The following is a 57671-nucleotide window of genomic DNA, read 5'->3' on the forward strand; positions in this document are numbered from 1 at the left end:
ACCTTTTGATTTGCGCTTACGCGGCGATCGGTTTGTTCATGTCGAGCCTGACCTCTTACCAGATTGTTGCCGCTGTCGGCACGTTGGCGATTTTAGCCGTTCTTTCTTACGTTAAAGGGTTGTGGCAAGAGATCGATCTGGTTCGCGATATCACGTTCTGGCTGGCGATATCCGGTCGAGCCGGGGAGTTCGTACGCGGTTTGATCTGCTCCGAGGACGTGATCTATTTCCTGATCGTGATCGGCTTGTTCCTGTTCATGACCGTCATTCGCTTGCAGGCCCGCAGGCAGAAGAGTTCGTGGGCGGTGAATCTCGGTAAATACGCCGTGGTATGGTTCGTTGCCCTGTTTATCGGTTACCTCTCTTCCCGTCCGTCGTTGATGTCATTTTACGACGCCACGGAGACGAAACAGAACACGTTGACGCAGAATAGCCAGGATATCGTTGCCCGCATGAACGGCAAACTGAAGATTACGACCTACGTGAACATCATGGATGATTATTCTTGGATCGGTATGCCCTCGTACCGGAACTGGGACTTGCGTAATTTCAGACAATACCTTCGTTTTAAACCGGATATCACGATGAAATACGTTTATTATTACGACTCGGTAAAAAACATGAAGAACCTGGAAAAGAGATACCCGAACATGACCTTCGAGGAGATTGTAAAGAAGACGATCGAGCTGTATGGTTTGGATTCGAACAAGATATTAAAGCCGGAACAAATTCGCGAACAGATCGACCTGAAGCCGGAAATGAATCGTTTCGTTCGTTTGTTGGAGCGGGAGAATGGTCAAAAGACCTTCTTGCGGGTGTTCGATGACATGATGATCTTCCCCGGGGAGACGGAGATCTCAGCCGCCTTCAAGCGTATCGTGATGAAGTTGCCGAAGGTGGGCTTTTTGACGGGTCACGGGGAGCGTAACACGGAGCGGGAAGGGGATCGCGATTACAGCATGTTCACACAAGACAAGCCTTTCCGTTACTCTTTGATCAACCAGGGCTTCGATTTCGAGAGCGTGACGCTCGCCACGGAGGTACCTGCAGACGTTAACATTCTGGTTATCGCCGAGACGCGTCAACCGTTGACGGCTGCCGAACAAGTGAACCTGGACAAGTACATCGCCCGGGGGGGGAACTTGCTGATCGCCGGGGAACCGAGGCGTCGGGACGTGATGAACCCGTTGATAGAGCGATTCGGTGTTCAGTTTGTACCTGGAATTCTTGTTCGCCCGACGGAGAATTTCCAGTCTGATTTGATCGTCGCTCGCCCGACGCGTGAGGCGGCTGAGTTCTCTTATATCTATAACACGATGAGACGCCGCGAGTACGTGGCAACGATGCCCGGTTGTTCAGGTTTGGATTACGTGACGGACAAGGGTTTCGATGTAACGCCGTTGTTCGAGAGCGACACGCTCGATTGCTGGAACGAGTTGCAGACGACTAATTTCGTTGATGACACGGCCCGTTTCAACCCGTCGACGGGGGAGATGCAGAAGACGTTCGTTACGGCCTTGGCTCTATCGCGGAAGATCGGGGATAAGGAGCAACGTGTCATGATATTTGGCGATGCCGATTGTATCAGTAACGGGGAATTGGGAATGTCTCGAAAAGATATCAGGGCTTCTAACTACTCGATTATACAAGGGGCCTTCTTCTGGTTATCGAACGAGGAAGTGCCTATCGATGTACGTCGTCCGACACCGCCGGACAATAAAGTTTACCCGAGCGAGACCGGCATGTACATCACGAAGATCATGTTTATGGGAGTATTTCCTGTCTTATTGTTGTTTATCGCAATATTCATATGGATTAGAAGAAGAGGGAGATAACAATGTATGACATGATGATTTAAAAATTCACCGTTCGTTTTAAATCCTGTAAACACAGGATTTAAACGTCGGTGTCTCTTAATGTTGATATTTTGTTGGAATTAGAATAAACCAGGGGAAATTCGTAGTGTGCATTATTGACAGAAATTAAATTCAAAGAAGGGGACCATTAGAGATAGTGGCCCCTTTTCTTATTTTAAAATCACCTGAAAAGAGTTTGGATGAAATAATAACCTAACCAAGTGGCTAATAGGCCTAAGATGACGCTAAGACCGATATTCAATGAAAACAACAAGTAGGCTTTTGCTGTTAATAATTTCAGGTTATCTACCGAAAAGCTGGAAAAGGTAGTGAAACTCCCACAAAATCCAATAATTAGAAATAGACGATGATTTTGGGTGAGTAAATTGGAATGTGCTGATAAGCCGGTCAGCAAACCAATAATAAAGCACCCGATGATGTTTACTGTAAAAATTCCTAAAGGAAAAAAAGTAGGGGCATTTTTTTGTATGATACCCGATAACCAGTACCGGGAGACTCCCCCGAGCATAGAACCGATTGCGACAAAAAGTAAATTCATAAATAATGTTGTTAAACTTTGCAGGGTAAAAATAGTGTAAATAAGGGAATTAGATATCTTTTAACGTTAAAAATGAAATCAATTAACATTTTATTATTTTTAATCTGTATCTTTATCTCGTTTTATGGATAAGTTGCGAATGCTATTTTTAATTTACATGTATATGAAAAGAACGGTAATTTTATTTTTGAGTGTGGTGACATTGATAGCTTCTTGTAAAGAGGAAAAACGTCAAGCTAATAATCCGCTGTTAAAGCCTTTTACAACTCCTTTTCATACGCCTCCTTTTGACCAGATTGAATTATCCGATTATAAACCTGCTTTTGACGAGGGAATAAAACAGCATAAAAAAGAGATTGAAGTTATTGTTAATAATACGGAAGAACCGACTTTCGAGAATACGATAATGGCTTTGGATCGATCCGGAGAGTTATTGGATAGAGTGTCATCTATTTTCTTCAACTTATATGCGGCCGTTACGAGTGACGAAATGCAGAGAATCGCCATGGAAGTCAGTCCTATGGTAACGGCTCATAGCGATGAAATCAGTATGCATCCCCAATTGTTTGCCCGTATGAAGTCATTGTATGATAGAAAAGAGAGCTTGGGATTGGATTCGTTAGCACTTCGGACGTTGGAGTTGTATTATAACGATTTTGTTCGGGGTGGAGCGAATTTAAGTGCGGAGGATCAATCTAAACTGAAACAGGTGAATGCCGAATTGGCTAAACTCAGTTTACAATATGGAGATCGTTTGCTAAAAGAGACAAATGCGTTTGTTTTAGAGATTGACAAAGAAGAAGATTTGGCCGGACTTCCGGAGACGGCAATTATCGCTGCTGCCGCCGAGGCCAAAAAACGGGGTTTAGAGGGTAAGTGGGTATTTACCGTTCATAAACCAAGCCTGATTCCTTTTTTACAATATGCCGAGAATCGTCAATTACGCGAGAAATTGTACAAGGGATATTATATGCGGGGAGATAATAACAACGAGAATGATAACAAGGGGATTGTTGCCCAAATGGTCAATTTGCGGTTGGAAAAAGCGAAGTTATTGGGTTTTGATACTTATGCCTCGTATGTGATTGATGAAAACATGGCCAAAACGCCTCAAAATGTGTATGATTTTATGGGCCGGGTATGGGGGCCTGCTTTAAAGGTTGCGAAACAGGAATTAGCCGAAATGCAGGCTATCGCCAATAAAGAGGGGATGAAAGAAAAGTTGGAGAGTTGGGATTGGTGGTATTATGCTGAAAAATTGCGGAAGCAGAAATACGATTTGGACGAATCCGAGATGAAACCTTATTTGAAGTTGGAAAATGTGCGTGACGGAATGTTTGAAGTCGCTCGTAAGTTATACGGGATTACTTTGGAAAAAAGGACGGACATACCGGTGTATTATCCGGATGTAGAGACTTATGAGGTAAAAGATGCAGACGGATCGCATTTAGCTATTCTTTATCTGGATTATTTTACTCGATCCAGCAAATCGGCAGGAGCCTGGATGACAGAATTCCGTCATTACACGAAAGTGGACGGAAAAGAAGAGTTCCCGCTGGTTTCTGTCGTTTATAATTTTTCTCCTGCGGTCGGTGACGAGCCGGTATTATTGAGTTGGGACGATACGGAAACCATGTTTCATGAATTCGGACATGCTCTTCACGGGTTTTTTACGCGGGGGGATTATAAGCGGATAGCCGGTACCATACCTCACGATATGGTAGAGATGCCTTCCCAGATCATGGAGAATTGGGCTGGTGAACCTGAGGTATTGAAGATGTATGCCAGACATTATAAGACGGGTGAACCTATGCCTGATGCATTGATTCAAAAGATACAGGAGAGCGGTCATTTTAATCAGGGATTCGCTACGGTGGAATATGTAGCTGCGGCTTTATTGGATATGGATTGGTATTCTCAAACAGCTTCGCGGGAGTACGATGTGAATACTTTTGAAAAAGCTTCGATGGATAAGTATGGGTTGATAAAAGAGATTTTACCTCGTTATCGGACTACTTATTTCTCTCATATTTTCGATGGAGGGTATTCGGCCGGTTATTATGTCTATCTTTGGGCAGAAGTATTGGATGCGGATGCTTTCCAGGCTTTTAAAGATTCCGGAAATATATATAATCCGGAGCTGGCTGCACGTTTGAGAAAATATATTCTTTCCGAAGGAGGATACGATGATCCTATGAAACAATATGTTAAGTTTCGTGGACAAGCTCCGTCGGAAATTCCTCTGCTGGAAAAGAGAGGATTGAAATAAATGTGGAAAAAAGCCTCTGGAAGGGGAGGGGCCTGTTAAAATAAACTGATAGGGTATTTGTGTGATGAAGTGTATTTATGCGTTATTTTTGTTTTTAACCGTATCTTCTTATCTGTACGGTAAAACTAATTTTGGCCGTTTCGGTATGTGGGAGAGAGATTCTGTGCCGGATTCCCTTCGATTGGCAACCAACATCATCCGGGTTAATGGTATTGTCGTGGATGAAAAAGGAATTCCTATACCGGGAGCCCATATCGTTGAAAAAGGAACTTACCATGGGGTCGTCTCTGATAAAGAGGGACAATTTTCACTTTCTGTTCCAGCTGACGGAGAGTTAGTTATTTCTTTTGTCGGTTATAAAACCTTGTTTATCCCTATTCAGGGGAAAGCTTTTTTAAGGGTTCATCTGGAGGAGGATATGATCTTTTTGAAGGATGTGGTTGTTACGGCTTTAGGCATTGAAAAAAGTAGCGTTTCCTTGCCTTACTCTGTTACGCAAATCGGACAGGACGAATTGATAAGGATAAAAGATCCCAATTTATTCGTGGCCTTAATGGGAAAAGTTGCCGGATTGCAGATTCATAAAAGTGCTTCCGGTACAGGAGGATCGGTAAGAGTTTTACTTCGGGGAATTCGTTCCGTGGCCGGGAATAATCAACCTCTATTTGTGATTGACGGTATACCGATTTTAAATGAAAGTAGTGAACAGGCTTATACGGCTATCGGGGGAACGGCAGATGCCGGGAACCGGGATGGCGGAGACGGTATCTCTAACTTGAATCCGGAAGATATAGAAAGTATCAGTGTATTGAAAGGGGCTTCAGCCTCTGCTTTATATGGGACACAAGCTGCCAATGGGGTTATTTTGATTAAGACGAAAAAAGGATTGAGGGGAAAGCAAGAAGTGCAGTTCTCTTCAAGTATGATTTTTGAGAAGGCGATTAATTTACCCGAGTTTCAGAATCACTACGGGGTAAGTGACGGAATTGAGAGTTGGGGGGTGCGGGAGAACTTGAAGAAGTACAATGCTGCAAAGGATTTTTTTAGAACTGGCATTTCAGCGATTCATTCTCTTTCATTTTCCACGGGAAATGAGATTATGCAGACCTATTTTTCATACGCGAATACGGCAGTGAGAGGAATCGTTCCTCAGCATCGCTTTATGAAACATAATATCAATTTGAAAGAAACAGCTTCTTTTTTTGAAGGGCGATTGAAATTGGATGGTAATTTGAATCTAATGAGGCAAAAAATAAAGAATCGTCCTACTCCGGGAGGCTTTTATATGAATCCCCTCGTGGGATTGTATCGTTTTCCGCGTGGGGAAGATATTTCAAAGTATAAAAAACACTTTGAGCTATTGGATGAAAAACGGAATCTGATGGTGCAGAATTGGCATAGCTCGGTGGAAGATTTCGAACAGAATCCTTATTGGGTGACAAATCGTATTTTAAGCGAAGATATTCGAAGCAGAGTCATTGTCTCTTTGACGGCGGATGTGAAAATAACGACAGATTTGTCTATACAGGGGAGAGTCAGTATAGACGATGTTTCGGATAAGTTCAGACAGCGTTTTTATGCTTCAACCGCTCCGGCACTTGCGGGCGAAAATGGGCGTTATATAGATTATACTTACCAGCAAACGTTATTGTACGGGGATTTGTTGGCCACATACCGGCGGCTGTTTGGAAAGTTTACGTTTCATATGACACTCGGAACCAGTATTAATAATAATACAATCAGTAGACTTCGGTATGATTCGAAAACAGCTTCTTTGAAATACGCTAACGTATTTACGGTTGCCAATATCAATATGAATACCTCTGCTTATATTGAAGAGCAGAATAAGGCGACCAGGCAGATGCAATCACTTTTTACAACGATTCAGATCGGATACGGTGATTTTCTGTTTTTGGATGTGTCGGCACGGAATGATTGGTCTTCTACATTGGCTTTTACCTCCCATGAATCGACAGGATTCTTTTATCCGTCATTGGGTATAGCATGGGCTTTGAATAAAACTTTAAATTTACCGAAATGGATTGATTTGGCTAAATTACGTGTATCTTGGAGTCGGGTAGGTAACGATATACCATTATACATTACCAATCCGATGTCCTATGTGCTGGCCGGAGGAGGTGTACAATCTGCCGATGCGGCTCCCTTTGAGGAGATGAAACCGGAGATGAATAATTCTATCGAATTAGGAACGGAATGGAGATGCTGGCTCGATCGTTTATATGTAGATCTTACTTATTATAGAACGAATACAAGGAATCAGTTTTTTAAATTGCCCGCACAGGATGGAGATGAATATGCTTATCGTTACGTGAATGCCGGAAATATTCAGAATGTCGGAGTTGAATTTTCCGTGGGAGGTATTCCTGTTATTTTCAAAGGGGGAAGATGGGAATCGAAGATCAATTTTGCCACGAATAAGAATAAGGTGTTACGCCTGCATGAGGAGCTTCCGGTATTTATATACGGTCCGCGTGGCTTCTCTTCCAGTTACGCGATGAAGTTAAGAGAGGGAGGATCATTTGGGGATATATACGGAAAAGCCTTTAAGCGGGACGAGCATGGAGAGATCGTTTACGAGGCGGATGGAGAAAAAAGCGGTCTTCCCCAGATTGTCGGAGAAGGCAATACGGTGAAAGTAGGAAATGCTAATCCGAATTTTACTTTGAGTTGGAGTAATAATTTAAGGTATAGGGGATTCTCTTTGCATCTTTTGTTGGACGGGCGTTTCGGAGGGGATGTCCTGTCGCAAACGCAGGCGGATTTGGACATGTTCGGGGTAACTAAAGCTACGGGAAAGGCAAGGGATAAAGGATTTGTCGAATTGGAAGGAAAACGTATTACGGACGTGAAAGGTTTTTATAAAGGCCTTGTCGGGGGACGTGCGGGAGTAACGGAGTATTATATTTACGATGCAACGAATATTCGTCTTCGGGAATTATCCATCGGTTATACGCTTCCCGATAGTTGGATGAAAAAAAGTGGTATTTTCAAGAGCGTACAAGTGAATTTTGTAGCTCGTAACCTGTGTTTCCTGTATAAAAGAGCTCCCTTTGATCCCGATTTGGTACTTTCCACGGGTAGTGATAATCAGGCTATTGAAGTATACGGGATGCCGACGACCCGGAATATCGGTTTTAATATCTATTTTACATTTTAATGAGATGAGGAAATATAGTTTCGTTTTTATTGCTTTCGTATGGGGATGGGTGGCTTGTACGGGTCATTTCAAATCTTTAAACACGGATAAAACCGGAATGACGGATGAGGAGATGGAAATAGATCTGAATCACCTGGGGATACCTTTGGGTATTATTCAGCAAGGTATTTATTTTAATTATGATTTCGGAAAAGGAAAGAATTGGCCATACCAGATCATGCAAAATCTGAGTGCAGATATGTTTAGCGGGTATATGCATGATTATAAGCCGTTGAACGGAGGGTCTCATAATTCGGATTATAATATGCAGGATGGTTGGAATGGTACATTCTGGGAGAATACCTACGCTTATGTAATGCCTCAGATTAAACGTTTGGAAGATCTGACTCGATTGGATTATCCGGCTTTTTTTGCCATAACTAAGATTCTGAAGGTGGAGGTGATGCATCGGGTGTCGGATTATTATGGTCCTATCATCTATTCTCAGTTTGGAAATTTAAGGGAGAGCTATGCCCCGGATAACCAGGAAGAGGCATACCGGATGTTTTTTGAGGATCTTGATGAAGCTGTGAAAATATTGGATCAGGCCATAAGGGAGGAGGAAGATGCTTCTGCTTTTGCGAAATTCGATATTATAATGGACGGAACCTATGAGTCTTGGGTTAAATTTGCCAATTCTCTTCGTCTCCGTCTGGCTATACGTTTGGCAGTGGTAAATCCGGAAGAGGCAAGAAGAGAGTTTAGAAAAGGGATGGTTAACTCTTACGGTATTTTCACGACTTCGCCTGAAAAGGCGGTGGTTTCAACCAAGAATGGTTACACCAATCCGCTTGGAGTGATTAATCAGGTATGGGGAGAAGCCTACATGAATGCCTCTATGGAGTCAATTTTAAATGGTTATGAAGATCCGAGAAGAGCTCATTTTTTTGAAGTTTGTCCGAACGATGTTCAGGGAGAAAACGGGAATATCATTTCTATAAAAGGAGAGTACCGGGGAATTCGGCAAGGAACTGTTTTTGCTCATACGCGGTATAGTGCGTTATCCAGGATATACGTGAAAGAGAGCAGTGAGGCTATTCTGATGACGGCCGCCGAGGTTTGGTTTTTGAGAGCTGAGGCTGCTTTACGCGGTTGGACTTCAGAAGTTCCTGGGGATTGTTATCGGGAAGGGGTGCGTTGTTCTTTCAGTCAATGGGGAGCTGCCGGGGTGGAGGCATATTTGCAGAGCGATCGGGTTGGAGCCGATTACGTGGATGTTTTTGAGCCTGTTAATACTATTAAAGCTCGTTGTTTGGTCTCTCCTCGTTGGGACGAGAGTGCTTCCAGGGAGGTGAAATTAGAGAAAATCATTACTCAGAAATGGTTAGCTGTTTTTCCTGAAGGGTGTGAAGCTTGGGCGGAACAAAGGCGTACGGGCTATCCTCGTTTGTTTCCGGTACGGGTTAATAATAGTAAAGACGGTTGTATCGATACGGAATTGATGATCAGAAGGCTAAACTTTCCGGCTTCCATGATCGATGTGGATCCTGAACAATATGAGAAATTGAAAAAAGCTTTACAGGGGGATGATACTCCGGGAACTCGTTTATGGTGGGATACCGGGAAAAACTTCTAATCTCGTATTATTTTTTGCGGAGTTCCTTTTTCTTTTAAGGCTAATATTTCAGCTCGTCCCGAAACTTTCCTGAATTAACTTCGTTATAAATGAAGAAACAGAAGTTAATTAACCTTTTAAATAACATTACTATGGAAGGAAATATTGGTTTAGATGCGAAAATGATCAAATCAAGTAAGACCATTTTAAATAATTTACTTGCAGACCATTTTGTCTTATTAGCAAAAACATGGAATTTTCACTGGAATATGAAGGGGCCGAGTTTTAGATCCTATCATACTTTTCTCGAAGATCTTTACAATGGATTGATTGAAGATATCGATGCTATTGCGGAGAGAGTACGTGATTTGGATGAACGGCCGTTAGGATCTTTGAGGGGGTGTTTAGAACATAACCGTATAAAAGAATACGATGAGCAGCAACCGCTTCCGGATGCCAAGCATATGTTGGCCCTGTTAAGAGATGATAATGCTGAAATCATTCGTCAGATTCGGACAGATCTTGAAACTATGGATAAAGAAGAATCCAAAGATTTCGGTACTTCGAATTTCTTGGAAGATATGATAGAGAAAAAAGAGAAAGTAGCTTGGATGATTCGGGCTCACTTGGAGTAAAATAGGTTTTTTTGTTATTAGTGGAAACGGGTACCTCACGGATTGAGGCATCCGTTTTTTTATTGGATAGATGACGGAGGAAAGGATTTTAAATTTTTATCTTTGTCGGTATATTTTAGCTATTAGTGAGTATGAAAGAGTGGTCGATAGGAGACGTGATTATTCCTTGGTATGAGCAAAATCGCCGGGATCTTCCTTGGCGGAATACAGATGATCCTTATTTGATATGGATATCGGAAGTTATTCTCCAGCAAACAAGGGTCGTACAAGGTCTGGATTATTTTATTCGGTTTGTGGAACGTTTCCCGAATGTCGTTTCTTTGGCCGAGGCGGAAGAAGATGAAGTGATGACCTATTGGCAAGGTTTGGGGTATTATAGTCGTGCCCGTAATTTGCATCGAGCGGCTCGAGAGGTGGTTTCGCTATATGGAGGACACTTCCCTCGGAGCTACAAGGAGGTTCTTTCATTGAAAGGAATAGGGGAGTATACGGCTGCCGCTATTTGTTCGTTTGCCTATCGTTTGCCATATGCAGCGGTGGACGGAAATGTATACCGCGTGTTAGCCCGGTTGTTCGATATTGATATCCCGATAGATTCAGGACGGGGAAGGAGCTATTTTGCGGAGCTTTCCCGGAGATTACTCGATCGTTTCCGTCCTGATCTTTACAATCAGGCTATGATGGAGTTTGGAGCTTTGCAGTGTATACCGAAATCTCCTGATTGCGAACATTGTCCGTTGAATAACCGTTGTTTGGCAAAGGCAAAAGACAAGGTAGAACAATTGCCTGTGAAAGTAGGGAAGGTACAGGTGAAACCCCGTTATTTTAATTATTTGCATGTTCATGACGAAACCCGTTTTTTGTTGAAAAAAAGGGAGGAAAAAGATATTTGGCGTAATCTGTACGAATTTCCTTTAATTGAATCGGATAAACCTTTGACTTTTCTGGAACTTCAGCAGACTGAAGAGTGGAACCATTTACTGGATGGAGCTGATCAACCGGAAATACGGATGGCGTTTGAGCCTCCCAGACATGTGTTATCCCATCGGGTGATTTATGCTGTTTTTTATGAAATAAAAGTCGGTAGTTTTTCTCCTGCTATGACAAAATTTATGCAGGTGTCGAAGGAGCGATCAGGGGATTATGCTTTTTCCCGGTTAATGCAATTGTATTGGGAAACCGGAAGATAATTTCATTCGTTACCGGTTGGGGGGGTAATTGTAAATGTATTTTTTCTTGTTAAAAGAAACAAAATGTCGTTGGTTTCCGGGATATTTTTGAATTTTCGAGTTATAAAAGTTATTTTTAAGAGGTATCAAGGGATAATATCGGCTCATAAAAATGTGAAATCTGTTAAAATATGGAATGAAATTAAACCGCTTCTTGTTAAAAAAATATTAATCCTTTTTTTTAGACGTAAAATCTTGTTCGAATAAAAACACCTTCCTTTGTTGATAAAGGGCTTTCGGGAGATAGTGAATCGGTAGAATGTAAAAGTTAAGTTTTTTATAAAGTATTTTTTACCTGAAAAACATGGATAAATAATGTCTATTTTTAGTGGTGAAAATTGTGTCATATTTTTAATGAAATGATGTAATTTTTAGACTAACTATGATACGACGTGTGTAACTAAGAATCTATAAAACTTAACAAAAATCTATGGAAGAATCAATCGTTAAAGTCGAAAATTTATCTCATCGCTATAGCGTTCAGTGGGCGATACGAGATATCAATTTTGAGATTACTAAAAATGGAATCTATGGATTGTTAGGCTCTAATGGTGCCGGCAAGTCTACGACCATGAACATCATGTGTGGAGTGTTAAAGCAAACGGAGGGAAGTGTATTTATTAAAGGAATCGATTTACGGGAGCATCCGGTAGAGGCCAAACGGCATATCGGATTTTTGCCCCAAAAACCGCCCTTGCATATGGATTTGACAGTAGAAGAGTATCTGATCCATTGTGCTCGTTTACGTCATATTCCGGCTAAAGAGGTCTCTAAGGCGGTTATGGCGGTTATGGGCCGTTGTGGTATTACCCATTTTCAGAAACGATTGATCCGTAATTTATCAGGAGGATATCAACAACGTTTGGGGATAGCGCAGGCTATCGTTCATAATCCGGATTTTGTGGTATTTGATGAACCGACGAACGGATTGGATCCGAACCAGATCGTTGAAATCCGTCATTTGATAAAAGAGATTGCAGAAGATCGTACGGTTGTGCTTTCGACCCATATTTTGCCGGAAGTGCAAGCAACATGCGATTATATTCGCATGATCGAACAGGGACGACTTGTTTTTGCCGGAACCGTAGATGAATTCGATAACTATATTATACCGAACACCTTGGTCGTTTCAATGGTAGCTATGCCTTCTGCTGAAGAATTGCGCGGCATTCAAGGTGTATTGGGTGTAGAAGAGCTGGGCGGAACGAAATATCGCTTGCAATTTACCGATGTACAGGAGGTCACGGAAAGAATAGTTGAAATGAGTGTTGCTCGCGGCTGGCGTTTAACCGAAATTTACTTAGAAAAGAGTTCATTAGATACGATTTTTGCAGAATTATCCAAAAAATAAAAAGAAATAGACAATGAAGACGATATATAATATAGCCAGAACTGAATTACAAACTTTATTTTTCTCACCGATTGCCTGGCTAATTCTTATAATTTTTACTTTTCAATCGAGTATGGCATTTGCCGATGTGATGGGAGGCATGGTGAGAAATCAAGCTTTAGGATACGGTTTAAGAGGTGTGACTTTGGGTGTATACGCTTCGCCTTGGGGTGGATTATTTCCTATCGTACAGCAATATCTTTATCTTTATATCCCTCTGTTGACCATGAGCTTAATGAGCCGGGAGCTGGGCAGCGGTTCTATAAAATTACTCTATTCTTCTCCGGTGACCAATATTCAGATCATTTTAGGAAAATACCTTTCCATGATGATTTATGCTTTGGTTTTGATCGGAGTGTTGATGGTTTATGTTCTTTTCACTGCTTTTACGGTTAAGATGCTGGATTTTCCGGCTATCCTTTCCGGATTGCTCGGACTCTATCTTTTGATCTGCGCTTACGCGGCAGTCGGACTTTTCATGTCCAGTTTGACCTCTTATCAAGTGGTTGCCGCCATGGGTACTTTGGCTGTATTGGCCGTGTTGAATTTCGTGGGAGGAATGTGGCAGGATATTGCTTTTGTCCGTGACATTACGTATTGGTTATCTATTTCCGGGCGTTGTGATGAATTCATTAGCGGTTTGATTTGCAGTGAGGATTTATTGTATTTTATTATCGTGATTGCCTTGTTTCTTTCGTTGGCGATTATTCGCTTACAGGCTTGTCGTCAGAAGACGCCGTGGGCTGTCAGTATGGGGAAATATGTGGGTGTTGTCTGTATCGCTATGATTCTGGGGTATCTGACCTCTCGTCCTACGTTGATGGCATTTTATGACGCTACCCGGACCAAGGTGAGAACCTTAACCGAGAATAGCCAGGATGTTGTAAAACGTTTGGAAGGCGGATTGACTATTACGACTTACACGAATGCCTTAGAGGACGGAACGTTGTGGTACGCGACTCCTCGCTACGTGAATCAGGATTTGGAACGGTTTAAGCAATATACCCGATTCAAACCGGAAATTGAAATGAAGTACGTGTACTATTACGATACGGTAAATAATCCTGATTTGGAGAAACGTTATCCGGGGCTTTCGGATCGGGAGCGGATGGTGAAAATCTGTAATTCATGGGGATTGGATTCCAATCTGTTTATCACCCCGGAACAGATTCGTCAACAGATTGATTTGTTCCCGGAGGGGAATAGATTTGTTCGCTTGATAGAACGGGAAAACGGACAAAAGACCTTCCTTCGTGTTTACGATGATATGATGCGTTTCCCGAGTGAATCTGAGATTACAGCAGCTTTGAAACGCTTGGTGATGAAACTGCCGAAAGTCGGCTTTTTGACCGGTCATGGAGAACGAGACAATAAACGTGAGGGGGATCGGGATTATAACCGCTTTGCTCAGGATAAACCTTTCCGCTATTCGTTGATCAATCAAGGATTTGATTTTTGTGACGTGGCCTTGGATAAGGAAATTCCGGAAGACGTATCTATCTTGGTTATCGCCGAGATGAGAAGCCCGATGACGGCAGAGGAAAAAGTGTATTTGGATAAGTATATTGCCAAAGGCGGAAACCTGTTGATTTTGGGAGAGCCGAAGCGTCGGGATGTCATGAATCCGTTGGTAGAACAGTTTGGTGTACAGTTTGTGCCGGGTACGTTAGTAAAACCGAGTGAGAACTTCCTTGCTGATTTTATAATCACGGATCCGACGAAGGAAGCGGGAGAACTCTCTTACGCTTTTGATATTATGCGTAAATACGAATATAAAGCGACGATGCCCAATGTTTCCGGTTTGGAATACACGGAGGGAAAAGGTTTTACTATGACACCTTTGTTTAAAACGGATTCTTTGGTATGGAACGAGTTACAAGTCACGAATTTTGTCGATGATACGGTAAAATATGATCCGGAAAAGGGAGAAATTCAAAAATCTTACGTGACAGGTTTGGCTTTATCCCGGAAAGTAGGAGAAAAAGAACAAAAAATTATTATATTTGGAGATGCTGATTGCATCAGTAACGGAGAGATCAGTATCGGAAGGAAGAACGTGGATGCTTCCAATTATACGATTATTACAGGAGGTTTCTTCTGGATGTCGGATAATGAGGTGCCTATCGACGTGCGCCGTCCGACTATGCCGGATAACAAGGTATACCTGGGTGAGACAGGAATGTACGTTTCTAAGATCGGATTTATGGGTGTATTCCCGGGAATATTGGCTATATTTGCAATATTGATCTGGATTCGTAGAAGAGGAAGATAAAAAAGATTACAGTGTATCCTGGATCGTCATGACGATTCAGGATACTGACCTAAAATAAACGATGAAAAAAACAAATTATGAGTTTTACAATTGACAAGCAAACCCTGGATGACCTCAACATTTTTGGAAAACAGCACAGAGGGAATTCGATTTACAGTTTGTTCAACACCACTCGAACGAGAGGTGGGGCTTTGGTGTTGGAGGAAATGTTTCTTTATCCGCTGTCTGACGTGGATAAAATCAATAAAAGGAGTACGATCATTAAATATTTTCAGGAAAAGAACGTGGAGTTCCCGTTTCGAAGCGAATTGTTCGATACGGTAGAGCACTACCTGAGCAATACGGATAGTCGTACGAAGATTGTGGCCGAGAACAATACTTTACAGCGGAAATTCCGTAGCTATATGGGGACAGATACTGAATATGAATTATTGCATAAAGGTATTTTGGCCTCTGTTGAGATTATTAATTGCTTGCATGACTTTTTTATTCAGATCGATGCGATAAATGCTGTCGATTCTTATAAAGAAGAGGTGGAGGAGATGAATAAGATCATTCTTGATGAAGAATTTGCTTGGGCTTATAAAGAGAAGGGGCTGAAAAAAATAGCTTACGCGAAAACGGCCGATTACGACCATGTTTTGCGTTATGCCGCCAGGGATAAAATGAAGAAGTTGCTCTATTACATCTATAATATGGATGTATATATTTCTATCGCTCAGGTGGCTATTAAGCGGGGTTTCGTTTTTGCGAAAGCTCTACCGCCGGATCAAAATGTATTGAAAATTGACGGGATGTATCATCCTCAATTGAAAAATCCAACACCGAATACCCTGCATGTCGATCACAATAGTAATGTGATTTTCTTGACGGGAGCTAACATGGCCGGAAAGTCTACATTCATGAAGACATTCGGCGTATGTATATTCTTAGCCCATATGGGATTCCCTATTCCGGCCGAAAGCATGGAGTTTTCCGTCCAGAACGGAATGTATACGACGATCAATTTGCCGGATAATTTGAATATGGGATACAGCCATTTCTACGCGGAGGTTCTCCGGGTAAAAAAAGTGGCCGAAAGCGTGAGCCGTTCTCAGAACCTGATTGTTGTTTTCGACGAGCTGTTCCGCGGTACTAACGTAAAAGATGCTTATGACGCGACCGTTGCCGTAACGGAGGCTTTTGCGGCCAACCGGAACTGTACTTTTATTATTTCTACCCATATTATTGAGGCAGGAGAGACATTACGCGGGCTTTGCGACAATATTAATTTCGCTTATCTTCCCACGATTATGCAAGGAAGTATGCCGGTATACACCTATAAGTTAGCTTCAGGTATTACCAACGACCGGCATGGTATGATGATTATCAATAATGAACGTATCATTGAGATAATAAAGAGTAGAAAGAAAACCAACAACGCTAAATCTAATTGATCATGAGCTTTACCGTAGATAAACAGACTTTGGATGACCTTAACATGCTCGGTAAATATAAGAATAATTCTATATTTAACGTGTTTAATCATACTTGTACCCGTGGCGGGGGACAACTCTTGGAATACATGTTCCAAAACCCTTTGAGTGATGCTGAGGCTATCAATAAACGGAGTAGTGTATTCCGTTATTTTCAGGAACAAAATGTAGAGTTTCCTATCGAAAACGAATTGTTCGATGTGGTTGACCATTACCTGAGTAATTTAGGACACGCGAATCCCATTGTGGCAGCCATGAATACCTGCCGTAGGAAATTATTGAATTATATAGGGTCGGATAAGGAATTCGAAATGATATATAATGGAATCATCGCTTCCATCGAGTTTTTGAACCTGATAAACGATTTTAATCAGAAACTGGCTAAAGGGGGAGCTTCTTCTCCTTATTGGAAGACGATCGAAGAGATGGATACCATTCTTCATGATAAAAAAATGGCTTGGGCGCTTAACGAACGGGGAGTAGCCCGTCTCTCTTTAGCGAAGGTGGCCAGATTCGATCATCTTTTGCGATATACTTGTCGAGAGAAAATCAAGAGGATGATGCAGATTATTTATGAATACGATGTGTATATCACGGTTTCCCGGATTGCCAGAGAGAAAAAATTCGTTTACGCGAAAGCCAATCAAATGGTAGAGGATAAAAACGATATAACGATAACGAAGGTATATCATCCTCAGTTGACGGGGGCTGTTGCCAATTCCGTGCATGTCGATCATGAGCACAATGTGATTTTCCTGACCGGTGCTAATATGGCCGGAAAATCTACATTCATGAAATCTTTCAGTATCGCTATTTATTTGGCTCATATGGGATTCCCTGTTGCGGCCGAACGTATGGAGTTTTCGGTTCAGGACGGTATGTATACTTCCATTAATGTAGCTGATAACTTGAATATGGGATATAGCCATTTCTATGCTGAGGTACTTCGTGTAAAACATGTGGCAGAAGAGGTGAGTTTAGGTAAAAATCTGGTTATTATATTCGACGAGTTATTTAAAGGAACCAACGTGAAGGATGCTTACGACGCTACTGTTGCCGTAACGGAAGCATTTGCAGAGAATCGGAATTGTTCTTTTATTATATCAACCCACATTATAGAGGCCGGACAAACATTGCGGGAACGTTGTTCTAACCTGGAATTTGTATTCTTCCCGACAATTATGAAGGGCTCTATTCCGACTTATACCTATACGTTACAAGAGGGTATTACCAATGACCGTCACGGTATGATGATTATCAATAATGAACATATTGTGGAAATTATAAAAGGTCGAGAGGTCGAACCGGCTAAATAAGTATGCGTAATTGAAAATTTTAGGCTGATATTTATATCAGCCTAATTTTTTTTTATTTATTGTATGGAATATCGTAGTGATTTGCTAATTTTGTAATACGAAATAAAACGATGAAGGCCTTTTTGAAATATAGTGTTTTACTGTTTGTGGTAATCATTTATCTGATTCAACAGATAGATTCCTCTACTCGTGTCGTTACGACCGATAAACAGGAAAAGATTGTTTCGAATGAAGAAGAGGCTTTTCATCAGTTGGCTTTTTTGACTGCTCTAAATGCGAATGCGGTACCTGTAAATTCGGTACATGAGGTGCTGACTTCTTTTCCGACTTGTCGTTATCTTCCCAAGAGTAATCTTTTTTGCGGGATAATAGAAGAACGTAAATGTGTGTTTCCTTCCTATTTTAAAAATGTCGAACATTTTTATAGAGATTCTTTTGCGCTGAAGCAAGACGCGGGATATTATGTCTTTGCTTTACGTGAAATCATTGTATGATTCTGAACCCTGGAGGCATCTTGGTGCCTGTTAGAGCTTTCGTAAAATGTATTTGTTCTTTCACGAAATGCTTGATAGAGTTATTGTTGCGGGATAATTGTGTTCAATTTCCCGGAAAAAAGAGTCATTATTTAATGTTTATACTATGGAAAAGTTTGATTATATTGGAGATATTATATTGAAAGTCGATGAAGGTAAAATTATAAAGAAAAAGAAATCACCGGTAAAACCTTTGGGTTTATTGTTAGTCGGAGCCGCTGTTTTGTATTTCGGTTCCACTCATATCAATGCCGCGGAAAATGACATCCTTTCTTCGGTGGCGATCATGATCGGTTTGGGGATCATCGGATGGGGGATCGTGGCTTTTCTCGTGAAGAAAGAGAATTATATTTATAGTCCGACAGGAAAAGTCTTAAAAAAACACAAGATCTATCTGTCTCCCAACCAGTCTTCCAGGTTATATCAGATTTTAGAGGAAGATAAATTCGATGATTTGCAAGCACTTAATCGTACCAATCAGTCTAATTTGAGTTTGGAAATTTTTAGTACGGACGATGATGAGTATGCTTTGGTACAAGCATTGGAATTTATTCCTTATAACGATGTGCCGACCTCCCCGGTAAAAATATGCTCGGGAACGAAGGCGAAACAGATAGCTTATTTTTTAAAATAAATTCCTAAATTTTCAGCCACTCTAAACATATACTCTCTGGCTTCTTGGGAATTGTTTCCAATAATGCCATCAAGGATCGCTTCTTTGATGGCATTCTTGATATCCCCGACCAGACGACAAGGGGGTAAATTGAAGGTGGCGATAATCTCTTCTCCGCTGATAGGGGGTTGAAAATTCCGTATGGCATCTTTTTCTTCCACCTCTTTCAGTTTTTGGCGAACGATCTGGAAATTGTCTAAAAAACGCCTTACCTTTTCTTCGTTTTTGGAGGTAATGTCCGCTTCGGCCAAACACATCAGGTCGTCGATGTCATCTCCCGCGTCGAATAGCAGGCGTCTGACAGCCGAATCAGTTACGATATCTTCGGAAAGGACAATGGGACGCATATGTAAAAAAACTAATTTCTGAACGTATTTCATCTTTTCGTTCTGGGGTAATTTTAGTCGGTTGAATATTTTGGCTACCATGCGTTCTCCGATATGATTATGGCCATAGAATGTCCAGCCTTGTCCGGTAATAAATTTTTTAGTAATCGGTTTGGCTATATCATGCAATAGAGCGGCCCATCTTAGCCAAAGATTGTCCGAATTTTTGGCAACGGAATCCAAGACGGTCAGTGTATGATAAAAGTTGTCTTTGTGCCCGATTCCTTCGACGATTTCAACTCCTTTTAATGCGGTCAATTCGGGAAAAAAAAGATTTAATAGCCCGGCTTCCTCCAATAATCGAATTCCTACGGAGGGTTTAGGGGAAAGCATGATCTTGTTGAATTCATCTATGATTCTTTCCTTTGAAACGATTTTTAATCGTTCGTTATTGGCTTTTATTCCCTCGAAAGTTTCCGGAGCGATAGAAAATCCTAACTGGGAGGCGAATCTCACGGCCCGCATCATTCGCAACGGGTCATCGGAAAAGGTGATGAGCGGATCGAGAGGCGTTTTTATGGTCTGTTCTTTTATATGTTGTAGACCGCCGAAGGGATCAATCAGTTCTCCGTAGTTAAAAGTATTCAGAGAGATGGCGAGTGCGTTGATCGTAAAATCACGGCGTTTCTGATCATCCTCGAGAGTACCTTGTTCTACAACGGGTTTTCGCGAATCGAAGTGGTAGGACTCTTTCCGGGCTCCGACAAACTCGATTTCTACGCCCTTATAGCGGAACATCGCGGTTCCAAAGTTTTTGAATATGGAGATGTGCAGGTTACCGAGTTGCCGTGCCGCTGTTTCGGCTAATTCAATGCCATTTCCTAACACAACAATATCGATATCTTTGGAGGGCCTTTGCAGGATCAGGTCCCGTACGTATCCGCCAATAACATATATTTCACATCCTTTTTGGGCTGCAATTTCCGATAGTAAGTGAAAAATAGGATGTTTCAAATGCTTCTGCATATTATTTCTATTGAATGATAGACTCTCTGGTAAAACGGCATACAAAAATAGGAAGTTATACGTTACCGACCAAAATTCTTTTCGGTTTGTTTCCGTTCGGGAGAAATTGTCCGTTCGGAGTTTTTTCCTATTTTTGAAATACTAATTGAAGGAGGTATGAATAGAACAAGGAAATGGGCTGTGTTGTTTGATTTGGATGGCGTTGTTTTAGATACGGAAAAGGCATACGATGTTTTTTGGGAGGAGGAAGGAAAGCGTTATCGGCCCGATATACCGGCATTCCATCGGAAAGTCAAAGGCTTCACTCTGCAAAAGATCATGGCGGAGTTTTTGGGAAATGATCCTGAAAAGGAGCAGTCGATTCTACGACGGTTGGATTCTTTGGAATCTCGTATGGACTATCCTTATATTCCAGGGGTATTGGATTTTATAGAAGATCTTAAAAATCGGGGAGTCTCGATCGCTTTGGTAACCAGTTCCAATGAGAAAAAGATGGAATACGTGTATCATGCCCGTCCGGAATTAGCCGAGTATTTTCAAGTAAAGATTACTGCCGATAAGATTACTCGCTCTAAGCCCGATCCTGAATGTTATCTGTTGGGAGCTGAAGGGTTGGGAGTAAAACCGGAGTTTTGTTTCGTATTCGAAGATTCTTTTGCGGGCTTGGAAGCCGGAGAGAGGGCTGGAATGAAGGTGATAGGATTGGCAACGACAAACCCCCGGGAGGAAATGGAGAGACGAACTAATCGGGTCATATCCGATTTTGTAGGGTTCGTTTATGAAAAAATGATAGAGTGATTCTATGCTTATTCGAATCGTTTGCTCCTTTGATCCCGGAATCCCTCTTGTTTTATAGTGTTAGCGGAAATAAATTCCTCAAGGGTAGAGAACTCCATCAATCGTGTAAACGTTTTTTATTTACTTTAATCGTCGAATCTTTCAATCGCGTAATAGAAGAATGTATAAACCTAATTTTTTTGTTGTAACGGGAGGTCCCGGTGCGGGAAAAACGACTGTTTTGGAGGAGCTCCGGCATAGGGGAGCGGTTACTGTAGCGGAGAGCGGAAGATGTATTATCCGTGAACAGCTTGCTTCCGGAGGAGATGCTTTGCCTTGGAGAAATACCCGAAAATATTCGGAATTGATGTTACGATACGCAATTCGGGATTTTGAGAACCATAAGGAGACGGAAGAGCTTTGTTTTTTCGATAGAGGAATCCCGGATGTATTGGGGTACAGTCGCTTAATAGGGCTGAATGAGTGGGATGAATTGAAGTGTGCAGCCTCTTGTTATCGATACAATAAAAGGGTATTTTTATTTCCTCCGTGGAAAGAAATATATTGCACGGATGAGGAGCGAAAACAGAATTTTGAGTTGGCGATACAAACCTGTGAAGAGATGAAACGAACTTATGGAGCGTTAGGATATACCGTTACGTCGGTTCCTTTATTGTCTGTCCGGGAGAGAGCGGATTATATGCTTGATTTTTTACGAAAAGAGAAGGAATGTGGTCTATAAAAATAGTCCGGAAATAATTCCGGACTATTTTTATCGTATGATTTCGAATTACACGATGCCGGAAAATCCCATAAAAGCCATGGCTAACAATCCGGCTGTCAGGATTGCGATAGCGGGTCCCTGCATTCCTTTGGGAATATTTACCAGCTCCAGCTGTTCCCGAATACCGGCGAATATGGTTAGGGCCAAACCGAAACCCAAAGCTGTCGAGGCGGCGAATACGACCGATTGCAGCAGGTTATAGTCTTTTTGAATAACCATGATGGCTACACCGAGAACGGCACAGTTTGTCGTAATTAAGGGCAGGAAGACCCCTAACGCCTGATAGAGAGCTGGACTTACTTTCTTCAGAATAATTTCTACCATTTGTACGAGGGCTGCAATGATCAGGATAAAGGTGATTGTTTGCATAAACCCGATCTGAAGCGGATCAAGTACTGTTTTTTGTACGATAAACGTAACTAATGTGGCCAAAATCATTACGAAAGTAACGGCTCCGGTCATACCGAGTGCGGTAGGAACGCTTTTGGAAACCCCTAAAAAAGGACATATTCCCAGGAACTGGGCCAATACGATATTATTAACGAATACTGCCGCAATAAATATAAATATATATTCCATTATAGTTTTAGATTTTAGGTTCTTATCATAATCATCTTCAATTCGTCTTCCTGATCCTGTTGATCAGAGCAATTAAATAGCCTAAAGCGATGAACGCTCCCGGGGCTAAGACGAAAATAAGCATTCCGTAGTGTTCACTATACAATGTTATGTTGAATAACTTACCGCTTCCTAAAATTTCTCGAATTCCCCCCAAGATGGTTAATGCCATAGCGAATCCCAGTCCAATGCCTAATCCGTCTAAAATGGAAGGGATGGCCTTGTTTTTTGAGGCAAAGGATTCGGCTCGTCCTAATACGATACAGTTCACTACGATCAGGGGAATAAATAATCCCAATGATTCATGAAGTCCCGGTGTGTAAGCAGCCATACACATGTCCACCACGGTAACGAATGCCGCTATAATCACGATGAAGCCCGGTATACGGATTTTATCGGGGATCAGGTTTGATACTAATGAGATCACAAGGTTTGACAGAGTCAACACAAATGCCGTAGCCAATCCCATTCCCAACCCGTTGACTGCCGATGTCGTTACTCCCAACGTGGGACACATTCCGAGCAATAGAACGAAGGTCGGATTTTCTTTGAAGAAACCTTTGGTGAAATTTTGCCAATTGTTCATAGGTCCAGTTTAATTTTATATTGGCGACTGTATCGCAGTCGTTAAATTTGTTAATTCTCAGCTTTTATTTGTTGGGTTGCTCCCGATTGGGTATCCGCCCCGCTTAAGGCGGCTGCAGCCCGATTTATTGCATCCAGAAATGCCCGTGAAGAGATCGTGGCTGCCGTAATCGCATCCACATCTCCACCGTCTTTTGTAACTTTTAATCCGGTTTTTCCCGGTTTTTTTCCTGTCACGTTTCCTTTCCCTCCCTGGGTAAACCAACTATCCATCTTGGATCCTAATCCAGGAGTCTCTTTATGTTCGAGTACGGAATAATGGTGAATGGTTCCGTCCGGGTCAAAACCGACCATCAGCCATACTTTTCCGCTGAAACCGTTGTTGCTATACGTCTTTATGGCCGTGCCGACAAGCTCGCCCGCTTTTTTGGCCGGATAAAATATCAATTCGCCTCCGTCGGGAGTCTTTTCTGTCCATGCTTCAGCCATCGGATCGTTGTCAAAGGCGGCTACGACATTCCGGATTGCTGTTACCTGTTTTTCCAATTTGGCTTTATCGATTAGCCCTGAAGTAAATTCATTGACAAATCCAACGGCAGCCGACGAGATTAGGGTTATGGCGGATAAAACCAATACCATATTTTTAAAGGTTGACTCTAATTTCTTTCCCATAGTTTTAAAATTTATGATTTACGATTTATGATTTAGCGATTGATTACGGTCATCGTAAATCCAAATCAGCAATCCTTCATTAAGCAAATCTTACCGGTTTACAGTATCTGTTAATCAACGGGGTAAAACCGTTCATGATCAAAATGGCAAACGACATCCCTTCCGGATAGGCTCCGAAATTTCGGATGACGACAGTCAATAATCCGATGCCTGCGCCATAAATAAACATTCCTTTATAAGACATGGGGGAGGTGACGTAATCTGTTGCCATAAAAATGGCTCCTAACATCATACCTCCGGTAAAGAGGTGGAATACCGGACCGGCAAACTGGTCCGGACTTGCTAAATGTAGAATGCCCGAAAAAATAATGACGGTAGCAAAGATCGTTACGGGAATATGCCAAGTGATAATTCTGCGAATAAGCATATAGGCAAAGCCTAAAAGCAAGGCAAGTGCAGCTACTTCTCCGAGGCTACCTCCTATGTTTCCTAAAACTAAATCTTCATTTGAAAATCCGGCTGCAGATAAAGCATCGGAGATGGGCTGCCCGGTCTTAAAAGCTCCTTTGGCAATAGCTAACGGAGTTGCACCCGTTAAAGCATCTGTGGTGGAGAATCCGTGAGGAATAGGCCATGTCGTCATTTGAACCGGGAAAGAGATCAACAAAAATACCCGTCCCACGAGGGCGGGATTAAAGATGTTGTTTCCTAAGCCACCGAAGCTCATTTTTCCGACTCCGATGGCGACCAAGGCGCCGATGATCACGATCCATACCGGAAGTGATGAAGGCAGGTTGAATGCTAACAAAACACCGGTAATAATAGCCGACCCGTCCCAAATGGTAGGCTGTTGTTTCAATAGGTATTTTTGAATTAAATATTCAAAGACGAGGCAAGCTATCACGGACGTCAGGGTTACGGTGATTGCTCCCAAGCCGAAGAATACGATGGCACAGATAAATGCCGGAATAAGGGCAATGAGTACGCCATACATGTTTTTTTCTATCGAGTCCCTACTGTGAATGTGAGGTGAAGGAGATATGATTAAATTACTCATAAGTGAATTTTAATTTAAGATTTATGATTTACGTGATCGAATCATTTGGCCTGTTCTTGCCTTTCCCAGGCGTATGACATCCAAAAGAGGCCTGTTGGCTGGACAGGTAAAACTGCATGAGCCACATTCTATGCAGTCCATGATTTTTTCTGTTTCCAAATCCTCCGTTCTGTTTCGCTCACTTAGGGACATCAATAGATAAGGTTCTAATCCCATCGGACAGACACTAACACATTTCGCACACCGGATACAATTACGGGAAGATGTTCGGCTGGCTTCTTTTTGATTCAGCAGTAAGACACCGCTGGAACCTTTAGTGATAGATAGGTCTGTTGTCGTCAGAGCTTTGCCCATCATAGGACCACCGCCGATAATTTTTCCCGTGTCTTCGGGGAGGCCTCCGGCAGCTTCGATCAATTTCGTGATCGGCGTGCCGATCCGGCATAGATAATTTCCCGGTTCTTTTAAAGACTTTCCGGTTACCGTAACTACTCTTTCAAACAGAGGTTTATGTTTCATTACAGCTTCATATACGGCGTATACAGTCCCCACGTTTTGTACGACAGCCCCGACAGCAATCGGAAGGGCTCCCGAGGGAACATGTTTTCCCGTGGTAGCTTGGATCAATTGTTTTTCTCCACCTTGCGGGTACTTTATTTGCAATGGATATACTTCAATCCCTTTTGCTTTGCGGGCTTCTTGCCGGAGGAGCTGGATAGCGTCCGATTTGTTATTTTCGATGCCTATGATTGCCTTTTGAACATGTAGGGCTTTCATCAGCAATTCTATTCCAACGATCAATTCGGCTCCGTGTTCCAGCATCAGTCGATGATCGGCTGTCAGGTACGGTTCGCATTCTACACCGTTAATAATTAAAACTTCTGCCGTATTTCCCGGTGGAGGTGATAATTTTACCTGAGTGGGGAATGTTGCTCCTCCCATTCCGACAACACCTGCACTTTGAATGGCCGATATGATCTCTTCTTTGGTAAATTCGTCAGGTCTTTTGTTTATGGCTTCACGTAATACTCCCTCTTCCCATTCGTCGCCTTCAACCTTTATAATAATGGCCGGCTTGGGGTATCCGCTACTATCTATTACCGGTTCTATGTTGGCGACAGTCCCGGAAACGGAACTGTGGATGTTGGCGGAAATAAATCCGGTAGCTTGGGCAATGAGTTGTCCGACTTTCACCTGATCGCCTTTTTTTACGACCGGGGTAGCGGGAGCCCCAATATGTTGTGAAAGCGGGATAATTACTTGTTCGGGGATTGGTAAAGTAATGATTTCCCCTTGTGATGATAATTTATTTTCGGGTGGATGTACACCTCCTAATTTAAATGTCTTCAACACGGTTTTCAATTTTAGGTTTTAGGATTCAGTAGATATATCTAAACTCTACGCTTCTTTATTCGTGGCGGTAGTCTCAACAGGTTCGGTTATTTTCCGGGGTGGGAAATTCACTTCATGGATGGCCCCCGTGGGACAAACACTAACGCACTTTCGACATAATTTGCATTTCCGGAAATCGATGTAAGCAAGATTGTTTTCTAACGTGATCGCTTCAAAAGGACACTCTTTCACGCATTTTCCACAACCGATACAAGCAACCGTGCAAGCTTTGCGGGCTATCCCTCCTTTATCTTTGTTCACACAACATACGAATACCCTGCGGTCTTTCGGACCCTTGTTTCGTAATTCAATAATGTTGCGGGGACAAGCTTTCACGCAAGCTCCGCAGGCGACACATTTTTCATCTGAGACTACGGGCAATTCGTTGGCATCCATGCGAATGGCATCGAAGGGACAGGCTTTTACGCAATCGCCACATCCTAAACAACCGTACGTGCAATCCGTTTCTCCCCGATAAAGAGAGTGTTCTATGGCACAGGATGAGTAGCCGTCATACCGGCTTGTGCGTTTCCGATTTTCACAAGTACCGTTACATCTCACAACGGCAATTTGCGGAGTTTGTGCACTTGCTTCCATGCCTAAGGCAGCAGCTACTTTTGCCATCGTTTCTGTACCCCCTACCGGACAAAAAAGTCCGTCCAAGGAGGTCGCTTTCACGGTCGCCTCGGCAAATCCCCTACATCCCGGTTTGCCACAACCTCCGCAATTTGCTCCCGGTAGTATACTTTCCACGATATCAATTCTGGGGTCCTCTTCGACTTTGAATTTTTGTGCGACCAGATAAAGGATTACAGCTGCTGCAATTCCGATGGCGCATAAAGAGATAATAGTGTAAATAATAGTAGTAGTAATCATAAGATTTTTCGTTTTGTCTCTTCGTTACAGTTATAGCGCTCGTAAAGTTATTAATTTTTTCATGTTTATTCTATTTTAACCTTGAATTTTATCTTTTGGGCGAACCGATTTCTAAAGAAGTATATGATTATAAAATAGATGGTAATTGTTAAAAGTGAATATAAGGCAGCCCAAGTTTCTTCTATCCCGGAGGAGATGAGTAGAGCTAAAATGGCGATCAGAACAACGGAAGGGAGAAAGTAGGCGAATAAAACGGAATATAAAGCGTTTCCGACACTCGCCATAACAATCACTTTATCTCCGACCTTTACGGGAGTATTGGGCTTTTCGGCCGTGATGTTTTTATGAGTCACTTCCGATAGCCCGCAAGCACCTTTGGCATGACAAGCGGCGCAGGCAGATTGACTTTGGATGGAAACCGTAATATGGGAATCGTTGATTGCAATGACGATTCCCTCGTGTGTGATAGTTTCAGCCATTTTCTTCTTTTTAAACGCCCTAAAGATAATAATAATTTTAGATCGGCGATTTAAAATTAAAGGATCGGGGCATTAAGGGAGGGGGAATTTTTTAATTTACAAATTGCCATTAAAAAAGTCAGAATATGTATTCTGACTTTTTAATCTATTTTTTGCGCATGAAAATTTGAATGGGTACCCCTGTAAATTTCCAATGCTCGCGAATTTTATTTTCCAAAAATCTTTTGTACGGGTCTTTCACGTATTGCGGAAGATTGCAGTAGAAAGCAAATGCGGGCGTAGCCGTCGGTAATTGCGTGATGTATTTTATACGAACGTATTTGCCTTTCATGCTCGGTGGAGGAAAGTTCTCTATCTCTTCTAACATCACGTTATTCAATTCCGATGTTTTTATTTTTTGAGAACGGTTTTTATACGTTTCAATTGCTGCCTCCAAAGCCTTTAATAAACGTTGTTTGGTCAATGCCGAAGTGAAAATAATTTGTACGTCATCGAAAGGGGCTATTTTCATTCTTAGCTCTTTTTCGAAGTTGATAAGGGTTTTGTTATCCTTTTCTATAAGGTCCCATTTGTTGACGAGAATGACTACTCCTTTCTGGTTTCGTTCGATCAAATGAAATATATTTAAATCTTGGGATTCCATACCTCTGGTGGCGTCAATGAGTAGCATACAGATATCCGAATCCTCTATTGCTCTTACGGAACGCATGACGGAATAAAATTCTACATCTTCATTCACTTTGGTTCTTTTTCGTAATCCGGCCGTATCGATCAATAGAAAATCATGCCCGAAACGATTGTAACGGGTGGCTAACGTATCTCTTGTCGTTCCGGCTACATCGGTTACGATATTGCGTTCTTCGCCTATTAAGGCGTTGATCGTGGAAGATTTTCCCACGTTCGGTCGTCCTACGATCGCAATCTTGGGAAGATGTTCCGTTTCTTCAATAGTATTATTGGAAAAGTGTGAGACCACTTTGTCCAACAAGTCTCCCGTACCTGAACCGCTGGCGGAAGAAATAGGAAATAACTCTTCCCCTATTCCCAGTTTATAGAATTCGTGAGCATCGTATAGGCGTTCTCCGTTATCTACTTTATTGACGACGAGATAGATGGGTTTATCCACTTTCCTTAAGAGCTTGGCGAAACTTTGATCCAAATCGGTAATTCCTAGTTCCACATCACATACGAAAAGAATAACGTCCGCTTCATCTAAAGCCAGCATCACCTGTTTGTTAATCTCTTCTTCAAATATATCGGAACTGTTAGATACATAACCACCGGTATCGATAATGGAAAATTCTTTACCGATCCAGTCGGATTTTCCGTAATTCCTGTCGCGGGTTACACCGCTCTCTTCATTTACAATGGCTTTTCTTTTTCCAATCAATCGATTGAAAAGAGTTGATTTTCCTACATTCGGTCGTCCTACGATTGCTACTATATTACTCATATATATTAATTGTACGTTTTAAATTGACGGTTGACGATTGTGGTTTTCTCTGTTATAATCACTCAATCGTTCCATCGAATTACATTTATTTTTAGGTTTGTTTGTACCCGAAATTCTTCAAATCTTTTTCTTTGTTTCTCCAATCTTTCAATACTTTTACATACAGATTGAGGAATACTTTTTTACCGAAAAAAGCTTCTATATCCAGACGGGCTTCCGTTCCTACTTTTTTTAGAGAGGCTCCCTGATGTCCGATGATTATTCCTTTTTGCGAATCGCGTTCCACGTGAATGACAGCCATGATATGGATTCTTTTCGCTTCTTCTTTAAACTCTTCCACGACGACCTCAACGGAATAAGGAACTTCTTTCTCATAATTTAAAAGGATCTTTTCCCGTATAATCTCCGTCACGAAAAAGCGGGCGGGCATATCGGTTAAATCTTCTTTATCGAAATAAGGCTCTCCGACGGGCAAGAGCTCCAGTATTCGTTTGTATAGATTGTCCACATTGAAATTTTCCGTGGCCGAAAGCGGAAATATTTCAGCTTGAGGCAAAATTTGCTTCCATCTGTCGAATAAAACATCTAATTTATCCGCTGTGGTTAGGTCTATTTTGTTAATAACCAGTAGAATGGGTGATTTGCTTTGTTTCACCTTCTCAATAAAGTCCGCATTTTTTTCAAAATCTTCAACAACATCAGTAACATAAAGGATGATGTCTGCATCTATGATCGCCGATTTGGAAAAATCGAGCATGTACTCTTGCATTTTATAGCTGGGTTTGACAACCCCCGGCGTATCGGAAAATACGATTTGATAATCATCTCCGTTTACGATTCCTTTGATCCTGTGTCTGGTTGTTTGTGATTTGGAGGTGATAATGGATAATTTTTCTCCGACCAACCGGTTCATTAAGGTTGATTTTCCTACGTTGGGATTACCCAAAATGTTGACGAAACCTGCTCTATGCTCCATTTATTTAATCATTTAATTGGGCACAAAGGTACGATAACTAATTGAAAGTTGGAAATCGGAAGTTGAAATTTCTTTCGGGACAAGAATGAAAACAATTTCTTATCTTTGTCCGGGATAAATGAAATGCAATGATTATAGATAAGCTTTTGAATAGTAGTTGTGTAGAAGATCTGAACCCGTATTTTAAAGCCGTGTTCGATTATATAAAAACACATGATATGACCGATATGCCGTTGGGCCGTATCGATATAGCAGGAGAGGATGCTTACATAAAAGTGGATGAGGTGGATGGAAAGGAGAAGGAAGAGGCTTTTTTGGAACGTCACGAGTCTTATATCGATATACAACTTCCCTTGTTAGGCGAAGAAATTTATGGGTGGAAAGCTAAAGAAGATCTGCGTGAGATAAAAAAGGCTTACGATGTTGAGGGTGATTTTATGTTCTATCAGGATAGACCTTCTTTCTATTTTCCTTTACAAGCCGGGGAGTTTGTAATTTTCTTCCCGGAAGATGCTCATGCCCCTTGTATAGGAAGTGGAAAGATAAAAAAGATAGTGGCTAAAATTAAGACGATGGTATAATCGGGTGATTTAGCGATCATGTGATTGCAATGGATTAATCTACAATCGTCGATCTACAATTTGAAATTGTCAATTTACAATATGAAACGAATATATAAAATTAGCATAGGAATAATAGTTGTTTTGACCGTGTTTTATTTTTGTCTGCCCTATTACGCGCAGCAGGCTTTGATTCATTGGTTTCCGGATATTGACGATCTGTCTTTGTTTGAGAAACATACCGTAATGAAGTCGGATAGTTGTTGGGAGTGGACGACGGCTCATGATTATAACGACTATCAATTGGAGAAAGAGGATGAGGTTTATTTGGATGAATATAAAACGGTTTCGTTTCTTGTCATTCAGAACGATAGTATCGTGTATGAGGAGTATAGGGACGGTTGGAACGATACGTTGACGTCTAATATTTTCTCTTCCACTAAAAGTATCGTGGGACTTTTGATCGGGGCAGCTTTGGACGAAGGGAAGATAGAAAGCCTGGATGATCCGGTAGCGAAATATATACCTGAATTCCGTAAGGATAAAAGGGAGAAAATTACAATTCGTAATTTATTGACCATGAGTGGCGGATTGAGTTGGGATGAATCGTATAGTTCCCTTTTTTCCGTTACGACTCACGGGTATTACGGAGACGATTTATATAAACTGGTCACCCGTTTGGAAGCGATCGATGAACCTGGAAAGCAGTTTTCTTATCGTAGTGGCGATACCCAGATATTGGCTTTTGTCGTAGAAAAAGCAACGGGAAAGACCATTAGTGCATATGCGGAAGAAAAACTATGGAAACCGATGCAGGCTTGTAGAGACGCTTATTGGTTGTTGGATAAGGAGGGGGGGGATGAAAAGGCGTTTTGTTGTTTCCATGCTACAGCCCGGGAGATGGCTCGGTTTGCCCGCCTGATGATGCATAATGGAAATTGGAATGGGAAGCAATTGATTTCCGAGGCCTATATGCGGGAGGCAATTACTCCGGCTTCTTATTTGAAAGATGAATGGGGAAAAGATTCATTGGATTATTACGGTTTTCAGATTTGGATTATGAACTATAAGGGAATGCGTAACCCTTATTTCAGAGGAATGTTGGGACAATACGTAATTGCCATTCCTGAAAAGAATGCCATTGTCGTTCGATTAGGGCATAAGAAGGATGAGCGACGCGTTAGAGAGACGACGAAGGATGTTTACCGGTATATGGATATAGCTACGAAGATTTTGGATCGTCGGAAATAAAAGATATGGGTGCGATTAGAATGAAACGGATGATCGGAAAAGATCATCCGTTTTTATATTAGTTGCATTTACCGCAGCATTGTGATTCTTCCCCGCTTACCTCGGGGGTACTCTCTCTATTATTATTGCGCCTGTCCATCATCTCTTTGCGACGCTTCTCCATTTCTTGTTTTTTCTTTTCCAGGTTGGTTATATAAGTTTTATATTGCTCTTCGGTCAATATCTTTTTCAGGGATGCATTTTGTTCTTTTTCCACTTTTTGGTGGTAGAACATTAAAGAATCCTGGTTGTTCCGATATTTTTGGAAGATTTCACCTCTTTTTTTGAAATTGGCGGTTAATAATTCTGAAACTTGTTTTTCTTGTTTTTCATCTAATTTAAGTTCGCTTTTCAATTGAGCTACCATTCTTTGAATCATCTGTTCGGGATTCATCCTTTCTCTCGGGCCACGTTGGTGTTGTCCGTGATGCTCTTCATGATGGTTTTGTGCTTCGATGCTGAAACTAAAAAACATCAAAAGGGCGGAAATAACAAATGTTACTGTTTTCATACTTGTTTCGTTTTAAATTAAACATTTATGTTTACTGAATATAAGACAATATTAAATGTAAAAAGTTTATTCTCGTATTTAGGCTACGTGATAATTTCCAACAAGCTATGATTACCGTGTTGTTACGAATGGATACGGATAAAAGCGGAACAGGTTGGTTCTTAGGTAAAATTAGATAGAAAAAAAGCTGTGGTAAAGATCCGTTTAATGTTTGAGCGTAATCTTTTTTCCTTTTGATTCGTTGTGGAAACGATCAACGGAAGTGATGACAAAACGGTATCTCATATCTTTCGCGTTCATCGGTAGATAGCATTCGGTATAACGCGTGAAAGCCATGATCTTCGACGGATCGTCCAAATCTATTTTTTCTCCCCGTTTGAAGCGGTAGATCACGAAATATTGGGCATCTTGCGGATTCTCCCGTTCTCCTTTTACTTTCCATCTTAGCGTATAACCTTGTGCGTTTTTTTCAGCTTTCAGATTGCATATTTTTTTAGGGCGATGATTGTACATATGCGTGTAGGCCGGGATAAGAGCCGGATAATGGTGATAATTTTGTTGCAAGCTATCGGCAATTCCGTTATTGTTCCATAGTATTTCGTTAGCTGGCCAGAAACAATGCCCTTTGACATGGGGTAGGGAGTGTTCGATTTCCATTTTGCGGGTTAGATCTCCGGCTTTCATGGAACGAGCCACGTCCTGACCGATATAGAGATGAACGTTGTGTGCATGCTTGTCCCACCAGCGAGCTAACGTAATGTAATCGGCTGCCGGATGTCCTATTTCCCAATAGATTTGAGGAATATTGTAATCGATCCACTTCTTTTTAACCCAAAGGGTGATGTCAGCGTACAGGTTATCGTAGTTTTGCAGGCCATTTGTATTGCTTCCGCTACCGTCCGGCGTATTTTTTTTATTTCTGTAAATACCAAAAGGACTGATACCGAAACGTACCCAAGGTTTCGTAGAAGCGATGGTGTGTTTTAATGCTTGTATGAGCCTGTTTACGTTTTCCCTCCTCCAGTCATCTTTATTCTCCGGTGCATATCCTTTAGGAATTCCATAAGTTTGGAAACTGTTTTCGTCTGGGAAAGGCAGACCGTTTGCCGGATAGGGATAGAAATAATCATCCATATGAATGGCATCTATATCGTAGCGTTGTACGATGTCTTTTACTACCTCGCAGATGAATTTCCGGCACTCCGGTATGCCCGGATCGAAGAGGGTCTGTTTATTGTAGGTTACAAACCATTCCGGGTGTTGATGGTAGACGTGAGATTCCGCGAAAGTCGTGTTTCCCGATGTACTGGCCCGGAAAGGGTTTAACCAGGCATGGAATTCCATATTTCTTTTGTGACACTCTTTGATAAGAAAAGCTGTGGGGTCGAAAAAGGGCTCGGGTGCTTTACCTTGTACTCCTGTACAAAAACGACTCCATGGTTCCAACTCGGAAGGATACCAGGCATCTGCTTCCGGCCTGATTTGAAAAATGATAGCATTGAAACCGCATTTTTGAAGGAAATTGAGCTTCCGAATAAAGTCAGCTTTCATTTCATCGATACTCATTCGACTGTATTCGCTTTGGTGTACGGTTTGTATCCAGGCTCCCCGGAATTCTCGTTTGATTTGTGCGGAAACACCCACGCAAATAGAAACGAGTGCGGTAAAAATCAGCAGACGAACGTATTTCATATAAGCGGTTTTTAGTATCAGATTTATCGCGAATATAGAGAATAATCACGACGATGCAAATCATCCCGAAAAAAGGAGAGAGGGAAAGAGCGCCCTCTGGCTGCTCTTTCCCTGAAATTCAAAGGTGTGTGTTGGTGTACGAGCAAGAATTGCTCATTACTGGTGTGAAACACCAGTTAAAAAAGAAGATTCTTGTATATTTTTTGCTAATTGTTTCATTTTAAACTTTATCTCCTTTGTTGCCGTGGAGTTTATTTTTACGTCCGCATTGATGACTTGTTGAGCTGTTTGGAATGCTTTTTCCGGCAACTCCATTTCCTGGTATAAATGGGCCAATAGAAAGAGCGGATACAACCTGTTTGGGACCAAATAGTGTGCCTTAAGAAAGTAGTATTCCGCCCGATGAAATTGTTTTTTGGCCTGGTAGTTTTTACCAATCAGGTTATAAATCATAGGATCGGCCATCCCTCGCGCAGCTTCCGATAAAATTCGGTTGCCTTTATCCAAATGTCCTGTCTTTGATAACGCATCCCCGTATTCAAATAAAAAGTCGGGATAAACCTTTAAAATCGGATAGAGAGCCTCGTAAGATTCTGCTGCCGTGGCAAAAATTTTCATATCGTAATATTTTTGAGCTTGCGCCCATTGGGCATAGGCCTGACGCGTCTGATACTTCGGATAGATAATTCCGATATTTATTCCTAAAAATAGAAGATAGATAAAGATGGGATGGAGTTTTCCGCGGGATGAAATCTGAACTTGTGACGTGTTACAGAGAGCGAGAAGGAGAGTAAAAAGTATCGCAAGTGCCAATGTGCTTAACGGATAAGAAAAAAACGACACAAGACCAAAGGCTGTAAAAGCAGCTATCGGGGCTACCGTATGCGGATTGTGCCGGATGTTACGCAGTCCGTACCATAAAGTGGAACAGAGCAAAATTAAAAAAAGAACAATACCTATGATACCTCCTTCTACGGCAATCTGTAAGAATTCGTTAAACCCATATTCAGGAATGTCTGCAAGCCATTTTTCCCTTGGAGAGGAATTTTCCTGCATGAAATAATTTGCCTGTGCTTCCCCGTATGCGGCAGGAAAGTTTCCGATGCCGACACCGGTTAACGGGTGCTCTTTTAATGAAGAGAGTGATATCTTCCACACCAGTAACCGACCGTCGGCGGAATCTTTTTTTAACCTGTAGATTCCATAACAGGCGATAGAAAGCATCAGGATGAAACTTATGAATAAGATTAGATAACCTTTGGGATGTTGTTTATGTATCTTTTGTAGTTTTTCTTTTATTTTGAAAAGGTAAAAGAGGACGATACTTGAACCTGCCATGCCGGCAAGCCATGCGCTCCGGGCCATTGTGGCAGGGAGAATAGTTATGGTCCCGATAAGCGTGGAACCCGATAGGAAAAGTAGAAGAACAATGGTTGCTATTTCATTGTCCGCTTCCGTCCTTCCCTTTCTGCCTTTTTGTCGAACGATGGTTCTCAATTTTTGGATTAATCGAATTGTCCAATACAGGCTGAACGGCATGATAATAGCCAGAAAAGCCGCGTATGGTCCCGGATTATTGAAGGATCCGGTAAGGCCGAACCGAGAATTTTGACTGGGTAAGTAAGCGTATAATTGACAATATCCCCAAATGACCTCGATAAAAGCCAAAGCGATTAACATAAAATGAAAGGTTATGTCGGTCGTTTTATTTAATTGGAAAAAAGCAAGGAAATAAAAGTAAGAAGTGATTACTAACAGGAGAGTTCCTGTCTTCATCACTTCGTGTGTGTTGGTTGAAAGATATATGCCTGTAATCACTACAGTCATCACAATCATATTTAAGTTGGTGATATGATTCCATGCAAAATAGAAAGATTTACGTAACGTGAGCATGCAAGCGATTATTCCTGTGACCGGCAAAAAGGTGAAAAACCAGAATTGCTTGGCCACGGAAACACCATGAATGATTTTGGTATCAATGATCAGCACGGTAGCTGTCAATAGAAAGAAAATCATAAAAATGGCATATATACTCCACTTATGAATCACTTTTATCATAAATTTCCATTTGTTTCTTATATAGTTTCCACAAAGACTTATTCTTTACCGGATTACCGACCAATATAACCTTACCTTTATTGTCCAATAAAAAAGATTGAAATTCAGGTTGTACCGGTAAATTTTTGTTCGCTTTGGCAAATGAATTGTCATAATCGTAAAACAACGGGTAATTGAATTTATTCTTAACCGCAAAAGCAGAGATCTCATCGAAATTGGATGAATGGATCACAAATATAAAATTGATCTCTTTGCCGTATTGTTTTACCTCTTCTATGAGCAAACGCCAGTCATACAGTCGCATATTGCATTCCGTACATCCGGTCGTATCAACAAAAGTAAGAACGTTATAATCTTTATCTAATATTTCGCTCGCGGAGATCGTGGTATCTCTTCCTGCCACCTTAGGTTTCAGGGAAGAGGGAATGACGACGGTTTTCCCGTACCATTCCTGTACCACTTTCTTGTTCTGATCCTCTTTCGAATAACAACCGGAGAGGATCAGTGCGATTGAAATCAGTATAAACGATCTATTCCAATGCATACTTTACGAGTAAAGATTTAGGCGTGTTGGTTAAACCGTATATGGCATGTTCCTCTTTATTGTAAGAGATGCTGGTGAAGGGTACGGATAACTGATATGTTTTCACGTGGTTTCCTTCCCAATCGAACACGATAATCTTTTCTCCGTAACCCACCAGGTTTTTAAAGTTACGATAACTTCTCCCGGAATATAAAGCGTATATGTAGTCATCCGAGACCTCTATATCACAAAATCCGAACAAATTGTCGATAGAGTACACGACAGGTTTGGCTTTTGCTAATGAGGTAGAGGCTTTGGGCGCATATAGGTTCTGTTCGGAAATCCGGGTAATAGTCGAATTATCATGGATCGCACCGATATCAATGATGCCGCTTTGCATGTTTGCACATACGAATCTGGAACCGTCTGGTTTTAATTTGGTTACATTGCTGGCATATAACATACTTTTTAAAGAGTCGCTCATATTTTCCTTTCCCGGTGTTTCCGGATAGTTTAAAAAGTAGCCGGAATGATTATCGAGGGTGAGGCAATAACGCCCTTCTAAAAATATACCCGTGGATAACAGAAGCGAACCTTTTTTGGCGACGCTCAAATGTTTCGGAGTAGGGGAAAGCAATGTAAAGGTCGGGCCGAACCCGGGCTCATTCAGCTGGTTGATATCCAGTTCCACTAATTTGTCGTTTCCGAAATCATAAGCCGTTAAGATCCCGTCGGGAGCCATATTCATGGTTAAGAAATAGAGTCCTTCTGCGGTTCCAGTGCCGGTCGGTAAAAAGGAGAATAACTTTGTTCCGTCTGATTTATAGATGGATAATTTATTCACTCCGTTTTGATTTAACACGATAAGCAAGGAGTCTTTTCGAATTACCTTGGTGGGGTTGAAGATCCCGATGGATTCCAAATCAATTATCCCCGTTGCTTTTTGCATGGAGACATTTCCTTCTTCACTAAATAGAGGATTCTCCTTTTTTATTTCACGCATCTCGTTTGCACATCCCCAAACGAGAATCATCACCGATATGATATAACTAATCTTTTTCAAAATTCAATAATTAAATGATCACTTTAAATTAAAGTTCTGCTGCTAACCCCGGGTAATAAACAGGATTTCCATGTCCATCAGAAGTTAAGCATAATGTTCCAACAGCTTTACACCCTCCCGTGCCTCCTCCTTCTCCGCTACCTAAAGCTTCAATGTTTTCCAGACATATATCTACCGTTGTATTATCCTTTGAAACGGACACATTGACGGAGATAAGTCCAATAAGTACTAAAATGACGGTAAAAATGAGAATTCTAATTTTCATAACTTTTTTTTTAATTTGATGAGACAAAATTAGGAGACTTAAATGAATAAAATGTTCCATATTTGTACCGATTTTGTGTTCAATATGTAGCTTTTCTTTTTAATGAAATATAGTAGGGGCAGGAAAATAAATTGTTACTTTTGAGGTGGCTAAAAATAAATGATATTTTATGAACAAGCGTATTGAAATTACGTGGACGATTTCGATAATCGCAATGGTGTGTATTGTTGTTTTTCAGGTATTCTGGCTATATAACCTCTTTCAGTTTCAAAGGTCGGAATACGAGAGATCCGTAAATAAAATTTTAAAGGAAGCAATAGAACAAGGTGTGGATTTATTTGTTAATGATCAGATGTTGTCTTCTCGCTTATCTGCAATTAGTGTTTCGCAAAATAGAAAAGAATTATGGATAGTTTTGGATGGGAAAAAAGATACAATTAATTACGATGGCGATTATAATTATGTAACTTTAATCAACAGATGTTGTTACGATATCGTAAGTGCAAATGCTCATGAAAATATAAGACGTTTGGATAGTATATGCACGGGGAATCTTCGGGAAAAGGGTATAGATGAGAAATATATTTTGGAGTTGATTGATCTGGATGAGGGAGTGGTGTTGGAGACAACCGAGAATAAACATTCCTATATAGATAAGTATATCGAATCTTCGATATTGACGTTAGGATTAACCTGTAACCACGGATTGATCGCTTATTTCGATATTCCCTATAAATATTTCTTTGTCCAGATGGGCGGGGTTTTGTTTGCTTCGATTATCGTCATGCTGATTTTGACTTGGTGTTTTGTCTACCAGATCCGGACGATATTGATGCAGAAACAATTGAGCGAGATGCGTGAAGATTTTGTTTATAGTATGGTACATGAAATCAAAGGGCCGTTGGCGTTTGTGTTAAATGCGTTAAAAATGTTTCATATGTGGAATGTTGACGGTTTGTCGGATAATCAAAAGAAATTATTGGATGGTATTGGTATGAAAATTAAATCATTATCCAACTTATCCGAGAAAATGTTGGTTTCCGGTAAGAACGGAAAGAGTTTGATGCTGATACCGGAAGAGTTGAACTTAAAAAACGAATTGGAGCAGATCGTGTATGAATACTCCATGGATCACCGTTCTCCGGACATTCATTTGGATTATGTTTGTGAGCGGGAAATAATCCGGGCAGATCGGGTACATTTCCCGAATGTAATCCGTAACTTAGTAGACAATGCCATAAAATATTCATCGGACAAACCTGATATTACCATTCGTTGCAGATTGGTGAACGGAACTTTTGAGGTATCGGTTGCGGACCAGGGACGGGGTATTCCCAAAGAGTATTTGAATAAGATTTTCGAATCATTCTACCGTATTCCTAATCCGAAAGGAAATGAGGTTCATGGTTTCGGCGTCGGGCTGAGTTACGTGAAGCAAGTGGTAAAATCTCACGGAGGTAAGGTGCTTGTTGAAAGTGAAGTCGGAAAAGGAAGTACGTTTACTATTGTTATGCCTGATATAGGGAAATAAATATAGTGTTGGTTAATTGATAAAAAAATGGTTAAGGTTTTATACGCGGAAGATGACGCTTTGTACGCGGACATGTGTCGGAATTATTTAAAAAATCTGGGATATGACGTGTATTACGCGAGTACAGGAACGGAGGCTTGGCGCCTATACCAGGAGGTGGGGCCGGATATCGTATTGTTGGATGTGATGATGCCGGAAATGAGCGGTTATGAGGTTGCTAAGTTGATACGGAAAAAGGATGAGCAAGTACCTATTTTGTTTGTGAGCTCTTTAACTTCTTCCCGGTCCGTTGTGGAGGGGTTGCAGTTGGGTGCGAACGATTATATTCGGAAAGAGTATTTGATAGATGAGGTAGGAGCCCGTATGCAGTCCATATTGCGCATATCCGGATTGAATCGTAAAAAAGAGGATTCTCTTATTTATATCAGTGAATACACCAAGCTCAATTATGTCGAGAGTGAACTGATTGTAAAAGGAGAAGTGATTCATCTAACTCCTTTGGAGTTGCGTTTGATTCGTTTCTTGGAAAAGCATGCGAATGAGGTCGTAAAGAAACAGGATGTGATGGAAGCCTGTTGGGGAAATGATTTTGTTGCGACGTCCCGTTATTTGGATAAGTTTATTTCGAGGATACGAAAACTTTTGGTTAATGATCCGACGTTGAAAATATCGACTACCTGGAGGGTGGGGTATTGTTTGGTTAAGAAAGGAGAAGCCAACGGTTAGTTTCTGGCTTATCTGATTTTATCGGATAAGGTTAAGAGTTCGTTTCCATGAGATTTGTCGGGTTTCCGGATCTTTAGAATAAAGAACGAGTACGGCTTTTCCGATGAGGAAGTCTTCCGGTATCAGTCCGATATAACGGGAATCCCGAGAGTTAAAGATTTTGTCCCCTGCCATGAAATACCAGTTCTTTTGAAAGGTGTAGCGGGTAATGATGGAGTCCTCCAGGTAAACTTTCCCTTGGCGGGTATGGAGGGAGGTATGGGTTTCATAATAGATGAGTCTGCGAAAAAGAGAGAGGTTGACGGTATCTAAAAGAATGGTTTGCCCTGCAGCCGGAATAAACAGGGGACCAAAGCAGCGTATGGTCCACGCGTAGGTCGTATCGAAGGGGAATGTATGGTATGTTCCAGGAAGGTACTCTCCCTGGAAATGGGAGAGAAGATACTGTTCACGCAAATTTCCGTATCCGGTTTGTCCGTTTATCGTGTATATCCCGTTGGATATGGAGAGCGTATCGCCGGGTAAGCCGATACAACGTTTCACATAAAAATGGGATAGGTCCATTTCCATTTGATCCGAAAAAAGGGGAGTGGGAAGATTAAAAACAACAATATCGTTCCGGCGAATGGATGAATATCCCGGAACACGAAAGGTTTCCGGAGTCTTTCCCGATTCGAATTTCAATTGTTTATAAAATCGAGCTCCTTTATAAAGTTTATTTACCATAATATAATCTCCCGGTTCGATAGCGGGAGTCATGGAATCGGTCGGGATCATGTAAAAATCCACGACAAAAAGGCGAAGTAAAAGCGTAATGAAAAAGGCAATAACAATTGCTTTCAAGTAGGGGATAAAATGTTTTCTTCGTCTCATGTTTATGGATAAATAGAAATTTCAAATTTATAATAAATTTTGGATGGAATGAAAAAGGTAAGTTTTATTGTACTGGAAAGATCATTATATTATGAGTCTTTTCAAGAAAATAAACCTATTTTACATGTATGAGATGTGTAGCAAATTTGTAGTGAATATGTAGGATTTTTCGGTTCTTCTGTTGATTATAAGGTAGGGGAATGGTGAATCGTTGTCTGATATAAGGATTTGTCGGGTAAGGTTTTAAGGAAAGGGATTAGTTGGGGGAGGCCTGGAATGCCTGTTGGAGGGGGATGAAAAAATTCTTTTAAAGGATGTATCTTTAAGCCGTTAAAGTGCTGAATATGTACACGAACTAAGTAAATAATGGAAAGGGAAAGGATTAGTGTTTTATATGCCGAAGATGATGTTTTGTCGGCAATGTTGTGTAAAGATTTTTTAGAATTTCAGGGTTACAGGGTATTCTATGTCAGGGATGGTGAAATGGCCTGGCGACTTTACCGTAAAATCAATCCGGATGTGGTGCTTTTGGATATTATGATGCCTAAAAAGAACGGTTACGAGGTGGCCCGTTTGATTCGAGCCGAGAATCAGAATGTTCCGATATTGTTTATTAGTGCATTGGCAAGCTCTGTCGATGTGGTAACCGGATTAGATATTGGTGCCGACGATTATATTCGAAAAGAATTTTTGTTGGAAGAGGTAGATGCACGCATTCGTGCGGCATTGAGGCGTCAACAACGCTGGACAAAGAGTAGCCAAGTGTTTCGGATAGGAGAATATTGCTTGTTCAGTTACGTGGAGCAACATCTTGTCATCGCGAATGAAAAGATTCATTTAACGCCTATGGAAGCTAAAATCCTATATCTCTTGTGTGAACATATGAATGAAGTCGTATTGAAAGAAGACATGATCAAAGAGTTGTGGAAAAACGATTTTTCCGGGAATACTCGTTATTTGGATAAGTACATGATGAGTATCCGAAAGATTTTGGAAAAAGATCCCTCTGTTCGTATCACTACTATTCCCCGAAAAGGATATTGTTTGGTTTGGTAAATTTTTCGTGACTGTTTTTATTGACGAGTGTTTCCGGAACTTATTATTTAGTTTGTCGTATTAGTTGTCGAATGCGATTATAAAATAGGTATATTTGTCTACTTGTTTCGGGATTATAAATCATGAACGATGGAATTAATTTATATCGGACATAGCGGTTTCGTTGTTTTAGGGGAAGGATTTACGATTGTTATTGATTATTATCGGGATCCGGCAGATGTTCATTCGTTTTTATTAAGACGTCCGGGTGCGTTTTATGTGCTCTCTTCTCATGTGCATGCGGATCATTTTAACCCGGAAGTGTTGAATTGGAAAACGATGCGTCCTGATATTCTTTACCTGTTTTCAAAAGATATTTTAGAATCAAGAAGAACCGGAGAACGAGAAGCTGTATTTTTGGAGAAAGGGGACGTGTATCAAGATGATTTGATACGGGTAAAGGCATTTGGTTCGACAGATGCCGGTATCTCTTTTTTGATAAACATGGCAGAGAAGCGTATTTTCCATGCGGGAGATTTGAATAATTGGCATTGGAAAGAGGAGTCTACGTTGGCGGAATCCAGGCAGGCGGAGGCTGATTTTAAAGCGGAATTGGAGGAGGTGGTGTCGGAAGCTTCTTCGGTCGATTTAGCGATGTTTCCGGTGGATCCTCGTTTAGGCAAGGAGTATATGTTGGGGGCGGAACAATTTGTAGACCGGATAAAAACGGGTGTATTTGTACCTATGCATTTTGATCAGGCTTATGATCGTGCCGCTGCTTTCGGGACTTATGCGAAAGTACGGGGCATACGTTTTGTCGCCTGGACTAAAGAGGGTGAACGTATAGATTTTTAATATAAGGAATTATGGAAGTAAAAGGTAGATTTGATCATTTTAATATAAACGTGTCGGATCTGGAACGGAGCATTCGTTTCTATGAACAGGCTCTTGGCTTGAAAGAAGCTCGTAGAAAAACGGCTAAGGATAATTCTTTTATTCTGGTTTATCTCACGGATGATAAAACCCGTTTTTTGTTGGAATTGACCTGGTTGAGAGACCGGAAAGAACCTTACGATCTGGGAGAAGGGGAGTTCCACCTTTGTTTGCGGGTGGAGGGAGACTATGAAGAGGTAAGGGCTTTTCATAACAAATTAGGTTGTGTTTGTTATGAAAACACGGAAATGGGACTCTATTTTATCAGTGATCCGGACGGGTATTGGATCGAGATATTACCGATTCCATGATTCTGTGATTTAGCGATTTTGTGATTTAGTGATTAGAAGATTGGATGATTCGTTGCGGATTACAGAGGTAATTGGGCTTGTAGATTGTAGATTATAAATTAAAATTACACCATCCTGTAGCCTCTTAATCTACAATCTTCAATCTACAATCTACAATTATTTCAGGCTATCGTGATGTTTTTGTTTAAATAGACGTCTTGAACCGCGTGTAATAATTTGACACCTTCACTCATGGGTTTCTGGAATGCTTTCCGGCCGCTGATGAGTCCCATTCCTCCGGCTCGTTTGTTTACGACGGCCGTGATTACGGCCTCCTTTAAGTCGGATTCTCCTTTGGATTCCCCTCCGGAATTGATCAGACCGATACGACCCATATAACAATTGGCGACTTGGTAACGACAAAGATCAATCGGATGTTTTGTCGTGAGTTGGGAATAGACTCTGGCATCGGTTTTACCGAAATTGAGAGCTGTGAATCCTCCGTTGTTGGCAGGAAGTTTTTGTTTGATGATGTCGGCTTCGATGGTCACGCCCAGGTGGTTCGCTTGTCCGGTCAAATCGGCTGAAAGATGGTAGTCCGTTCCTTCCTTTTTGAAATTGCTGTTTCGTAGATAACACCACAGTACGGTTGCCATTCCCAGCTCATGCGCGTAAGCGAAGGCTTCGGCTATTTCGATCAATTGGCGATGGCTTTCGGGCGAGCCGAAATAGATCGTGGCCCCTATGGCCGTGGCTCCCATGTTCCAGGCCTCTTTGACTGTTCCGAACAAAATTTGATCGTACGTGTTGGGATAGTTTAAAAATTCGTTGTGATTTATTTTTACGATAAAAGGAATTTTATGGGCGTATTTTCGAGCTACGCTTCCCAGGACTCCGAAAGTCGAGGCTACGGCATTGCAATGGCCTTCTATAGCTAATTTTATAATGTTTTCCGGATCGAAATAGAGCGGGTTGGGAGCAAAGGAGGCTCCCGCGGAGTGTTCTATTCCCTGGTCGACAGGAAGGATGGAAACATACCCCGTGTTTGCCAGACGTCCGTGTGAGAATATCGATTGCAGGCTATTTAATGTCTTTGGATTTCGGTCGGATGTTACCCATAAATCTTCAATTACGGAAGGTGAGGGTACGTGTATTAATGATTTTTCGATGGTTTTGCAAGTATGTTCTAAATAATACTCGCTCTGATCACCTAACAGATTACTTATTTCATTCGTGTTCATGGTGTTTATATTTTTTGATTTGTTTTTGTTGTTTAAACGTTGTTTTTCATTGAAAGGTTTTCTTGAAATATGTGAACATTTTAGTGAAGAATACGTTTTATCGGGAAGAAAAATATGAATTTAAATTACAGAAGTATGTCAAAAAAAATCGCTGAACAATTAGTAGAAACGTTGGTTGAGGCGGGAGTACAAAGGATATATGCCGTTACGGGGGATAGTTTGAACGAGATCAATGATGCTGTCCGGCGTAACGGAAAGATACAATGGATACAGGTAAGACATGAAGAAACAGGAGCCTATGCCGCGGGAGCGGAAGCTCAATTGAACGGGCAATTGGCTTGTTGTGCCGGAAGTAGCGGTCCCGGACATGTACATTTAATCAACGGGCTGTACGATGCCCATCGATCGGGAACTCCCGTGTTGGCTATTGCTTCGACTATGGCGACCTCGGAATTTGGGATGAAATATTTTCAGGAAACGGATACCATGAAATTATTTGAGGATTGCAGTTATTATAATCAGATTGCCATGACAGCCGGACAATTTCCCAGAATGTTGCAATCTGCTATACAGACTGCAATATCCCGTAAAGGAGTGGCCGTTTTAGGGCTTCCTGGCGATCTTTCGGCCGCGGGGGCGGAAGTGGTGCTCTCTTCCGTTCGTTCTTTTCCCACTTTTTCGAAAGTTTTTCCTTCGGATAGTGAATTGGAACCTTTGGTAGCCTTGTTGAATACCTCTTCAAAAGTGACCATCTTTTGTGGTATGGGAGCAAAGGAGGCCCATGACGAGGTGGTTCAATTATCGAAATTGCTACATGCTCCTGTTGCCTATACGTTTAAAAGCAAGATGGAAATACAATACGATAATCCCAATGAAGTCGGTATGACCGGTTTATTAGGTATGCCTTCCGGATACCATAGTATGCATGAAGCGGAAGTCTTGTTGTTGTTGGGAACTGATTTCCCGTATGCCGCTTTTATGCCTAAAAAAAATAAGATTGTACAGGTCGATATAGACCCTGTTCGTTTGGGACGTCGTGCCCAATTGACAATGGGATTTTGTGGGGATGTAAAGGATACGTTACAAGCTATATTACCTTTTATAACTCAAAAAGAGGATGATTCGTTTTTGAAAAAACAATTGGATAGGTATTCCGAGGTTAAGGAGGATTTGGCTGCTTATGTCAAAAATAAAGGGAATTTGAATGAAATTCATCCCGAATACGTGATGTCGGTGATCAATGAATTAGCCACTGAAAATGCCGTATTTACAGTCGATACGGGAATGACTTGTGTTTGGGGGGCACGTTATTTGCAGGCAACAGGAGGGAGGAAGATGTTAGGTTCTTTTAATCACGGTTCGATGGCTAACGCTATGCCACAGGCTATCGGGGCTGCATTGGCTTATCCGGGGCGTCAGGTGTTGGCTTTGTGTGGGGATGGAGGACTTTCCATGTTATTGGGTGATTTGGCAACGATCGTCCAATATAAGTTACCCGTAAAAGTGGTTGTTTTTAATAACAGAGCACTGGGAATGGTAAAGTTAGAGATGGAGGTTGCGGGATTACCGGATTGGCAGACGGATTTATTGAATCCTGATTTTGCGACAGTGGCGAAGGCAATGGGGATGGCCGCGTATACCGTAGGAAATCCGGAAGAGGTTAAAGAGACATTCGAGCAAGCATTTCGGTTTGACGGACCGGCTTTGATTAACGTAATGACCGACCCTAATGCTTTGGCAATGCCGCCTAAAATAGAGTTTGGACAAATGGTTGGGTTCGCTCAATCCATGTACAAGTTAATGATAAACGGCAGGACAGAGGAAGTTTTTGATACGATTCAGTCCAATATTCATCACGTGAAGGGGTTATTGTGATAGAAAGTATGATATTTGGAATAAAAAGAAAATTGTATCGAAAAGCATATTATATTCGTGTCTGGAAATAGAATAGTAAATAGATTTATGATACAATTTAAGCCGATAAGATTAGAAGACAAAGAGGTAATTACCTCTTATTTATTACCTGATAATAACAGAGATTGTAATTTGTCGTTTGTAAATTTGTGCAGTTGGCAATTTTTGACCGGCAGCTGTTTTGCTATCGTGGACGATTGCTTGGTGATACGCTTTACTTTAGACGAAGAGCGGGTTGTCTATCTGATGCCGGTAGGCAGAGGGGATATTAAAGCTGTAATAGGAGTATTGAAGGAACAGGCAAAGGTGGAAGGGCACCCTTTACGTATACATGGTGTATTTCCTCGCGTGGAGGAGTGGTTGAACAGGGAATTTCCGGGGCGCTTCGAGTATATATTGGACAGGGATTATTTTGATTACATCTATTGGAGAAAAGATTTGGCCGAGTTAAAAGGAAAAAATTTTCAGGCCAAACGAAATCATGTCAATAAATTCAAGCGGATGTATTCCTACGAATATACTCCGTTGACTCCGGATTTAGTACCGCATTGCTTGGAATTGGAGGAAAAATGGTGCGAGGAGCATGATTGTGATGAATCCGAGAGCTTGGAGAATGAAAGGAAAGCCCTGAATTTTGCTTTACGTCATTTTGAAGAACTGGAACTCACGGGAGGAGCTCTTTGGGTGGATGGAGAGATTGTTGCTTTCACTTATGGAGTTCCGGTCACCCATGATACTTTTGCCGTCCATATAGAGAAGGCGGATACGCGGATTGAAGGTGCTTATAATATGATTAATCAGGAATTTGCATTGCATTTACCGGAACAATATATCTATTTGAACAGGGAAGAGGATTTGGGGATACCCGGGTTGCGGAAGGCAAAACTCTCTTACCGTCCGGTGATGTTGCTTGAAAAGGGGTTTGCCGAGTTAGTTAAATAGAAATTAAAAACAAGGAGGAAGATATGCAGCAGGATTCGGAAAAAATCGTCAATCGGAAATACCAGGAGGGGATGATCTCTTTGGCAAAAGATAAATTATCGAAGTTGGAGGTCATCCGCTTGTGGAGGGATTGTTTCGAGGATACGGAAGAATTTATTCAATTGTATTTTGAGAGGAAGTACAAGGGGGAAAATACGCTGCTGTATCGTATTGTGGAAGGTGAAGCTTTGGGAGCTTTGCAGATGTTGCCTTATCCTATGACTTACGCCGGTAGCTGTATAGATATTTCTTATATATCGGGTGCATGTACGATAGCGAAAGCTCGGAACGAAGGAATTATGAAACGGCTTCTGTTGAGGGCTTTCGAGGAGATGGGAAAGCGAAATGTCGTGATGAGTACCTTAATCCCTCAAGAGGCATGGCTGTTTGATTATTATCGTCGTTTGGGGTATGCTCCGGTTTTTGATTATACCTGGGGCATTTACGGGGAAGAGGCGGGAGAGTTGCCGGACGATATTGATTTTGAGTTTCCGGAAAAATTACTTGCAGGAGACACGGATCTGTACGATTATTTTGCTTCTCGCATGAGGGCTCGGGCTTGTTGCGTGCAACATACCAGGGAGGATTTTGAGTGTATATTCGAGGATCTCTGCCTGAGTGGAGGTGAATTGTTGGTTGCCCGGGATGCGATTCGTCGGATTGTGGGGATGGCTTTTGTTTTACAGGAGAAAGAACAGATCCGGGTGAATGATTGGTTTTACGACTCGGAGATAATAAAAAATGGTTTATTGGCAAAAATACGACAAACTTGGGGAGTGAAACGTATCGGATGTAAAGAGTTACCTCATGGAAAACAGCAGGTACATTATGGAATGGCTCGGATTATAGATGTTCCTCAAATGCTTGAATTATATGCTGTTTGTTATCCGGAGAAATCTTTTGCGGTGGAGGTGACCGATGAACAGATTGTTCAGAACACGGGAATATATACCGTGAGAAAGGGAAGCTGCGAAGAAGGTTACGGGCTTCAGAATTTTGTTCCTATAAAAGTGGATGTGGCCGAATTGACCTCTCTTTTATTGGGATATCATCCGGACCGCGTTGCTGGAGAAACTTCTGTTTTTGAACATCGTCGTCCTTATATGAGTTTAATGCTCGATTAGAGCGGTTGTGCCGGATTTTGTTTCTGTGCTTGCGTATCAAGAAAGTGATCAATCTCTTGGGGAGTTAATTTCTTCACGTTTGTGATGATTATATTCTCTTTTAGAAAATGCCCGTAAGTATTGCATTCATCAATGATGGATTCGAATATCTCTTTTAATTCGGCTTCTATCGGTAATAATAGAGTGAAGGTAATGTATTTGTCGAAAAATGCATATTCTTCTATTTTTCCTTGTGCTTTCGTAATGACCAATTCCGTCTCTTTTCTGGCAATGTCGTACTGGAATGATTTTAATAAGGTATTGTCATTGGCTAAATAGACGCAGAAATAGCGCAGGAGGGAACCTTGGCCTCCTAAGCCGGTGGACACGTATACGGTCGATTCATCCATTAATGTCGATTGAATTAACATCCGGGATTGTTGGAGAGCCACGGTGGCCCATTTTTTAAGCTTAGAATCCTGTTTCTGAAAAGTTTCAATAGTTCGATAAATGGCAATGTCGTCTATTGTGGCCAAAGCAATCAACATTTGTTGTTTTTCTTTTTCATCTACCGTTTCGTCAAATAGTCGATCCGTTTTTTCTTGTGCCCGCTTGCATAAGCTTTTAAAACTCTTTTCGTTTTTAAGCAATTTTTCCAGCATTCCCATATAAGTATGTTGTATATCCACATCGATTTCCTCTTCTAAGATGTTTAGCTGGGAGCCTATTTTAGAAAGTAGGTCATTCATGCTGTTCCACTGTTTTTCCTCTTGATTCTCCATTACAACGATTGCTATTCTTTCGCAAAAGTAACGTATTTATATGAATAGTGGACGGCTTCTTATCGATTTTATTTGTTTCCTTTCTTTGATCTCTGGTTTAAGATGAGTTTTTTACCTGGAAAGAGATAATAAAAAATATTATTCCGTTTCGATTATTGATAATCAGATTGTAAATTGTCAATATTACGGGGAGAGTGTAATTTTTATGTTTATTTAGAAAGAATAAAAATAAAATAATTATCTTTGCCCTATTGGAAAGATAAGAGGTGGGGAAGTGCGTACTATTTTTATAAGTGACTATGTTATTATCGGAATTAAAAACAGGAGAAAGTGCAGTTATTGTAAAAGTGAAAGGATATGGTGCTTTCCGGAAACGTTTAAACGAGATGGGGTTTATTCGGGGCAAAGTAGTTAAAGCGATAAAGAATGCTCCGCTAAATGACCCGATCGAATATTCTATTATGGGGTATAAAGTCTCTTTACGTAGGAAAGAGGCAGCCTTTATTGAGATCGTATCCATTGATGAAGCTGTAGATATCGTCGGCATATCCGGAGAGATAACAGAGGTCGAGGATGCGTTGGCAAAACATTGGACGGGTAGGGATAAAAATATTAATGTGGCTTTTGTCGGAAATCCCAACGCGGGAAAAACAACCTTGTACAACTATATCAGCGGTTCTTCCGAACATGTGGGAAATTATAGTGGGGTTACGGTGGAGTCTAAAGAGGCCAGCTTACGTTTTGAAGGATATCATTTTAATGTAGTTGATCTTCCTGGTACTTATTCTCTTTCTGCTTATTCCAACGAGGAGAAGTTTGTTCGTGAATACATTATGGATAAGGCTCCGGATGTAGTTATTAACGTGGTAGACGCTTCTAATCTGGAACGCAATCTTTATTTGTCGACCCAATTGATCGATATGGATGTAAAAAGCGTAATTGCTTTAAACATGTATGATGAATTGGAGCGTTCCGGGGCAATCTTTAATTATCGGGAGTTAGGAGAAATGATAGGAATGCCTATCGTTCCGACGGTAGGGGCGAAAGGACGGGGGATTAAGGAGTTGCTACGGGAAGTGATTGAGGTATATGAAGGGAGAAGTAAAACGGTACGTCATATTCATATCAATTACGGGGAAGAGATAGAGAAGGGAATTGTGGCTATTCGGACGGAGTTGGAACAGGAAAAGGATTTGATTTATAAAGCTTCTCCCCGTTTTATGGCGTTGATGCTATTGGAAAGGGATGAGGAAGCTCTACAATTTGTGACCCGGGATGGGCCCAGGGAGTCTTTGCTGGAGATTATTCGGGAACAATCCGCTCGTATCGAGGCCGTGTACGGAGAAAATGTAGAGGCGGTCGTGACGGATGCCAAGTACGGTTTTATTTCCGGGGCTTTGAAAGAAACTTATAAGGAGAGCCCTGTCAATCGTCGGCGGAAGACCGAGTATATAGATGCGATTGTGACACATAAGCTGTTTGGTTTCCCGATTTTTCTATTATTTCTTTTTCTGACTTTCTTTGCCACGTTTAGTCTCGGGGAATACCCGATGTCGTGGATCGAGTCCGGAGTGGAGGCTTTAGGGGATTTTGTCGGAGACACGATGTCGCACGGTCCTTTAAAGGATTTACTGATAGACGGAATTATCGGAGGTGTCGGGGGCGTAATTGTTTTTTTGCCGAATATATTGATCCTTTTCCTTTTCATTTCCTTTATGGAAGATACAGGATATATGGCCCGAGCGGCTTTTATCATGGATAAGCTCATGCACAAGATAGGATTGCATGGAAAAAGTTTTATCCCTTTGATCATGGGTTTCGGATGTAATGTGCCGGCAATTATGGCTACGCGTACCTTGGAAAATAGAAATGACCGGATATTAACCATATTGATAAATCCGCTTATGTCTTGTAGTGCGAGATTACCGGTTTATATTCTGTTGGTCGGAGCATTTTTTGAGGAATACGCGGCTATTGTACTTTTCGGTATTTATCTCTTCGGCATAGTGATGGCGGTATTGATGGCCAAATTGTTTAAACGGTTGTTTTTTTATAAGGAAGAAGCTCCTTTTGTCATGGAGTTACCACCTTACCGTATGCCGACCTTACGGACCACCTTGATTCACATGTGGAATAAGGGAGAGCAATATTTAAAAAAGATGGGGGGAATTATCATGTTCGCTTCCATTTTGATTTGGGCGTTGGGCTATTTCCCTATCGATAAAAAAATTCAGCAGGAATATGAAATCCAGAAAGCCGAAGTAGAGGCTGCGTATGGTAGAAACGTGTTGATAGAGGTTGGAGATGCGGAACAGTTGGAAAAAGAGAAGACAGCTAAACTGGAGAGTTTGCATCGTCAGGAGATTCGTGAGCGTCAGGAAAATTCGTATATCAGTCGGATGGGACGTGCCATGGAACCGATATGGGCTCCGTTAGGATTTGATTGGAAGGCCGGAGTAAGTTTGCTTACCGGTGTAGCGGCGAAAGAGGTTGTCGTGAGCACGATGGCTGTTCTATACCAAAGCGATGATCATACCTCGGCTTCCTCTTTGGAGGTAAAATTGAAGGAAGAGGGATTTACCACAATGGAAGCTATTATATTTATGGTTTTCGTTTTACTGTATTTGCCTTGTTTTGCCTCCTTGATCGCAATTGATAAGGAAATCGGTTATAAATGGGCTATTTTCGTAATGGGTTACACGATTGTGTTGGCTTGGGTGGTTTGTTTCGTGTTGAAACAGATGCTGGATCTATTTATGTAATGAGGTAACTTTTGTACGTATAAAGAGATAAAATGAAATAAGGTATGCAACTGATATTTACGTATATTATTATTGCCGTGGCAATCTTTGCGCTGGGAAGAGGTATATATCGTTTGATAAAGAAAAGCAGAAAAGGCGAAGGGGGCTGTTGCGGATGTAGTAAACATAAAAAAAGCTGCTTGTAAAAGCAGCTTTTATATTAAGCTTTGTGCCTGTGTTCGTCAGATACAGTAAGTTTTTTTCTTCCTTTAGCTCTTCTTCTGGCTAATACAGCTCTACCGTTAGCGGTAGACATTCTTTCTCTGAAACCGTGTTTGTTTCTTCTTTTTCTGTTGGATGGTTGAAATGTCCGTTTCATTGCGAATTATCTTATGTTATTATTTTCTCACTTCGGACTGCAAAAGTAGCGAATTTTTTGATAGCTCCAAAGATTTCCAGTAAAATTTGAAATGTGCAAATATAATAATTCAGCCCCATTTTAAGATATGAAGAAAAATGTATGTTCATCAATGGGGGAGAATTACTGGAATCAGAAAATAGTATCCGTAGACCGGATAAAGATTTCCTATTGTTATAACAAAGTTGCCATTCCGCCGTATACCGTGTAGATGGAGAAAAAAATAGACATATATTTTTTTATTAAAATTAGATTGTTAACTTTAAAGCAATAATCGATTGTGCTATGAGACAGTTAAAGATTAGTAAGCAGATTACAGGCCGAGAATCTTTTTCGATTGAGAAATATTTGCAAGAGATCGGAAAGATAGAAATGCTTGCACCTGATGAAGAGGCTATGTTAGCTAAGAGAATTCGTTCAGGTGATAAAGAAGCTCGTGAGATTCTGGTGATGAGTAATTTGCGTTTTGTAGTCTCTGTGGCGAAGCAATATCAAAATCATGGATTGGCATTGGATGATTTGATAAATGAAGGAAACCTGGGCTTGATCAAAGCGGCAGAGTGTTTTGATGAGACTAAAGGTTTTAAATTTATCTCTTACGCTGTATGGTGGATCCGTCAATCTATATTGCAGGCTATCGCTGAAAATGCCAGATTAGTACGTTTGCCTCTTAATAAAATCAGTAGCATCAACAAGGTCAATCGCTATTTTTTTCGTTTGGAACAGGAGTATCAACGTGAACCGACGGTAGAAGAGATTGCGGCCCAGATGGATGTTGCCCCGGAAGAAGTGAGGGAAAGTTTCAAAATATCCGGCAGACCTATTTCCATGGATGCACCTCTCTCTTCGGAAAGTGATGCCGTGACCATGTATGATGTATTTGTTCCTGGTGATAATGTGATTCCGGAAGCCGAGCAGAAACTGAATGCCGATTCTTTAAAAACGGAGATAGACAGGTCTCTTGCCATTCTTCAAGATCGGGATGCCTTGATTATTCGGATGTATTATGGATTGGGAGGATTTCAATCCATGTCTTTAGAGGAGATCGGAAACCATCTCGGACTTACAAGTGAGAGAGTACGGCAGATTAAATCAAAGGCCATCAAACGACTAAAAACGACCTGTAGGAACAAACGATTGAAAACCTATCTGTAATACATGCGAGTATCTGAATCACAAGTGAATACTTTCTTATTTCATGCTGTTTTCTTATCAATTGGATAGTGACGGACCTTTTGTAGTTTGAGATTGATAATAAAATAAAGAGAAAATACTTTATTATAAACTAAAGTCCGTATATTTGCTCGCCATTATGAATCCTTTTTAAAGAAATATTGAAAGGGAAAACAAAGGCGATATGTAATTTTTTAGTAATTTATAAAACGCGTACCTTATGGGAAAGTATGAACTAAACAAGAACCTTGCACAGATGTTAAAAGGTGGGGTAATCATGGATGTTACCAATGTAGAACAGGCAAAGATTGCTGAAGCTGCCGGTGCATGTGCCGTGATGGCATTGGAAAGAGTGCCTTCGGATATTCGTAGAGATGGTGGTGTTGCCAGAATGTCGGATCCGCATATGATAAAAGCAATAAAGCAAGCCGTATCTATTCCTGTAATGGCGAAAGTAAGAATCGGACATTTCGTGGAAGCTCAAATATTAGAAGCTATCGGTATTGATTTCATTGACGAGAGTGAAGTGTTGACTCCTGCTGATGACTTATACCATGTGGATAAAACTGCTTTTAAAGTTCCGTTTGTATGCGGATGTCGTAATTTGGGAGAGGCTTTGAGACGTATAGGTGAGGGAGCGGCTATGATGCGTACCAAAGGAGAGGCTGGTACGGGTAATGTAGTGGAGGCTGTGAAACATATGCGTCAGTTGAACAATGATATAAAGATGGTACAAGGTGCGCCGGTAGAGGCTTTGATGTCTATCGCTAAAGAGTTGGGAGCACCGTACGATCTTGTGAAATATGTACATGAAAACGGGAAATTGCCTGTGGTGAATTTTGCTGCCGGTGGTATTGCTACTCCTGCTGATGCCGCTTTGATGATGCAATTGGGATGTGAAGGGGTATTTGTAGGTTCCGGTATTTTTAAATCGGGAGATCCTGCTAAACGGGCAAAGGCAATCGTGTTGGCTACTACGTATTACAATGATCCGGTTAAATTGGCCGAACTATCGGAGAATTTGGGTGAACCTATGTCTGGCTTGGAGATTAATACGTTGGAGAATAAATATGCCGATCGCGGTTGGTAAATTGCAAGAATGGAAATAGAAAAGGATTTCGGGGAGACGAGTTTTCAAATCCCTGGAATTCTTCTTTATTTTGGGCTGTATAGATCCTTTAGGGGAGGCTAAAAGTTTGGGAAGATGAAAAAAATTGGAATATTAGGGTTTCAGGGGGCTATCATAGAACATGAACAGCATATCCGAAAAATCGGACAAGAACCTGTAATTATAAAATACCCCGAACAATTGAAAGAAATCGATGCCATTATATTGCCGGGCGGAGAGAGTACGACAATGGGGAAAATATTGAATCGGACTGGTTTAATGGAGCCTTTACGGGAAAAAATAAAAGAGGGCTTGCCCACGTGGGGAACTTGTGCGGGAATGATATTGTTGGCTAAGGAGTTGGTTAACGATTCGGTTACTCATTTAGCTACTATGGATATCAGTGTACGGCGTAATGCGTATGGTAGTCAAATCGATAGTTTTTCCACTAACACGATAATTCCTAAAGTCGGAAAGGAGGAGATCCCCTTGGTATTTATTCGGGCTCCTTATATAACGAAGGTCGGAGAAGGGGTTGAGATCCTTTGTGAAATAGACGGGCATATGGTGGCAGCTCAGGAAAAGAATATGTTGGTGACCTCTTTTCACCCGGAACTGACCGATCGTTCGGAATTTCATAAATATTTAGTATCTATGATTCAAGCGTAATAAAAAAGAGGTTATCTGGATCACGAATAACCTCTTTTTATTTATATTTAATTGTCGTTCAGTAACTTTTTCCAAGATGTTTGTTTAACTCTTCTTGTGTCACGGTTGCCGTACCCAATTTGGTAACTACGATCCCTGCGGCTACATTGGCAATATACATAGCCTCTTTTATATCTTTTCCTGCAGAGAGAGCTAAAGCAAGAGTTGCAACGACCGTGTCGCCTGCTCCACTGACATCGAAAACTTCCTGTGAATAAGTCGGGATATGAATGGTCTCTTGCTTGTTGATTAGACTCATGCCCTTTTCACTTCTTGTCACGAGCAGTGCGGAAAGGCCATAACGGGTAAGAATCGTTTTTCCGGCGATTTCGATCTCCCTGTCGTCGTTATTTATCGTTTTCCCAATGATGTCACCTAATTCCTTCACATTGGGAGTTATTAAATCGGCCCCGGCGTATTTTTCCCACTCTTGTCCTTTGGGATCTACGATCACATGAATGTGGTGTTCTTGTGCCGTTTGAATAAGAAAAGAACAGATTTCTTGAGAAATAAATCCTTTCCCGTAATCGGAGACAATCAGCAAGTGGACTTCTTTTATTAATTTTGAAATTAGTTCCTTTAATTGATGGTATCCTCTTTCGTTCAGTTGTAATTTTTGTTCGTAATCAATACGGACAATTTGTTGGAGTCCTCCGATCACCCGGGCCTTGGCGATCGTGGGTTGTTCGGTTTTGATAAATGAAGTCCGGATATTTTTTTGTCTGCCCATCCGTTCAATTTCTTTTCCGAAGAGATCATGTCCGATAGCACCGCAAAGAAAAGCATTTCCTCCCAAGCTACTGATGTTGTTCGCCACATTGGAAGCTCCTCCTAAACGGGATTCTTCTGAGACAATGTTTACGATGGGAACCGGGGCTTCAGGGGAGATCCTCTCGACCTTCCCAAAATAGTATTTATCAAGCATAATATCCCCGACGATCAGTATGTTACATTTTGAAAAATCCACGATAATTCGATTTACGGTTATGGTTAAAATGGATGTTGTTTCAATTCTTCTATTTTTCAATTTTCCCCTCCAAACATCATCAGATAGGCTTTGATAAACTCACTGATATCTCCATCCATGACTGCTTGTACGTTTGAGGTTTGATAATTGGTACGATGATCCTTGACCCGACGATCGTCGAATACGTAACTTCGGATTTGAGACCCCCATTCTATTTTCTTTTTACTACTCTCTATTTTTTCTTGTGCTGCCATTCGTTTTTTCAATTCCATATCATACAACATGGAACGTAATAGACGCATCGCATTTTCTCTGTTGTCCAGTTGAGAGCGAGTTTCCGTATTCTCGATCAGGATCTCCTGGGTTTCTCCGGTATCCGGGTCTTTGTAGTTGTAACGCAATCGAACGCCTGTCTCCACTTTGTTTACATTCTGCCCACCGGCACCTCCCGAACGGAAGGTATCCCACGTGATGTCCGCCGGGTTAATTGCGATTTCTATCGTGTTGTCTACTAAAGGCGTGACAAAGACAGAGGCGAACGATGTCATTCGTTTACCCTGGGCATTGTAAGGTGAAACTCTAACTAAACGATGTACACCGTTCTCACTTTTTAGATAACCGTAGGCAAAGTCTCCTTCTACTTGCATGGTTACGGTTTTAATACCGGCTTCATCACCATCCTGCAAATTACTAATCGTAACTTTGTATTTGTTGTCTTCTGCCCAACGAATGTACATACGCATTAACATGGAAGCCCAATCCTGACTCTCCGTGCCTCCGGCTCCGGAATTTATTTTCAAGACGGCCCCGAAATGGTCTTCCTCTTTTCTTAGCATATTGCGGAGTTCGATATCTTCGATGATCTTAACCGTCTCTTCGTATTGTTTATCTACCTCCTCTTCAGTCGCTTCTCCGTCTTTCGCAAAATCGTAAAGAACCGTCAAATCTTCTATGGAAGCTTTTGTTTTTTCATAACCCTCGATCCAAGATTTTAATTCCCGGACCCGTTTCATTAACGCTTCGGCTTCTTTCGGTTTTTCCCATAAGGCTGGGTCTTGCGTTCTTAATTCTTCTTCTGAGAGTTGTACCCTTTTCTGATCGATGTCAAAGATACCTCCTCAATGCTTCACCTCTTTCGGCCAGTGCTTTGATATGGTCAATCGTGATCATTGTTTATCGTTTATA

52 protein-coding genes are annotated in these 57671 nt (G+C 41.3%); 29 read left to right on the plus strand and 23 right to left on the minus strand.

The annotated features are described in order from the left end of the window. Window positions 1-1835 (plus strand): Gldg family protein (locus NVS78_RS13745; RefSeq protein WP_286359673.1); only part of this gene is annotated, 1835 nt, incomplete at its 5' end. Between the two features lie 202 nt (window positions 1836-2037). Here NVS78_RS13745 and crcB read toward each other — a convergent pair. Continuing rightward, window positions 2038-2415, minus strand: a complete 378-nt coding sequence (gene crcB, locus NVS78_RS13750) for a fluoride efflux transporter CrcB (RefSeq protein WP_286359674.1) — start codon at window positions 2413-2415, stop codon at window positions 2038-2040. Between the two features lie 163 nt (window positions 2416-2578). On the opposite strand from crcB, the gene NVS78_RS13755 reads away from it, so the two are divergent. From NVS78_RS13755 to NVS78_RS13805, 11 genes are all read left to right on the plus strand, one after another. After that, window positions 2579-4684, plus strand: coding sequence for a M3 family metallopeptidase (locus tag NVS78_RS13755; RefSeq protein WP_286359675.1), 2106 nt, complete (start codon window positions 2579-2581; stop codon window positions 4682-4684). A gap of 145 nt (window positions 4685-4829) precedes the next feature. Beyond that, window positions 4830-7862: a SusC/RagA family TonB-linked outer membrane protein gene (locus NVS78_RS13760; RefSeq protein WP_286359727.1), complete on the plus strand. Its 3033-nt coding sequence runs from the start codon at window positions 4830-4832 to the stop codon at window positions 7860-7862. 4 nt (window positions 7863-7866) lie between these two features. After that, window positions 7867-9477, plus strand: coding sequence for a SusD/RagB family nutrient-binding outer membrane lipoprotein (locus NVS78_RS13765; RefSeq protein WP_286359676.1), 1611 nt, complete (start codon window positions 7867-7869; stop codon window positions 9475-9477). Between the two features lie 131 nt (window positions 9478-9608). Then, window positions 9609-10091 carry a Dps family protein gene (locus NVS78_RS13770; RefSeq protein WP_041502524.1) on the plus strand — a complete coding sequence of 161 codons (483 nt, stop codon included), beginning with the start codon at window positions 9609-9611 and terminating at the stop codon, window positions 10089-10091. A 131-nt stretch (window positions 10092-10222) separates the two neighbouring features. Then, a complete protein-coding gene (gene mutY, locus NVS78_RS13775) occupies window positions 10223-11281 on the plus strand; it encodes an A/G-specific adenine glycosylase (protein WP_286359728.1) in 1059 nt (352 codons plus the stop codon). Between the two features lie 469 nt (window positions 11282-11750). Next, complete coding sequence (locus NVS78_RS13780) at window positions 11751-12671, plus strand: ABC transporter ATP-binding protein (RefSeq protein ID WP_286359677.1); 921 nt, start codon at window positions 11751-11753, stop codon at window positions 12669-12671. Between the two features lie 13 nt (window positions 12672-12684). Then, window positions 12685-14982, plus strand: coding sequence for a Gldg family protein (locus NVS78_RS13785; protein WP_286359678.1), 2298 nt, complete (start codon window positions 12685-12687; stop codon window positions 14980-14982). A gap of 77 nt (window positions 14983-15059) precedes the next feature. Then, on the plus strand, window positions 15060-16418 hold the full coding sequence (locus tag NVS78_RS13790) for a MutS-related protein (RefSeq protein ID WP_286359679.1): 1359 nt from the start codon (window positions 15060-15062) through the stop codon (window positions 16416-16418). A 2-nt stretch (window positions 16419-16420) separates the two neighbouring features. Continuing rightward, the gene (locus NVS78_RS13795; protein ID WP_286359680.1) at window positions 16421-17773 is read left to right on the plus strand and encodes a MutS-related protein; all 1353 of its coding nucleotides are present in this window, start codon (window positions 16421-16423) and stop codon (window positions 17771-17773) included. Window positions 17774-17883: 110 nt separating this feature from the next. After that, window positions 17884-18267 (plus strand): hypothetical protein, encoded by a 384-nt coding sequence (locus tag NVS78_RS13800; protein WP_286359681.1) that lies wholly within the window; start codon window positions 17884-17886, stop codon window positions 18265-18267. Window positions 18268-18412: 145 nt separating this feature from the next. After that, on the plus strand, window positions 18413-18940 hold the full coding sequence (locus NVS78_RS13805; protein WP_286359682.1) for a hypothetical protein: 528 nt from the start codon (window positions 18413-18415) through the stop codon (window positions 18938-18940). Here the strand turns inward: NVS78_RS13805 and NVS78_RS13810 are convergent. Further along, complete coding sequence (locus NVS78_RS13810; RefSeq protein WP_286359683.1) at window positions 18925-20331, minus strand: CCA tRNA nucleotidyltransferase; 1407 nt, start codon at window positions 20329-20331, stop codon at window positions 18925-18927. The two genes, NVS78_RS13805 and NVS78_RS13810, sit on opposite strands and share 16 nt — an antisense overlap. A 156-nt stretch (window positions 20332-20487) precedes the next feature. Here NVS78_RS13810 and NVS78_RS13815 point away from each other — a divergent pair, with 156 nt between their 5' ends. Together NVS78_RS13815 and NVS78_RS13820 are read left to right on the plus strand one after the other, a co-directional pair. Next, window positions 20488-21129 (plus strand): HAD family hydrolase, encoded by a 642-nt coding sequence (locus tag NVS78_RS13815; RefSeq protein WP_286359684.1) that lies wholly within the window; start codon window positions 20488-20490, stop codon window positions 21127-21129. Window positions 21130-21289: 160 nt separating this feature from the next. Beyond that, window positions 21290-21850 carry an AAA family ATPase gene (locus tag NVS78_RS13820; protein WP_286359685.1) on the plus strand — a complete coding sequence of 187 codons (561 nt, stop codon included), beginning with the start codon at window positions 21290-21292 and terminating at the stop codon, window positions 21848-21850. A gap of 48 nt (window positions 21851-21898) precedes the next feature. Here NVS78_RS13820 and NVS78_RS13825 read toward each other — a convergent pair whose 3' ends face one another. The 9 genes from NVS78_RS13825 to era all read right to left on the minus strand — a co-directional run bounded on the left by NVS78_RS13825 (window position 21899) and on the right by era (window position 30000). Further along, on the minus strand, window positions 21899-22471 hold the full coding sequence (locus NVS78_RS13825; RefSeq protein ID WP_059025533.1) for an electron transport complex protein RnfA: 573 nt from the start codon (window positions 22469-22471) through the stop codon (window positions 21899-21901). 37 nt (window positions 22472-22508) lie between these two features. Then, window positions 22509-23096: an RnfABCDGE type electron transport complex subunit E gene (locus NVS78_RS13830; protein ID WP_041502536.1), complete on the minus strand. Its 588-nt coding sequence runs from the start codon at window positions 23094-23096 to the stop codon at window positions 22509-22511. A gap of 50 nt (window positions 23097-23146) precedes the next feature. Continuing rightward, complete coding sequence (locus NVS78_RS13835; protein WP_286359686.1) at window positions 23147-23767, minus strand: RnfABCDGE type electron transport complex subunit G; 621 nt, start codon at window positions 23765-23767, stop codon at window positions 23147-23149. A gap of 79 nt (window positions 23768-23846) precedes the next feature. Further along, on the minus strand, window positions 23847-24824 hold the full coding sequence (locus tag NVS78_RS13840; RefSeq protein ID WP_286359687.1) for an RnfABCDGE type electron transport complex subunit D: 978 nt from the start codon (window positions 24822-24824) through the stop codon (window positions 23847-23849). A gap of 21 nt (window positions 24825-24845) precedes the next feature. Further along, a complete protein-coding gene (rsxC, locus tag NVS78_RS13845) occupies window positions 24846-26177 on the minus strand; it encodes an electron transport complex subunit RsxC (protein ID WP_286359688.1) in 1332 nt (443 codons plus the stop codon). 45 nt (window positions 26178-26222) lie between these two features. Continuing rightward, the gene (locus NVS78_RS13850) at window positions 26223-27092 is read right to left on the minus strand and encodes a Fe-S cluster domain-containing protein (protein ID WP_286359689.1); all 870 of its coding nucleotides are present in this window, start codon (window positions 27090-27092) and stop codon (window positions 26223-26225) included. A gap of 65 nt (window positions 27093-27157) precedes the next feature. Beyond that, window positions 27158-27571 carry a SoxR reducing system RseC family protein gene (locus NVS78_RS13855; RefSeq protein ID WP_286359690.1) on the minus strand — a complete coding sequence of 138 codons (414 nt, stop codon included), beginning with the start codon at window positions 27569-27571 and terminating at the stop codon, window positions 27158-27160. A gap of 145 nt (window positions 27572-27716) precedes the next feature. Continuing rightward, window positions 27717-29024: a ribosome biogenesis GTPase Der gene (gene der / locus NVS78_RS13860; RefSeq protein ID WP_041502542.1), complete on the minus strand. Its 1308-nt coding sequence runs from the start codon at window positions 29022-29024 to the stop codon at window positions 27717-27719. Window positions 29025-29115: 91 nt separating this feature from the next. Further along, window positions 29116-30000, minus strand: coding sequence for a GTPase Era (gene era / locus NVS78_RS13865; RefSeq protein ID WP_286359691.1), 885 nt, complete (start codon window positions 29998-30000; stop codon window positions 29116-29118). A gap of 128 nt (window positions 30001-30128) precedes the next feature. Here era and NVS78_RS13870 point away from each other — a divergent pair, with 128 nt between their 5' ends. Both NVS78_RS13870 and NVS78_RS13875 read left to right on the plus strand, forming a co-directional pair. Next, complete coding sequence (locus NVS78_RS13870; protein ID WP_286359692.1) at window positions 30129-30581, plus strand: NanQ anomerase/TabA/YiaL family protein; 453 nt, start codon at window positions 30129-30131, stop codon at window positions 30579-30581. A gap of 81 nt (window positions 30582-30662) precedes the next feature. Beyond that, window positions 30663-31811 carry a serine hydrolase domain-containing protein gene (locus NVS78_RS13875; RefSeq protein ID WP_286359693.1) on the plus strand — a complete coding sequence of 383 codons (1149 nt, stop codon included), beginning with the start codon at window positions 30663-30665 and terminating at the stop codon, window positions 31809-31811. A 58-nt stretch (window positions 31812-31869) separates the two neighbouring features. Here the strand turns inward: NVS78_RS13875 and NVS78_RS13880 are convergent, their stop codons facing one another. The 6 genes from NVS78_RS13880 to NVS78_RS13905 all read right to left on the minus strand — a co-directional run bounded on the left by NVS78_RS13880 (window position 31870) and on the right by NVS78_RS13905 (window position 38022). After that, entirely contained in the window at window positions 31870-32361 is a 492-nt protein-coding gene (locus tag NVS78_RS13880) for a DUF4890 domain-containing protein (protein WP_286359694.1), read from the minus strand. Between the two features lie 204 nt (window positions 32362-32565). Further along, the gene (locus NVS78_RS13885; protein WP_286359695.1) at window positions 32566-34053 is read right to left on the minus strand and encodes a glycoside hydrolase family 10-like protein; all 1488 of its coding nucleotides are present in this window, start codon (window positions 34051-34053) and stop codon (window positions 32566-32568) included. A 156-nt stretch (window positions 34054-34209) separates the two neighbouring features. Continuing rightward, window positions 34210-36111 carry an O-antigen ligase family protein gene (locus tag NVS78_RS13890; protein WP_286359696.1) on the minus strand — a complete coding sequence of 634 codons (1902 nt, stop codon included), beginning with the start codon at window positions 36109-36111 and terminating at the stop codon, window positions 34210-34212. Continuing rightward, the gene (locus NVS78_RS13895) at window positions 36092-36655 is read right to left on the minus strand and encodes a peroxiredoxin family protein (protein ID WP_286359697.1); all 564 of its coding nucleotides are present in this window, start codon (window positions 36653-36655) and stop codon (window positions 36092-36094) included. The genes NVS78_RS13890 and NVS78_RS13895 overlap by 20 nt, the downstream gene beginning before the upstream one ends. Then, window positions 36642-37697 carry a TolB-like 6-bladed beta-propeller domain-containing protein gene (locus NVS78_RS13900; RefSeq protein WP_286359698.1) on the minus strand — a complete coding sequence of 352 codons (1056 nt, stop codon included), beginning with the start codon at window positions 37695-37697 and terminating at the stop codon, window positions 36642-36644. The genes NVS78_RS13895 and NVS78_RS13900 overlap by 14 nt, the downstream gene beginning before the upstream one ends. Window positions 37698-37725: 28 nt before the next feature. After that, the gene (locus tag NVS78_RS13905) at window positions 37726-38022 is read right to left on the minus strand and encodes an NVEALA domain-containing protein (RefSeq protein WP_041502551.1); all 297 of its coding nucleotides are present in this window, start codon (window positions 38020-38022) and stop codon (window positions 37726-37728) included. A 109-nt stretch (window positions 38023-38131) separates the two neighbouring features. On the opposite strand from NVS78_RS13905, the gene NVS78_RS13910 reads away from it, so the two are divergent. Together NVS78_RS13910 and NVS78_RS13915 are read left to right on the plus strand one after the other, a co-directional pair. Next, complete coding sequence (locus NVS78_RS13910) at window positions 38132-39493, plus strand: sensor histidine kinase (protein ID WP_286359699.1); 1362 nt, start codon at window positions 38132-38134, stop codon at window positions 39491-39493. A 27-nt stretch (window positions 39494-39520) separates the two neighbouring features. Next, window positions 39521-40219 carry a response regulator transcription factor gene (locus NVS78_RS13915; protein WP_041502552.1) on the plus strand — a complete coding sequence of 233 codons (699 nt, stop codon included), beginning with the start codon at window positions 39521-39523 and terminating at the stop codon, window positions 40217-40219. 18 nt (window positions 40220-40237) lie between these two features. Here the strand turns inward: NVS78_RS13915 and lepB are convergent, their stop codons facing one another. After that, entirely contained in the window at window positions 40238-41092 is an 855-nt protein-coding gene (lepB, locus tag NVS78_RS13920; protein ID WP_286359700.1) for a signal peptidase I, read from the minus strand. A gap of 366 nt (window positions 41093-41458) precedes the next feature. Between lepB and NVS78_RS13925 the strand changes: the two genes are divergently transcribed. The 3 genes from NVS78_RS13925 to NVS78_RS13935 all read left to right on the plus strand — a co-directional run bounded on the left by NVS78_RS13925 (window position 41459) and on the right by NVS78_RS13935 (window position 43371). After that, a complete protein-coding gene (locus NVS78_RS13925) occupies window positions 41459-42148 on the plus strand; it encodes a response regulator transcription factor (RefSeq protein ID WP_041505577.1) in 690 nt (229 codons plus the stop codon). 129 nt (window positions 42149-42277) lie between these two features. Further along, a complete protein-coding gene (locus tag NVS78_RS13930; protein WP_286359701.1) occupies window positions 42278-42982 on the plus strand; it encodes an MBL fold metallo-hydrolase in 705 nt (234 codons plus the stop codon). A gap of 11 nt (window positions 42983-42993) precedes the next feature. Beyond that, entirely contained in the window at window positions 42994-43371 is a 378-nt protein-coding gene (locus NVS78_RS13935; RefSeq protein ID WP_286359702.1) for a VOC family protein, read from the plus strand. 161 nt (window positions 43372-43532) lie between these two features. Here the strand turns inward: NVS78_RS13935 and NVS78_RS13940 are convergent, their stop codons facing one another. After that, entirely contained in the window at window positions 43533-44591 is a 1059-nt protein-coding gene (locus NVS78_RS13940) for a class I fructose-bisphosphate aldolase (protein ID WP_286359703.1), read from the minus strand. A gap of 135 nt (window positions 44592-44726) precedes the next feature. On the opposite strand from NVS78_RS13940, the gene NVS78_RS13945 reads away from it, so the two are divergent. The 3 genes from NVS78_RS13945 to NVS78_RS13955 all read left to right on the plus strand — a co-directional run bounded on the left by NVS78_RS13945 (window position 44727) and on the right by NVS78_RS13955 (window position 48610). Then, a complete protein-coding gene (locus tag NVS78_RS13945; RefSeq protein WP_286359704.1) occupies window positions 44727-46466 on the plus strand; it encodes a thiamine pyrophosphate-dependent enzyme in 1740 nt (579 codons plus the stop codon). Between the two features lie 87 nt (window positions 46467-46553). Next, window positions 46554-47447: a DUF2156 domain-containing protein gene (locus tag NVS78_RS13950; protein ID WP_286359705.1), complete on the plus strand. Its 894-nt coding sequence runs from the start codon at window positions 46554-46556 to the stop codon at window positions 47445-47447. Between the two features lie 23 nt (window positions 47448-47470). Next, window positions 47471-48610: a GNAT family N-acetyltransferase gene (locus NVS78_RS13955; RefSeq protein ID WP_286359706.1), complete on the plus strand. Its 1140-nt coding sequence runs from the start codon at window positions 47471-47473 to the stop codon at window positions 48608-48610. Here the strand turns inward: NVS78_RS13955 and NVS78_RS13960 are convergent. Continuing rightward, the gene (locus NVS78_RS13960; protein WP_041502560.1) at window positions 48607-49371 is read right to left on the minus strand and encodes a hypothetical protein; all 765 of its coding nucleotides are present in this window, start codon (window positions 49369-49371) and stop codon (window positions 48607-48609) included. The genes NVS78_RS13955 and NVS78_RS13960 overlap by 4 nt on opposite strands. 299 nt (window positions 49372-49670) lie before the next feature. Here NVS78_RS13960 and feoB point away from each other — a divergent pair, with 299 nt between their 5' ends. Continuing rightward, window positions 49671-52133 (plus strand): ferrous iron transport protein B, encoded by a 2463-nt coding sequence (gene feoB / locus NVS78_RS13965; protein ID WP_286359707.1) that lies wholly within the window; start codon window positions 49671-49673, stop codon window positions 52131-52133. Window positions 52134-52177: 44 nt separating this feature from the next. Beyond that, on the plus strand, window positions 52178-52318 hold the full coding sequence (locus NVS78_RS14215) for a FeoB-associated Cys-rich membrane protein (RefSeq protein ID WP_082032877.1): 141 nt from the start codon (window positions 52178-52180) through the stop codon (window positions 52316-52318). Between the two features lie 14 nt (window positions 52319-52332). On the opposite strand, the gene rpmH is transcribed toward NVS78_RS14215, so the two are convergent. Continuing rightward, complete coding sequence (gene rpmH, locus NVS78_RS13970; protein WP_082027580.1) at window positions 52333-52491, minus strand: 50S ribosomal protein L34; 159 nt, start codon at window positions 52489-52491, stop codon at window positions 52333-52335. 324 nt (window positions 52492-52815) lie between these two features. Between rpmH and NVS78_RS13975 the strand changes: the two genes are divergently transcribed. The 3 genes from NVS78_RS13975 to pdxT all read left to right on the plus strand — a co-directional run bounded on the left by NVS78_RS13975 (window position 52816) and on the right by pdxT (window position 55480). Continuing rightward, window positions 52816-53685 (plus strand): sigma-70 family RNA polymerase sigma factor, encoded by an 870-nt coding sequence (locus NVS78_RS13975; RefSeq protein WP_286359708.1) that lies wholly within the window; start codon window positions 52816-52818, stop codon window positions 53683-53685. A 238-nt stretch (window positions 53686-53923) separates the two neighbouring features. Further along, window positions 53924-54793: a pyridoxal 5'-phosphate synthase lyase subunit PdxS gene (gene pdxS, locus NVS78_RS13980; protein WP_041502562.1), complete on the plus strand. Its 870-nt coding sequence runs from the start codon at window positions 53924-53926 to the stop codon at window positions 54791-54793. Between the two features lie 114 nt (window positions 54794-54907). Beyond that, window positions 54908-55480, plus strand: a complete 573-nt coding sequence (pdxT, locus tag NVS78_RS13985; RefSeq protein WP_286359709.1) for a pyridoxal 5'-phosphate synthase glutaminase subunit PdxT — start codon at window positions 54908-54910, stop codon at window positions 55478-55480. Window positions 55481-55538: 58 nt separating this feature from the next. On the opposite strand, the gene rfaE1 is transcribed toward pdxT, so the two are convergent. Together rfaE1 and prfB are read right to left on the minus strand one after the other, a co-directional pair. Continuing rightward, entirely contained in the window at window positions 55539-56486 is a 948-nt protein-coding gene (rfaE1, locus tag NVS78_RS13990) for a D-glycero-beta-D-manno-heptose-7-phosphate kinase (protein ID WP_286359710.1), read from the minus strand. A 56-nt stretch (window positions 56487-56542) separates the two neighbouring features. Further along, a protein-coding gene (prfB, locus tag NVS78_RS13995) for a peptide chain release factor 2 (protein ID WP_286359711.1) occupies window positions 56543-57656 on the minus strand; the annotation gives its coding sequence in 2 pieces (ribosomal slippage) (window positions 56543-57592 and window positions 57594-57656; 1113 coding nt in all). Between the last annotated feature and the right edge of the window lie 15 nt (window positions 57657-57671).

Origin of the sequence: Gabonibacter chumensis (assembly GCF_024741215.1) — a bacterium.
GTDB lineage: Bacteria > Bacteroidota > Bacteroidia > Bacteroidales > Marinifilaceae > Gabonibacter > Gabonibacter massiliensis.

Excerpts from the sequence above, each read along its gene's own strand:
- crcB (WP_286359674.1), bottom strand. The coding sequence starts at position 2,415 with ATGAATTTACTTTTTGTCGCAATCGGTTCTATGCTCGGGGGAGTCTCC.
- NVS78_RS13755 (WP_286359675.1), top strand. The coding sequence starts at position 2,579 with ATGAAAAGAACGGTAATTTTATTTTTGAGTGTGGTGACATTGATAGCT.
- NVS78_RS13760 (WP_286359727.1), top strand. The coding sequence starts at position 4,830 with ATGTGGGAGAGAGATTCTGTGCCGGATTCCCTTCGATTGGCAACCAAC.
- NVS78_RS13765 (WP_286359676.1), top strand. The coding sequence starts at position 7,867 with ATGAGGAAATATAGTTTCGTTTTTATTGCTTTCGTATGGGGATGGGTG.
- NVS78_RS13770 (WP_041502524.1), top strand. The coding sequence starts at position 9,609 with ATGGAAGGAAATATTGGTTTAGATGCGAAAATGATCAAATCAAGTAAG.
- mutY (WP_286359728.1), top strand. The coding sequence starts at position 10,223 with ATGAAAGAGTGGTCGATAGGAGACGTGATTATTCCTTGGTATGAGCAA.
- NVS78_RS13780 (WP_286359677.1), top strand. The coding sequence starts at position 11,751 with ATGGAAGAATCAATCGTTAAAGTCGAAAATTTATCTCATCGCTATAGC.
- NVS78_RS13785 (WP_286359678.1), top strand. The coding sequence starts at position 12,685 with ATGAAGACGATATATAATATAGCCAGAACTGAATTACAAACTTTATTT.
- NVS78_RS13790 (WP_286359679.1), top strand. The coding sequence starts at position 15,060 with ATGAGTTTTACAATTGACAAGCAAACCCTGGATGACCTCAACATTTTT.
- NVS78_RS13795 (WP_286359680.1), top strand. The coding sequence starts at position 16,421 with ATGAGCTTTACCGTAGATAAACAGACTTTGGATGACCTTAACATGCTC.
- NVS78_RS13800 (WP_286359681.1), top strand. The coding sequence starts at position 17,884 with ATGAAGGCCTTTTTGAAATATAGTGTTTTACTGTTTGTGGTAATCATT.
- NVS78_RS13805 (WP_286359682.1), top strand. The coding sequence starts at position 18,413 with ATGGAAAAGTTTGATTATATTGGAGATATTATATTGAAAGTCGATGAA.
- NVS78_RS13810 (WP_286359683.1), bottom strand. The coding sequence starts at position 20,331 with ATGCAGAAGCATTTGAAACATCCTATTTTTCACTTACTATCGGAAATT.
- NVS78_RS13815 (WP_286359684.1), top strand. The coding sequence starts at position 20,488 with ATGAATAGAACAAGGAAATGGGCTGTGTTGTTTGATTTGGATGGCGTT.
- NVS78_RS13820 (WP_286359685.1), top strand. The coding sequence starts at position 21,290 with ATGTATAAACCTAATTTTTTTGTTGTAACGGGAGGTCCCGGTGCGGGA.
- NVS78_RS13825 (WP_059025533.1), bottom strand. The coding sequence starts at position 22,471 with ATGGAATATATATTTATATTTATTGCGGCAGTATTCGTTAATAATATC.
- NVS78_RS13830 (WP_041502536.1), bottom strand. The coding sequence starts at position 23,096 with ATGAACAATTGGCAAAATTTCACCAAAGGTTTCTTCAAAGAAAATCCG.
- NVS78_RS13835 (WP_286359686.1), bottom strand. The coding sequence starts at position 23,767 with ATGGGAAAGAAATTAGAGTCAACCTTTAAAAATATGGTATTGGTTTTA.
- NVS78_RS13840 (WP_286359687.1), bottom strand. The coding sequence starts at position 24,824 with ATGAGTAATTTAATCATATCTCCTTCACCTCACATTCACAGTAGGGAC.
- NVS78_RS13850 (WP_286359689.1), bottom strand. The coding sequence starts at position 27,092 with ATGATTACTACTACTATTATTTACACTATTATCTCTTTATGCGCCATC.
- NVS78_RS13855 (WP_286359690.1), bottom strand. The coding sequence starts at position 27,571 with ATGGCTGAAACTATCACACACGAGGGAATCGTCATTGCAATCAACGAT.
- der (WP_041502542.1), bottom strand. The coding sequence starts at position 29,024 with ATGAGTAATATAGTAGCAATCGTAGGACGACCGAATGTAGGAAAATCA.
- era (WP_286359691.1), bottom strand. The coding sequence starts at position 30,000 with ATGGAGCATAGAGCAGGTTTCGTCAACATTTTGGGTAATCCCAACGTA.
- NVS78_RS13870 (WP_286359692.1), top strand. The coding sequence starts at position 30,129 with ATGATTATAGATAAGCTTTTGAATAGTAGTTGTGTAGAAGATCTGAAC.
- NVS78_RS13875 (WP_286359693.1), top strand. The coding sequence starts at position 30,663 with ATGAAACGAATATATAAAATTAGCATAGGAATAATAGTTGTTTTGACC.
- NVS78_RS13880 (WP_286359694.1), bottom strand. The coding sequence starts at position 32,361 with ATGAAAACAGTAACATTTGTTATTTCCGCCCTTTTGATGTTTTTTAGT.
- NVS78_RS13885 (WP_286359695.1), bottom strand. The coding sequence starts at position 34,053 with ATGAAATACGTTCGTCTGCTGATTTTTACCGCACTCGTTTCTATTTGC.
- NVS78_RS13890 (WP_286359696.1), bottom strand. The coding sequence starts at position 36,111 with ATGATAAAAGTGATTCATAAGTGGAGTATATATGCCATTTTTATGATT.
- NVS78_RS13895 (WP_286359697.1), bottom strand. The coding sequence starts at position 36,655 with ATGCATTGGAATAGATCGTTTATACTGATTTCAATCGCACTGATCCTC.
- NVS78_RS13905 (WP_041502551.1), bottom strand. The coding sequence starts at position 38,022 with ATGGAACATTTTATTCATTTAAGTCTCCTAATTTTGTCTCATCAAATT.
- NVS78_RS13910 (WP_286359699.1), top strand. The coding sequence starts at position 38,132 with ATGAACAAGCGTATTGAAATTACGTGGACGATTTCGATAATCGCAATG.
- NVS78_RS13915 (WP_041502552.1), top strand. The coding sequence starts at position 39,521 with ATGGTTAAGGTTTTATACGCGGAAGATGACGCTTTGTACGCGGACATG.
- lepB (WP_286359700.1), bottom strand. The coding sequence starts at position 41,092 with ATGAGACGAAGAAAACATTTTATCCCCTACTTGAAAGCAATTGTTATT.
- NVS78_RS13925 (WP_041505577.1), top strand. The coding sequence starts at position 41,459 with ATGGAAAGGGAAAGGATTAGTGTTTTATATGCCGAAGATGATGTTTTG.
- NVS78_RS13930 (WP_286359701.1), top strand. The coding sequence starts at position 42,278 with ATGGAATTAATTTATATCGGACATAGCGGTTTCGTTGTTTTAGGGGAA.
- NVS78_RS13935 (WP_286359702.1), top strand. The coding sequence starts at position 42,994 with ATGGAAGTAAAAGGTAGATTTGATCATTTTAATATAAACGTGTCGGAT.
- NVS78_RS13940 (WP_286359703.1), bottom strand. The coding sequence starts at position 44,591 with ATGAACACGAATGAAATAAGTAATCTGTTAGGTGATCAGAGCGAGTAT.
- NVS78_RS13945 (WP_286359704.1), top strand. The coding sequence starts at position 44,727 with ATGTCAAAAAAAATCGCTGAACAATTAGTAGAAACGTTGGTTGAGGCG.
- NVS78_RS13950 (WP_286359705.1), top strand. The coding sequence starts at position 46,554 with ATGATACAATTTAAGCCGATAAGATTAGAAGACAAAGAGGTAATTACC.
- NVS78_RS13955 (WP_286359706.1), top strand. The coding sequence starts at position 47,471 with ATGCAGCAGGATTCGGAAAAAATCGTCAATCGGAAATACCAGGAGGGG.
- NVS78_RS13960 (WP_041502560.1), bottom strand. The coding sequence starts at position 49,371 with ATGGAGAATCAAGAGGAAAAACAGTGGAACAGCATGAATGACCTACTT.
- feoB (WP_286359707.1), top strand. The coding sequence starts at position 49,671 with ATGTTATTATCGGAATTAAAAACAGGAGAAAGTGCAGTTATTGTAAAA.
- NVS78_RS14215 (WP_082032877.1), top strand. The coding sequence starts at position 52,178 with ATGCAACTGATATTTACGTATATTATTATTGCCGTGGCAATCTTTGCG.
- rpmH (WP_082027580.1), bottom strand. The coding sequence starts at position 52,491 with ATGAAACGGACATTTCAACCATCCAACAGAAAAAGAAGAAACAAACAC.
- NVS78_RS13975 (WP_286359708.1), top strand. The coding sequence starts at position 52,816 with ATGAGACAGTTAAAGATTAGTAAGCAGATTACAGGCCGAGAATCTTTT.
- pdxS (WP_041502562.1), top strand. The coding sequence starts at position 53,924 with ATGGGAAAGTATGAACTAAACAAGAACCTTGCACAGATGTTAAAAGGT.
- pdxT (WP_286359709.1), top strand. The coding sequence starts at position 54,908 with ATGAAAAAAATTGGAATATTAGGGTTTCAGGGGGCTATCATAGAACAT.